The sequence below is a fragment of the Granulosicoccus antarcticus IMCC3135 genome (assembly GCF_002215215.1).
Taxonomy (GTDB): domain Bacteria; phylum Pseudomonadota; class Gammaproteobacteria; order Granulosicoccales; family Granulosicoccaceae; genus Granulosicoccus; species Granulosicoccus antarcticus.
On record NZ_CP018632.1, the window covers coordinates 563,015 to 620,685 of the forward strand.

The 57,671-nt window shown below is 53.7% G+C and carries 43 protein-coding genes (1 of these 43 cut by a window edge); 20 read left to right on the forward strand and 23 right to left on the reverse strand.

All coding sequences use genetic code 11. The features are described from left to right. The 5 genes in view from IMCC3135_RS02505 to IMCC3135_RS02525 are tightly spaced (at most 40 nt apart) and all read right to left on the reverse strand, a layout consistent with a single transcriptional unit that may run on beyond the window. A protein-coding gene (locus tag IMCC3135_RS02505; RefSeq protein WP_088916150.1) for a DUF4347 domain-containing protein crosses the window boundary here: on the reverse strand, positions 1–6,556 show its 5' portion. 926 nt of this gene lie to the left of the window's left edge; only the first 6,556 of its 7,482 coding nucleotides appear in the window; its start codon is at positions 6,554–6,556; its stop codon lies off the left edge, out of view. Continuing rightward, the gene (locus IMCC3135_RS02510) at positions 6,553–7,395 is read right to left on the reverse strand and encodes an efflux RND transporter periplasmic adaptor subunit (RefSeq protein WP_088916151.1); all 843 of its coding nucleotides are present in this window, start codon (positions 7,393–7,395) and stop codon (positions 6,553–6,555) included. The genes IMCC3135_RS02505 and IMCC3135_RS02510 overlap by 4 nt, the downstream gene beginning before the upstream one ends. A gap of 40 nt (positions 7,396–7,435) precedes the next feature. Beyond that, positions 7,436–9,430, reverse strand: coding sequence for a preprotein translocase subunit SecA (locus IMCC3135_RS02515; RefSeq protein ID WP_088916152.1), 1,995 nt, complete (start codon positions 9,428–9,430; stop codon positions 7,436–7,438). Further along, positions 9,430–11,577 carry a M50 family metallopeptidase gene (locus tag IMCC3135_RS02520; RefSeq protein ID WP_088916153.1) on the reverse strand — a complete coding sequence of 716 codons (2,148 nt, stop codon included), beginning with the start codon at positions 11,575–11,577 and terminating at the stop codon, positions 9,430–9,432. The genes IMCC3135_RS02515 and IMCC3135_RS02520 overlap by 1 nt, the downstream gene beginning before the upstream one ends. Continuing rightward, positions 11,574–13,121: an efflux RND transporter periplasmic adaptor subunit gene (locus tag IMCC3135_RS02525; RefSeq protein ID WP_088916154.1), complete on the reverse strand. Its 1,548-nt coding sequence runs from the start codon at positions 13,119–13,121 to the stop codon at positions 11,574–11,576. The genes IMCC3135_RS02520 and IMCC3135_RS02525 overlap by 4 nt, the downstream gene beginning before the upstream one ends. Positions 13,122–13,452: 331 nt before the next feature. Between IMCC3135_RS02525 and IMCC3135_RS02530 the strand changes: the two genes are divergently transcribed. After that, positions 13,453–14,487 (forward strand): serine hydrolase domain-containing protein, encoded by a 1,035-nt coding sequence (locus tag IMCC3135_RS02530; protein ID WP_088916155.1) that lies wholly within the window; start codon positions 13,453–13,455, stop codon positions 14,485–14,487. Between the two features lie 178 nt (positions 14,488–14,665). Here IMCC3135_RS02530 and ggt read toward each other — a convergent pair whose 3' ends face one another. Together ggt and IMCC3135_RS02540 are read right to left on the reverse strand one after the other, a co-directional pair. Then, positions 14,666–16,546 (reverse strand): gamma-glutamyltransferase, encoded by a 1,881-nt coding sequence (ggt, locus tag IMCC3135_RS02535; RefSeq protein WP_088916156.1) that lies wholly within the window; start codon positions 16,544–16,546, stop codon positions 14,666–14,668. 322 nt (positions 16,547–16,868) lie between these two features. Next, positions 16,869–18,059 (reverse strand): PQQ-dependent sugar dehydrogenase, encoded by a 1,191-nt coding sequence (locus tag IMCC3135_RS02540; protein ID WP_088921642.1) that lies wholly within the window; start codon positions 18,057–18,059, stop codon positions 16,869–16,871. Between the two features lie 167 nt (positions 18,060–18,226). Between IMCC3135_RS02540 and IMCC3135_RS02545 the strand changes: the two genes are divergently transcribed. Then, a complete protein-coding gene (locus tag IMCC3135_RS02545) occupies positions 18,227–19,285 on the forward strand; it encodes an extracellular catalytic domain type 1 short-chain-length polyhydroxyalkanoate depolymerase (protein ID WP_169727397.1) in 1,059 nt (352 codons plus the stop codon). Between the two features lie 35 nt (positions 19,286–19,320). Here IMCC3135_RS02545 and argS read toward each other — a convergent pair whose 3' ends face one another. Both argS and IMCC3135_RS02555 read right to left on the reverse strand, forming a co-directional pair. After that, positions 19,321–21,051: an arginine--tRNA ligase gene (argS, locus tag IMCC3135_RS02550; protein ID WP_088921644.1), complete on the reverse strand. Its 1,731-nt coding sequence runs from the start codon at positions 21,049–21,051 to the stop codon at positions 19,321–19,323. Between the two features lie 151 nt (positions 21,052–21,202). Then, entirely contained in the window at positions 21,203–22,075 is an 873-nt protein-coding gene (locus tag IMCC3135_RS02555; RefSeq protein ID WP_088916157.1) for a LysR family transcriptional regulator, read from the reverse strand. Between the two features lie 118 nt (positions 22,076–22,193). Between IMCC3135_RS02555 and IMCC3135_RS02560 the strand changes: the two genes are divergently transcribed. From IMCC3135_RS02560 to IMCC3135_RS02570, 3 genes are all read left to right on the forward strand, one after another. Next, entirely contained in the window at positions 22,194–23,291 is a 1,098-nt protein-coding gene (locus IMCC3135_RS02560; RefSeq protein WP_088916158.1) for an alkene reductase, read from the forward strand. 176 nt (positions 23,292–23,467) lie between these two features. After that, on the forward strand, positions 23,468–23,902 hold the full coding sequence (locus tag IMCC3135_RS02565) for a GFA family protein (protein ID WP_088916159.1): 435 nt from the start codon (positions 23,468–23,470) through the stop codon (positions 23,900–23,902). 343 nt (positions 23,903–24,245) lie between these two features. Then, positions 24,246–24,512: a GyrI-like domain-containing protein gene (locus IMCC3135_RS02570; RefSeq protein ID WP_088916160.1), complete on the forward strand. Its 267-nt coding sequence runs from the start codon at positions 24,246–24,248 to the stop codon at positions 24,510–24,512. A gap of 90 nt (positions 24,513–24,602) precedes the next feature. Here IMCC3135_RS02570 and IMCC3135_RS02575 read toward each other — a convergent pair whose 3' ends face one another. Then, positions 24,603–26,525 (reverse strand): endo-1,4-beta-xylanase, encoded by a 1,923-nt coding sequence (locus tag IMCC3135_RS02575; RefSeq protein WP_088916161.1) that lies wholly within the window; start codon positions 26,523–26,525, stop codon positions 24,603–24,605. A gap of 407 nt (positions 26,526–26,932) precedes the next feature. Between IMCC3135_RS02575 and IMCC3135_RS02580 the strand changes: the two genes are divergently transcribed. Next, positions 26,933–27,373 carry a CBS domain-containing protein gene (locus IMCC3135_RS02580; protein ID WP_157735723.1) on the forward strand — a complete coding sequence of 147 codons (441 nt, stop codon included), beginning with the start codon at positions 26,933–26,935 and terminating at the stop codon, positions 27,371–27,373. Positions 27,374–27,479: 106 nt separating this feature from the next. Here the strand turns inward: IMCC3135_RS02580 and IMCC3135_RS02585 are convergent, their stop codons facing one another. The 3 genes from IMCC3135_RS02585 to IMCC3135_RS02595 all read right to left on the reverse strand — a co-directional run bounded on the left by IMCC3135_RS02585 (position 27,480) and on the right by IMCC3135_RS02595 (position 29,999). Further along, on the reverse strand, positions 27,480–28,277 hold the full coding sequence (locus IMCC3135_RS02585; protein WP_157735724.1) for a hypothetical protein: 798 nt from the start codon (positions 28,275–28,277) through the stop codon (positions 27,480–27,482). 115 nt (positions 28,278–28,392) lie between these two features. Then, positions 28,393–28,794, reverse strand: coding sequence for a hypothetical protein (locus IMCC3135_RS02590; protein ID WP_088916164.1), 402 nt, complete (start codon positions 28,792–28,794; stop codon positions 28,393–28,395). A gap of 200 nt (positions 28,795–28,994) precedes the next feature. Then, positions 28,995–29,999, reverse strand: a complete 1,005-nt coding sequence (locus IMCC3135_RS02595; protein ID WP_088916165.1) for an AraC family transcriptional regulator — start codon at positions 29,997–29,999, stop codon at positions 28,995–28,997. A gap of 139 nt (positions 30,000–30,138) precedes the next feature. On the opposite strand from IMCC3135_RS02595, the gene IMCC3135_RS02600 reads away from it, so the two are divergent. Beyond that, positions 30,139–30,954: an isocitrate lyase/PEP mutase family protein gene (locus IMCC3135_RS02600; protein ID WP_088916166.1), complete on the forward strand. Its 816-nt coding sequence runs from the start codon at positions 30,139–30,141 to the stop codon at positions 30,952–30,954. A gap of 99 nt (positions 30,955–31,053) precedes the next feature. Continuing rightward, entirely contained in the window at positions 31,054–31,362 is a 309-nt protein-coding gene (locus IMCC3135_RS02605) for a hypothetical protein (RefSeq protein ID WP_088916167.1), read from the forward strand. An 81-nt stretch (positions 31,363–31,443) separates the two neighbouring features. Here IMCC3135_RS02605 and coaA read toward each other — a convergent pair whose 3' ends face one another. Continuing rightward, a complete protein-coding gene (gene coaA / locus IMCC3135_RS02610; protein WP_088916168.1) occupies positions 31,444–32,400 on the reverse strand; it encodes a type I pantothenate kinase in 957 nt (318 codons plus the stop codon). Between the two features lie 326 nt (positions 32,401–32,726). Here coaA and IMCC3135_RS02615 point away from each other — a divergent pair, with 326 nt between their 5' ends. From IMCC3135_RS02615 to IMCC3135_RS02640, 6 genes are all read left to right on the forward strand, one after another. After that, on the forward strand, positions 32,727–33,005 hold the full coding sequence (locus tag IMCC3135_RS02615; RefSeq protein ID WP_088921645.1) for a type II toxin-antitoxin system RelE/ParE family toxin: 279 nt from the start codon (positions 32,727–32,729) through the stop codon (positions 33,003–33,005). After that, positions 33,005–33,298 carry a HigA family addiction module antitoxin gene (locus IMCC3135_RS02620; protein WP_088916169.1) on the forward strand — a complete coding sequence of 98 codons (294 nt, stop codon included), beginning with the start codon at positions 33,005–33,007 and terminating at the stop codon, positions 33,296–33,298. The genes IMCC3135_RS02615 and IMCC3135_RS02620 overlap by 1 nt, the downstream gene beginning before the upstream one ends. 146 nt (positions 33,299–33,444) lie before the next feature. Continuing rightward, positions 33,445–33,783: a cupin domain-containing protein gene (locus IMCC3135_RS02625; RefSeq protein WP_088916170.1), complete on the forward strand. Its 339-nt coding sequence runs from the start codon at positions 33,445–33,447 to the stop codon at positions 33,781–33,783. A 219-nt stretch (positions 33,784–34,002) separates the two neighbouring features. Then, positions 34,003–34,191 carry a hypothetical protein gene (locus IMCC3135_RS02630; protein ID WP_088916171.1) on the forward strand — a complete coding sequence of 63 codons (189 nt, stop codon included), beginning with the start codon at positions 34,003–34,005 and terminating at the stop codon, positions 34,189–34,191. Positions 34,192–34,258: 67 nt separating this feature from the next. Then, a complete protein-coding gene (locus IMCC3135_RS34640; RefSeq protein WP_088916172.1) occupies positions 34,259–34,474 on the forward strand; it encodes a hypothetical protein in 216 nt (71 codons plus the stop codon). Between the two features lie 169 nt (positions 34,475–34,643). After that, on the forward strand, positions 34,644–35,855 hold the full coding sequence (locus IMCC3135_RS02640; protein WP_088921646.1) for an MFS transporter: 1,212 nt from the start codon (positions 34,644–34,646) through the stop codon (positions 35,853–35,855). A 393-nt stretch (positions 35,856–36,248) separates the two neighbouring features. On the opposite strand, the gene IMCC3135_RS02645 is transcribed toward IMCC3135_RS02640, so the two are convergent. The 5 genes from IMCC3135_RS02645 to IMCC3135_RS02665 form a co-directional block, all read right to left on the reverse strand. Continuing rightward, on the reverse strand, positions 36,249–37,610 hold the full coding sequence (locus IMCC3135_RS02645) for a transposase (protein ID WP_088916173.1): 1,362 nt from the start codon (positions 37,608–37,610) through the stop codon (positions 36,249–36,251). A 171-nt stretch (positions 37,611–37,781) separates the two neighbouring features. Next, positions 37,782–38,099, reverse strand: a complete 318-nt coding sequence (locus IMCC3135_RS02650; protein WP_157735725.1) for a hypothetical protein — start codon at positions 38,097–38,099, stop codon at positions 37,782–37,784. Positions 38,100–38,229: 130 nt separating this feature from the next. After that, positions 38,230–39,687, reverse strand: a complete 1,458-nt coding sequence (locus tag IMCC3135_RS02655) for a DUF2786 domain-containing protein (RefSeq protein WP_088916175.1) — start codon at positions 39,685–39,687, stop codon at positions 38,230–38,232. A 132-nt stretch (positions 39,688–39,819) separates the two neighbouring features. After that, the gene (locus IMCC3135_RS02660; RefSeq protein ID WP_088916176.1) at positions 39,820–41,781 is read right to left on the reverse strand and encodes a 3'-5' exonuclease; all 1,962 of its coding nucleotides are present in this window, start codon (positions 41,779–41,781) and stop codon (positions 39,820–39,822) included. Between the two features lie 127 nt (positions 41,782–41,908). Next, positions 41,909–42,865, reverse strand: a complete 957-nt coding sequence (locus IMCC3135_RS02665; protein ID WP_157735726.1) for a hypothetical protein — start codon at positions 42,863–42,865, stop codon at positions 41,909–41,911. A 97-nt stretch (positions 42,866–42,962) separates the two neighbouring features. On the opposite strand from IMCC3135_RS02665, the gene IMCC3135_RS02670 reads away from it, so the two are divergent. Then, complete coding sequence (locus tag IMCC3135_RS02670) at positions 42,963–43,862, forward strand: LysR family transcriptional regulator (protein ID WP_088916178.1); 900 nt, start codon at positions 42,963–42,965, stop codon at positions 43,860–43,862. 104 nt (positions 43,863–43,966) lie between these two features. Here IMCC3135_RS02670 and IMCC3135_RS02675 read toward each other — a convergent pair whose 3' ends face one another. Continuing rightward, entirely contained in the window at positions 43,967–44,401 is a 435-nt protein-coding gene (locus IMCC3135_RS02675) for a GNAT family N-acetyltransferase (RefSeq protein ID WP_157735727.1), read from the reverse strand. Positions 44,402–44,767: 366 nt separating this feature from the next. On the opposite strand from IMCC3135_RS02675, the gene IMCC3135_RS02680 reads away from it, so the two are divergent. After that, positions 44,768–46,120: a hypothetical protein gene (locus IMCC3135_RS02680; RefSeq protein ID WP_088916180.1), complete on the forward strand. Its 1,353-nt coding sequence runs from the start codon at positions 44,768–44,770 to the stop codon at positions 46,118–46,120. A 72-nt stretch (positions 46,121–46,192) separates the two neighbouring features. Here the strand turns inward: IMCC3135_RS02680 and IMCC3135_RS02685 are convergent, their stop codons facing one another. Next, positions 46,193–46,990 carry an endonuclease I family protein gene (locus tag IMCC3135_RS02685; RefSeq protein ID WP_088916181.1) on the reverse strand — a complete coding sequence of 266 codons (798 nt, stop codon included), beginning with the start codon at positions 46,988–46,990 and terminating at the stop codon, positions 46,193–46,195. A 222-nt stretch (positions 46,991–47,212) separates the two neighbouring features. Then, entirely contained in the window at positions 47,213–50,332 is a 3,120-nt protein-coding gene (locus tag IMCC3135_RS02690; protein ID WP_088916182.1) for a DUF3427 domain-containing protein, read from the reverse strand. Between the two features lie 525 nt (positions 50,333–50,857). Between IMCC3135_RS02690 and IMCC3135_RS02700 the strand changes: the two genes are divergently transcribed. From IMCC3135_RS02700 to IMCC3135_RS02715, 4 genes are all read left to right on the forward strand, one after another. After that, positions 50,858–51,787, forward strand: a complete 930-nt coding sequence (locus IMCC3135_RS02700) for a LysR substrate-binding domain-containing protein (RefSeq protein ID WP_088916184.1) — start codon at positions 50,858–50,860, stop codon at positions 51,785–51,787. Between the two features lie 133 nt (positions 51,788–51,920). Then, positions 51,921–52,913 carry an NAD(P)-dependent oxidoreductase gene (locus tag IMCC3135_RS02705; RefSeq protein ID WP_335589289.1) on the forward strand — a complete coding sequence of 331 codons (993 nt, stop codon included), beginning with the start codon at positions 51,921–51,923 and terminating at the stop codon, positions 52,911–52,913. Positions 52,914–53,176: 263 nt separating this feature from the next. Continuing rightward, positions 53,177–53,937, forward strand: a protein-coding gene (locus tag IMCC3135_RS02710) for an IS5 family transposase (protein ID WP_418251415.1) whose coding sequence is annotated in 2 segments (ribosomal slippage) — positions 53,177–53,504 and positions 53,504–53,937 — 762 coding nt in all. Because the reading frame shifts where the segments join, the coding sequence is not laid out codon by codon here. A gap of 66 nt (positions 53,938–54,003) precedes the next feature. Next, positions 54,004–55,323 carry an IS1182 family transposase gene (locus IMCC3135_RS02715; RefSeq protein ID WP_088916186.1) on the forward strand — a complete coding sequence of 440 codons (1,320 nt, stop codon included), beginning with the start codon at positions 54,004–54,006 and terminating at the stop codon, positions 55,321–55,323. 262 nt (positions 55,324–55,585) lie between these two features. Here IMCC3135_RS02715 and IMCC3135_RS02720 read toward each other — a convergent pair whose 3' ends face one another. Then, entirely contained in the window at positions 55,586–57,484 is a 1,899-nt protein-coding gene (locus tag IMCC3135_RS02720) for a methyl-accepting chemotaxis protein (RefSeq protein WP_205737877.1), read from the reverse strand. Between the last annotated feature and the right edge of the window lie 187 nt (positions 57,485–57,671).

A 57,671-nucleotide genomic window follows, 5' to 3' on the forward strand; every position in this document is an offset into this window, starting at 1 on the left:
CGAGGGCATCGGTATCGGCATCCGTGATCGGGTCTCCAGCACTGGCAAGAATCGAGGCGATGTCCGTGCCGCCATTGTTGGTCTGAAATTTCGTGATTGTCGGCAGTGTCGTGGCGCCGCTATTGTCCAGTACCGGTGCGTCATTCTCCGAGCCAACGTCAATCGTCACGCTCTGCTGCGTACGACCGCCATTACCATCGTCAGCTTCGTAGACAAAGCTATCGGTTCCATTCCAATCCGTATCGGGCGTATAGGTGAATGATCCATCAGCGTTCAGAGTAAATCCCGAAGCATGGCTGGGACCAGATACGAGAGTTGCGGTAATGACTTCGCCACTAGCTTCAGTCGCTGCAAATATCTGTATACGGCTATTATTCGTATCGGCGACCCAGACTTGTCCGGTTGAATCCACTGCAATTCCAGCTGGATGCGCAAACTCACCTGCCGCAGTGCCATAAGTGCCCCAATCCAGGCGATAGTTTCCAGCAGAATCGAAGACTTGAATTCGTTGGTTGAAGTTATCGGCAATATAGGCATAACCGTCTGCGTCAAAGGCGATTGCGCTAGGGCCAGAAAGCTCGCCAATATCGTTGCCCGAGCTACCGAATGTCAGCAGGTGATTGCCAGAAGTGTCAAATTGTTGAATCCGATTGCCGGACTCCCCCACCCAGATAACCCCATTGGCATCGATGGCAATTGTTAGTGGTGCATCAAACTGACCATCTGCCGTGCCATAGTTGCCCCAGCTAAGCAGGTGGTTGCCCAGATTATCGAATTTCTGCACACGATCATTACTCGTATCCGTCACATAAATGTTGTCGCTGGCATCCACTGCAATTGCAGAAGGGTTCTCGAATTGGCTGTCACCTGCGCCAGTGACACCCCAAGTCAAAAGATGATTTCCAGCACTATCAAACTTCTGGATACGGTCATTGTTATTTTCGACAACAAAAATGTTTCCTGACGAGTCGATGGCAACATCAGCGGGTGAATTGAACTGGCCATCCGCTGTGCCAGATGAACCGAACGTCAGAAGATGATTACCGCCACTGTCAAATATCTGAATCCTGTGGTTGTTTCTGTCTGCGACATAAAGATTCCCTGAGGCGTCAAATTCAATCCCTCTGGGGTTGGTAAATTCACCATCAAGGGTCCCAGCAATGCCGAATTGGCTCACTAAAGCCGGATCAGTTGAATCCGGATCGCTGTCGTTTGATAACACGCCAGAGGCTGCAACCGTTAATGTTTCATCCTCGATGACGCTGTAGGACTCTGCCACTGTAACCGGTACATCATTGACCGGCGTGATGGCAACGGCGATGGTGTGCTCGTCTTCGAGGATCCCGAAATCCGAAGGAGGGTTGAAGTAGAGCTCTGAGACGAAAATACGGATCCGGGTGGCTTCGTCATAATCGGTTGGGCCAACGTAGGTCAATCCTTCCAGAGCGTTGTTGACTGAGGCAAGTGTGCCATATATGTCGATGTAGTCGCTGCCATCACCGCTGACCGAATCTAAACCGGCCAGGGAGGCAAGGGTCGCGGTTCCATGGTCCATGACGACCTGAACACTGTACTTTTCTCCACCACTATCGCCATCTACATCAGTGATAATAATCTGATTGCCGTTAGCTGCTGAAAAAACCAATGGTGCTTCTTCTGCAACAGTTACCGCCACTGGAGCCGAAATCAAGGGGCTATCGTTGATGGGTTCCACCGTGATACCCACGGTGGCAGTATCGTGGCCCTGATGCCCCATCATCAGCACGATTTCATTCTCGCTGAGGGCGGCATTGTATATCCGCACATCATCCAGGCTGCCAGCCATCGGAACACTACCGGCTTGCGAACCGACCAGGCTGCCGATGGCAATATCCTGAGTGGAATAAGTGCTCCAGTCCGGCACGGCTGCGGATGAGGCGGTGTTCACCAGTACGCCGTCAACGAAGAAATTCACCTCGTCACTGGTATCACTGAAGGTAACCGCAAGGTGATGCCAGCCGTCACCAGCGACATCATAGGTAGATGCCGTACTGTGGCTTGTGCCAAAGGCCGTATAGCTGACACCAAAGCCTGCCGTCGGATTGTGGTTGTCCAGTTCTATATAAAACTGGTCAGCCAGCGACAGCACGACATTGTCCTCCTCAATCGCATCAAGGTTCACCCAGGAGGCAAGGGTCAATTCACCACCAAGACCCTGAGTACCATTGCTGACGGTGAGCTTGTCGTCGCCATCGAAGTCAAGCACGTCGCCACGTTCTGAGTCTGTCCCAGGGCTTGGCTTGCTGGGATCACTAGACGTACTGGCATGGTTGCCATTACCACTCTGATCGGTGAAAACACCGTTCTCGAAATCGAACCGCGCATGCAGGCCAGCTTCGGTGGCAGCGCTTGATCCTGTGGTAACGATCAGCGAATCACTGCCATGATAATTCTCGCCGGGGCTATAGCTCAGACCATCCAGTGCAGAGTTGATGGCCGCCTCTGTGCCGAAAACAACCAGCGCTGCTTCACCATCGCCGGTTCCATCGAGAAAAGTGATACCTGCCGTGCTACCCAGTGTCAGTGTTCCACTGCTGACACTCAGGCTGGCACTGGCCGGTTGGTTGGCAGGCTTGCCACTGCTGAATTCGATAGCGTTGCCATCCACTGTCGAAAATGTGAAGCTGGTATCTTCGTTGGTGGTTTGCCCGATCGGTACTGTCCAGGAGGCATCGTCAGGCAGGTCATTCAGCAGAACGTTAACGTTTTTTTCGAAGATATTGCTATCGCCATCGGTCACCCGAATAGTCAGGATATGCGGCGAGTTGGTTTCATAGTCCAGCTTCGAACCATCGGCCACGCTGATGACACCCGTGTCGGCATCGATAGCGAAAGCACTGGTTTCAGTCTGCGATTGAATGGTGTAGGTCAGTGCATCCGTTGCGTCGAGCACCTCGTCCGCATTCCATTCGACGATGTAGGTGAAATTGCTTCCGTTGTTGTCATACCAGGCACCCGTGGCAGTTATCCGCAAGAAATCTTCCCCGGCGGCATCTGAGAGACCCATGTGTGAGGCGTATTCTCCATCCACCCGTGCACCCGTTGCCCCACCACTCCAGAATTTCTCGCTGGACTCGCTTGCGCCGTCCAGCCAGTGCCACTCTCCTTCGGTGCCTGCATCCGAAGCACCCAACCAGATCTCATTGCCTGAATCAAGCACGTACTGTAGAACCAGCTCATTCTCATTGGCAGAATCAACGGTAACCAGTTGTCCGGCGATACCGTTCAGATTGGATCCCGTTGCCGCATCACGTGCCGTGATGAAATTGACTGCTGAATTGACATGCCGATAAAATTTTCCTGTCTCGGCGTTGTAGGCCAGACTGGAGTCGGCGGCGAGCAGGGCGGCAATGCGGGTATCACGTTGTGTGTCCGTTCCAGACACAGCCCCTACCACTGTTCCATCGGCACTATTCTCTTCAACGGCCAGCAACAACTCGGGCGTACTGGTGACGTAGCCCCCGACAGCACCCACATTCATCGCCGTCAGGTTGTTGCCACTGACCGAGTCGGTCACGATTCGATTGCCCGTTGTTGAATCCAGCGAGAACGTATTGAAGGTCCAGTTGGCGATCATGCCTGGTTCGTCGTAGACCAGGGTATCCAGATAATTGTCCAGAATTTCAGCGTTGGATCGCACATCATTGAAAATGCGGAAGTCATGCAGTTTTCCCTGAAAAACCTCTTCCAGATCGAAATCTCCGCCTGGCGAATCCTGGTCCCGTATCATTGTCAGTTGACCGCCTGCAAGCAAGGTATGACCTGTGCTCAAGCCTGTACCTGACAAGATCGAAATGCCATCGACAAGGACCTCGTAGGCGCCGGTTAAACTTGACCAGGTGGCGCTAAGGGTGTGCTCCTTGCCGTCAAAAAGCACGTTTGCGTTGTAAGCGGTGGACTCGACGATGACACCATTGATGGTCAGTTCGATATGAGAGGCACTGGCACTGGTATGTTCAAAGGCTAATCGCACTTCATCGCTTTCTGATGGAATCGCATAGCTGATGAAGTCGGAATAATTCGATAAGGGCGGGGTGTCAGCCGAGAAACGTGCTTCGAGCGTAAAGTCGGTCAAACCGCCAAAGATAGCTGACCCTGCATCTGCGATCAGGTAGGCATCGTTGCCACCATCCTCGTTAACGCTCAAGCTACCGTCGGTTGCCGACACGACTTGTAGATCAACGGGGGCTGCTTGCTGGGTAAACTCGAACGCACCGATATCAACGGAGCCATCATTGCGAGCGGTGCCGTTCTGATCGGTTGCTGGCGCGCCGGTAGCGGTGCCGCCATCAATCGCCGAACTGCCTGCCAGCAAGGCATGCGTCAGTGTCGGGCCGCCGTTGTCCGCAAGGGGGCCAAGTCGTGCATCAACGGGGCTGAGCGTACTACCGACCTGATCGCTGTTGACGCCATCGGTGAGACCGGTCGCGGTTCCCACATCGCCGATCAGATTGCCACCACTGGAGGAAAAGGTGTCGTGGACATCCGAATCGCTGACTGCCGAGTTTCCTGCCACGATTACGTTGTGCAGCGTAGTCGATGAACCGGCCTCAGCGATTCCGCCACCCTCTGCATCTGAGACGTTTTCCGTGATCGTTACGTTCTGTAGTGAAATTGCCCCTTGAGTATAGATACCGCCACCTGGGTCCTTGGCATAGTTTCCGCTGATCGTCACATTGGTGAACGATGAGGGTGCTCCATTGTCAAAAACCCCTCCGCCGGACCTGGACAAGGCGGAGTTGTTGGAAAGGGTTGTGTCGGTCAGAGTCAGGCTGCCATCGCTATGAATGCCGCCGCCCTTGTTCGTCGACGTATTGCCATCAATAGTGGACGACTGAATGATGAGTGCGCCGGCGTTGTTGATCGCGCCGCCGTCTTTTCCCGTATTGCTAATCAGATTGACAGTGTCTAATGTGACATTCGCGGTGCCATTGATGTTTATTCCGCCTCCCGCACTGACAGCTGCATCTCCGTCCTGGATAGTCAGCCCACTAAGGGTAACGGTGCCGGAGGCAATGTTGATGACGCGGCTGAGTTCGTCGCCGCTAATAAAGGTCTGATCGGTTCCTGCACCCGTCAGGGTAATGTCGCTGTCGATTTCAAGTTCGCCCAGGCTCAAGGTATAGGTACCAGCGCCCAGACTGATCGTATGAGCACCACCCAGTGCATTGGCTTCTTCCATGGCTGCACGAAGAGAAGTATTGCCAGCAGCATCCTCGGCGATACCGTCGCCGGGGGTGGCATCGGCGGTGTCGAGTAGTGTATCTACGGTGAAGCTTGCCAGAATACCCTGCCATTTCTGCCGAGCCTCAGTGCTGAATGCAACTGTCGTCTCGATGTCGCCCGTTCTGGATTCCAGGTTCCAGTTACCACCAAGGTTTGCTGAACCGGTACGGTCACTGCTAGCGTTGACATCTGCATCGGTCAGCCTGGCCAGCGAGGCGATTAGCGCTTTACCGCTGTCACTGCCGGCCAGATCACAACCATAAAAGAGCAGGTCAGCATCCTGGGAGAGGGCATCGCTCCAGCTGGCAAGCTGGTGCGTGTAGGAGGAGAGTGTCTTGTTGGATAGCCAGGTATCACCCAGTTGCACAGTGCCCTCGTCACCATGGGAGACAATGTGGATGGCATCCAGACTTTCGTAACGTGTAAGTATCTCGGCGATCTGTTCAACCCCATCGCGAGTCGGGTCCAGAATCATGACATCGATAGTACGGCTGGAGTCAGTAGAGGTCCGAATATCCTGGATCAAGGTTTCGTAGTCTTCTACGCGAGAATCAACGAATACGAGTTCGCGTCGTGGTTCCTGAGCAGGCAAGGCATTGGCTGCTGCCACACTGCTTGATTGTCTGGTGGTAGGTTCGAGCTGATTGACACGATCTTGCTCGATGATATTCCCGGCGTGCTCATCAGATACCGAGACATCCGTGCTGGTCAGGTTTGACAGTGTGGATAAAAGCGAATGCCCCACATCGCCAGAAACCTGATCGAAGCCATGGATCAGCATATCGGCACCCACGGTAAAGCTGTCCTGCCAGTCTGCCAGCTCATCGGCCCGCACCAGCAGCTCTGTCAGATCAACTGTTGAATCTCCCATGTTAAAATGGGACTCTGAGCCAGCGACAACAAGGTGCAGGGTGCCGATGCTTTCGTACTGGGCCACTATTGCCGATATTTGCGTAATGCCATCACGATCAGCGTCAAGCACATGAACCTGCAACGAGTCCCCGGCTTGATTCTCCAGCTCGGCCACGATCGATTCGTAGTCCGGCGTCGCCGGATCGATGATCACAACGTGCAGTTTGTCTTGTCTGTGCTGCTCGCTGTTGGCGGCTGAGGTGGACGACTGCAAGGACGAATCTATTGAAGAGATCAGCCCGATATGCGCGCCGGAGTCGGACGAACTGAGTTCGAGGACAGGCAAAGGCAGGTCAGCGGAGAACAGTATCCGTTTTTCGAGTGTCTCCAGCTGAAAGGCGGTCTTGCCTCGGCTGTCTGGCTTGCCTGCCTGGTTCATTGCTCACTGGTCACCAGCACAACATCAGACTGGAATTCCAATTGGCACTTCTGTCCGCCAGGGATACTCAGTTGAGGATTAGGCAGGGTGAGTCTTACCCCAAAAGTGCCACTGCGGGTATCAAGCAACCGATCAACCACCTGGATGGTGGCTTGCAGCGGTTCTGCGTGATCTATCTCTGGGCGGATCAAGGCGGTGTCACCCGGCTTGAACGAGCCGAACAAGCGAGCAGGCAAGACCACCTCGATGCGCAGTGGATCAAGCTGTGCAAGGGTCATCAGCGGATTGTCGTAAACGAATTCCCCAGCAAAGGCTTGTTGTGCGACTACAACGCCGTCGATCGGACTGCGGATGGTTTTCTGTGCCAGTGAGTGCAAGGCCCGTTGAGCGTCTATTTGCGCAATCTTCAGATTCTCCAGCGCCTGAACCAGGGCGGCCGCGGCCACCTGCTGCTGCGCGCGAGCCTCATCCCATTTTTGAGTCGGTACCAGGTTCTGTTCTTGCAGTTTCTGCATGCGTGCCAGGTTGAGTTTTGCGAGTACGAGATCTGCCTCACGTGCGCTGACCTCGCTTTGCATACTGGCACGGGCGTTGGCCGCAGCAAGATTGATGTTCTCGGCCTCGGCTTCCAGTTCGATGATGGCTTGCCCACGGGTGACAAAATCGCTGCGATCTACCAGCAATTGCTTGATGACGCCTTGGACCGGACTGCCTACTTCGATGATGCGCATCGGCTCCATCAGACATTCAAACGGTTTTTGCTCGGCCGCTACGGAGCTAGAGGCAAACAGGCACCCCAGCAGCCAGCATGTGCAATTGATCCAGTTGTTCCACTTCATATTGCGATGCTCATTGCTATTCCTTACTCCGCCAGCCTGTTTACGTTCCCTTGCCGCTGATTGCCAGTTGGCGATTGAGCTGATCCTGCTCCTGGAAAACGGTTATTCGTTGTTGACGGTGTATACGTTCACAGCGACGCTGCGCATATTCCACCAGTTGAAGTGCCAACCACTGCCCAAGCCTTGGGTGGCGGTTCAAACAGTTATCGGCCAGATTTGCAATTTTCCTTAACTGGGTCTTGGTTACAAGTTCATCGCTCAGTGACAGAATGCTCTGGCAGGAGCCAGGATCCCCTTGGCGTGCCGCTCGGCCATACAATTGACGATCAACCCGGGAGGATTCGTTGATCTCCAGGTTGATGACATGCAATCCACCGAGCTCAGAGGCGTTAGCCTGTAGTGGGATGTCTGTGCCTCGGCCTGCCATGTTTGTCGCCACCGTAATCGCACCCGGCCTGCCTGCATTGGCGACGACCCTGGCCTCGTCCGCATCTTGTCGTGCATTGAGAAGCTCATGAGGTATGCCTTCCACATGCAGCAAGTCGCTGACCTGCTCTGAGAGTTCAACACTGCGGGTACCAATCAGCAAAGGTTGCCCCAGAGAGGTGCGCGTGAGGACCTCTTGCAATGCTCGCTCCAACTGTTCGGTTCGATTATTCAAGACAATGGTTGGCAGGTAACGCCGATGATTCTTCTTGTGGGGTGGGATCTTTACGACACCTCTGCCGTAAACCTGCCTCAATTCGGAGCGTACGTCGTAAATGGTCCCGCTCATGCCAGTCAGGTGGCGATAGCGACGAAAGAAGCTCTGGAAGCTGATGGCCGCTTTCACGCCCGTCTCGTCGCTGGGTGAACAACTCTCCTTGAGCTCAAGCATACGATGCAAACCGTGCTGCAGTTTTCGATCCGGCATGAGGCGACCGGTCGCCTCGTCAATCAGCTCGACACAACCGTTGCGTACTAAATAATGGCGATCACGCCTGTACAGATGCAATGCGCACAGAGCTTGCCGCACCAACTCGTTGCGGTATCGCTCGAATCGCCACACGCCATTGAGACGTTCCGCCAGGTTACGCACGGCGTCCAGACCCGTCTCAGTGAGCCAGACAGAATGAGTGTCATGCTGGATGCGAAAATCAGCACCTTCGTGCAGAGTCCGTGCGACACCAAGTGCAATGGCCGACTCGGTGACCGCAGAACGCTCGGCTTGTAACGGCTCTGCCAGTATCAAGGGTGTGCGGGCATCGTCAATCATCACGCTATCGGCTTCGTCTATGATAGCGAAGCACAGCCCACGCAAGACAGGTTTCGTCGGTGCTGTAGACAGCAGCGAGCGCAGCCGGCTCTTGAGTCCCAGATGGTAGCCATCAAGTTGCTGCAGATCACGCAGGTAGTCAAATACAATCTGCTTATTGGTGCAGTAGACAATATCGGCCCCATAGGCTTTGTGGCGCTCGTCATCACTCATGCTATCGTTGACGACGCTGACGCGAAGACCGAACCGTGTATACAAGGGGGTCAGAGCGGTAGCGTCGCGTTGCATGAGATATTCATTGACGGTGATCACATGAACTGGTGTGCCAGTCAAAGCGACAACAATCGCCGGTAATGCAGCCGTCAGGGTTTTACCTTCCCCGGTATTCATCTCGACAATATTGCCGTGCAACATGGCCCAACCTGCGAACAGTTGCTCTGTGTGCAGGGTAACGTTGTGTGTGCTACGCGCCGCTAGTCGAATGGCTGCAAAGAGTTGCTCAGCGACCGTTATGTCAAGCGATCCACCTTGCAGTTTTTGTCGACAATAGTTGATCTGCTGGGCTAGTGCCGATGCGTTCAGCGCAGCAAGACGTTGCTCCTCTGCCAGTACGCGTTTGAGTACCGGTTTGAACTCAGACAACGTTCTGATGGGGTTTTTCCATTCCTGCCAGGCGTTGCTCAGCCATTGGTCTGCCGTATTGAGAGGCTTTGCTGGAGCTCTTTCGGGCCTGTCACCCAACAGTAGTCCGGGGCGTGAAGCTTGAATCAAATGGTTCATCAAACATCCTGCCTGCCGAGAAAGGCTCGTTGCATGATGACTACCAGGCGACTGAGAATGGGTCTTGATGCGTGTCGAAAAACCACGCTGACATGGCTGCCCACGTTGAGGTGCGGTGCGTTCTCGGGCCAGGCAAGTTCAATATCGAAAACCGATTCGAGCACCGTGCGTCCGTCGCCGGCCGAGTCTGCGACAAGCTCGCCGCCACCGGCCGTGGTGAGTCCGGCACTGGGTACCACTGATGTTGACTGCGGTGTCTGGCGATGTATTCGAGTCTGGTAAACCTGGCGTTTGCCAGCTTGCTCATCAAACCGGAGCTCCGCTTCGGTCTCGCCCTGTTGGAACCAGGACGCATCTGCTTGCTCAATGGCGATGCGAACGGTTCGCGCGTGACTCGGTACAACGTAGGCCGCTAAGGCTGCGGGCGTAAGAAACTGACCTTCCAGTGTTGTGTTATCAGTGAAAAAGAATCTCCCGGCCGACTGAGCCGTAACAAGCTGTCGGGCGATGTTGTCATCAATATGCTTAAGCTTTACTTGCAGTGTTTCGATCTCGTGCCCGTACTTTTCGTGATCTACTCTGTCGCTCAGGTCGAGCCCTGTGCGCACCGCTTCAAGCTGATCCAGCTGCGCCTGTAAAATGTCCTGTTCAGTCTCAAGCTGAGGATCCTCGCAATAAAACAAGGGTTCGCCCAGTGTGACCGTTGCTCCGGAGAGAACCCTCACCTGAGTGACCTCACAGAGGCTTTGCACACGCACGATAGCGTTTTCTGGTAGCCAGACGACACCCCTGGATACCGTATTCAACGGCAGAGGCAGGTAGGTTACTGTCATTGCGGATAGTACAAAAAAACTTGCGGTCACAACGATGGCACGCGGTCTCGAGGATTGTGGTGTAACGGCGACGAACTTCAGCAGTTTCCACAAGGGCAGCCCTACCAGGCTCACCACTACCCAGATGGCCATTGCCGTACCGAAAAAGAAGAATTTTTCGCTGAGCATCAAGGCGATTGCAAACATGATGGCAAGCTTGTACGTACTTGAGAGCAGTCCGTACAGAATCAGCCAGACACCCTCGGCACGATCCGCCAGAGGCGTCTGCTGCGAAGGCATGCCAAAGAGTTTGTGACGGGCCAGGCCCAGCAGGTATTGTCGTGAACGATCCGCCAGATTCGGAATCTCCACAGCGTCTGACAAAATGTAGTAACCGTCGAATTTTAGTAGCGGGTTGCCATTGAATAATAACGTTGATCCACCACCGATGAGCATCAACATCAGGGCCAGATCGTGCAGCAGACCGTCGCTGAAACACCATACAAGGGTGGCGATTGCCGCCACCGCCAGCTCAACCAGAATCCCCGCAGCACTGATCAGCATCCGATGCCATTTGTCAGGCAGAACTGATGCGGCACTGGCATCTACGTAGGGCAATGGTAGAAAAACCATCAGCGCTATACCCAGCTCATGTACCTCGCCGCCAAAGCGTTTGATAGCGAGACCATGGGCCAATTCATGTACCAGTTTAAGGGCCGGGTAGAGCGACAGGAAAAGCACTAGATTGCCGGCAGAAAACATATCAAAGCTGGCAACCTCGTAACGTAGACTGGCCCAGCGTGGTAGCAGTAGAAAAAGGCTAAGTACCAGTAGCCCCACCCATATGACCAGTGCTGTTCGCGAGAAAAGGCAACGCGCGAGGGGCTGCAACAGGTTGAGCAGTCGGTCAGGATCGAACAGTGTGAATTTCAAAAACAGAGGGTTGAGATAGCGTTGCCTGGCATCCTTTCGTGCATTGTCTTTGCTGCGAGAAAACAGTTGCTCGGCATCCAGTTTGCGGTTGACCGAAAGCAGTTCAGCTTCATGCATGCGTGCCAGGAGGCCGATCAGTTGGGGTTGTGTCGGCGCCTGGTTGCCCTGTATTTCAAGGGCGCGTTGCCAGACCGAATCGAGTGTTACCGACCCATCCAGCTCAGCAATCATCTTGAAGACGGCGGTATCGACCCGGTGATAGGCGCTGGTCGATTTGCGATGCAGTACGAAACAGGGCACCTTGCGGTAACGGTGACGATAAACAACGACGTCACTGGCTAGCCTGAGCTTCAAGTCTTTGACACGATACCAGTGTTCGCTGAACAGCGGGTCCTGCTTCACCCTAACCACTCCCACAATCTTTGACGGCCCCACTCGACAAAACGATGGGTCCAGAGCCACAACAGGCTGGCCTCTCCCACAGCAAGTTTGACCATGCCGGTTTGACCGGGGCGCAGACCCGCAGCCCCTTGTTGGAGCGTTGCCTCAACCAGGAAACGATTGACGCCGCCATTGGCCTGTGCAATCGGATGAATGGCACTGACGTCAAGCAGCAGCTCGGTGCCCGGATCGGCTGCCAGGGAGAGTCGTCCCGTCTGTCCTGGCTGCACATACGACACGTCGGTTTCGTGGACCAGTAGATGCACGTCGTAGCCATCAGCGGGAGCCATTTCCAGTAGTACCTTGCCGCGCTCTACCGACATGCCCAGTGACTGGCTTAGATCACCGCTGACAATCACGCCATCGATAGGAGCCGTCATGGTGGTCCGTGATAGTTGCTGTTTGCTCAGTGCCAGCTCAGCCTCAATCTGGTCAAGTTCAGCCTGCGCAATAGCCAGCTCGTTGCGATCGTAGCCGGCCATGACGGCACGCAAATGTGCGCGGGCGCTTAGGATCTGGTTTTCCTGGCCAGCTAGCGTCAATTCAAGCTCCCGGGTGTCCAGGCGAATCAGGCTATCTCCAGTGCGCACAAGATCCCCCGCGTTGACAAAAACACGATTGATAAAGCCGCTAATCGGAGCCGCGATGACGCGTCGTTCGGTCGGTACTATTTCGGCAGATGCCTTGACATGATGTGTGACTGGAAAGACATAGGCTAAAACCAGCAATAGAACCAGAATGACTGCAGTCGCCTTTGCAATCAGCTCTTTCGGCGCTATCAAGCTTGCCAGGTTGCTGCGTATTTGCATGCGTATCATCTGCACGGCGCTACGTTCAGCGTCACGACGCAGGGCAATGAGAGGCGCGGCAAGAGCGGCAATCTGGGTGAGCAACTCGAGTGTCATACGTGACCACGACTGCTCAGCCCGGCGCTGCAATAACAAGGCGCCTATGACAGTTTCCTTGTCACACAGCGGGATCGTGCAGATATGCAAGCTTGCCTGTCCCTCTGCCAATGCGTGATGGCATTCAACCGTGTGCGAGGTTGTGCTAGCTCCAGAGTAATCAATGGTGATTCCCTGATCGCAGGCCTCCTGCATGGCCTCACGCAGTAACCGGATCTCGTCAGTCCGAGCTTCGATCACGGCCTGCTGCGATATGGCCGCAATCTGGATCTTGCTATCGATCACCAAGCCAATGGCGATACGATCGCACTGGAAACGGTGCTTCAGATCGTTGGCAATGGCCAACAAAGCGGCTGGCAGCGTAAGTTGATCAGTAAAATCTGCCAGAACTTCAAGTAGGGTTGCTTGCCTTTTTATATGAAATTCGGCAAGACCAGGCCGTGCTGCTGAACGTTGCGATGGTTTCTGCCGAATAGTTGGACTGTTGGCAGCAGGCCTTAATCTGTTAATAGCCTGATTCGTTGACACAGCCTGGCCTTGCCCACCCTTATCGGACGTGGACCAGTTCTCGTCGTGATCTGCATCGCTTGCTAGCGGCATGTGAATCCGGTCAAGTTCCAGGAGTATTTCTTTTCGTAGTCAAAGGAAGCCTTTTAAAGCCTCTTCTGGTTGGGCTAACGGCAGATTTGAGTAATACTTTGATCGGGGCTTGAGGAGAGGGTATGCATATCCCCGTCTACTCGGCTTCAATGAGCCACTTGGCAACTTGCGCGCTGGCCGAACTGCACTTTAACTGTGCTTGAGAACAAAGGTTTCTTTCCAGAAACGTGGTGTCGGTAATGCGCGGGCCTCCAATCGTTCTCAATGTTACGTAGTAGAATGACAACCGTCTGCAGTCTCACGGCGCTCTTAAACTCTAAATGATGCAAGCATGAAAAGACGAACTCTACTCAAGAGCGCTGCCTATTGTCTGGCTGCAACCAGTCTGCCAGCCTTTGCTGCGACCGGCAGTGAGACCGCCAACACGCCTGTTACGGCTGCTGACGCCATCAATGCATTCGCAGATGCAGCACGACAGCTTGATCGCCTGCACGGGCTCGTGGTGATGAAGCAGGGCGAGATTGTCCTGGCAGAAAATTTCCGTGGGCCACCGGTGGATAAGGCCGTCAATGTCAAATCGATATCCAAATCAGTTGTGGCGGGACTGGTTGGTTGCGCTATCGAGCGGGGCAGTCTGGTTGGCGTCGACGCAACGTTAGGTGAGCTGGCTCCTGATCTGGTGCCGGTCGATGCCGATGTTCGTATCGCCAAACTGAGCGTGCAGGATTTTCTGACGATGCGTCTGGGTCTTGAGAGTCAGTCAGGGGGCAATTATGGTCGTTGGGCAGCTAGTGACGACTGGGTCCGCTATGCACTGACACGGCCCTTCACCTCGGCTCCGGGTGGCAAAATGCAGTACTCGACGGCAGGCTGGCATGTGTTAGGAGCCATTCTTTCTGAAGTGACGGGCAAGAGCCTGTTGACCCTGTCTCGTGAATGGCTCGGAGAGCCCCTGGACATAGAGTTTGCAACCTGGACGCGGGATCCTCAGGGGCGTTACCTGGGCGGCAACGAGATGTCAATGTCACCGCTCGAGATGGCTCGCTTTGGTGAATTGTATCGCCTGGATGGTCGCTGGAATGATGAATTGGTGATGGTGGAGGATTGGGTCCGGCAAAGTTTTGAACCTAAAACCGTATCGCCGTGGTCCGACCATGCTTACGGCTATGGCTGGTACCTGTTGCCGCTGGCTGGCCAGAAAGCGGCCTATGCACGCGGATACGGCGGGCAGCTTATCCATGTGGTGCCGCAGGCGGGTCTGGTTGTGGCCATGACGTCGGATTCATCGCGCGCCGCACGAAGTGATGGTTATATTGCTACGCTGCATTCACTGGTAGAGGACTACCTGATAGCAACGCAGGGATGATGCGTAGAGCGGTGTTGATGGTGGCTGTGAGTGGTTGCACGTATCACTAACCAAACGCACATTGCCTGAGGCTGGGAATCGGACGGATTCGTTGCTGATCTTTCGGGGTCGCTCAAACTGAAAACGGGGCCTATTGGCCCCGTCGACTTACCTTTCTGGCACTGACAACTATTGCCAGTCAGGGCGTACCCATCGCAATTCCTTCACGACGCGGATCTGCACCACCAGCCCAAGTGCCTGAGCCAGGGTGGCTGCTCAGCAAGCCTTCGCTGCCATCTTCGCGCAGACCGTTGAAGACAAATCCTTGCAGGCCACTGGTCGCAGCTCGTGTATCGTCGACTGTGTGGCCAAGACCTTCAAGGCCGGCTTTGATCAGCTCGACATCGACGCTGCCTTCCTCGACTCGTACATTAGTCGAGTTGCTGGCACCGAAGTTGGGCAGGTTGATCGCCTGCTGGATATCCAGATCCCAGTCAATGACACCGATCAGGGTTTTAGTTACGTACTGGATGATCTGACTGCCACCCGGAGAACCAATCACCATTTCAATTTCATCGCTGCTGTCATTGAGGACAATGGTGGGTGCCATAGAGCTACGCGGCCGCTTGCCAGGCTCTACCCGGTTAGCGATAGGATTGCCGTTCTCGTCGGTCGGACTGAATGAGAAGTCGGTCAGCTCATTGTTCAACAGATAGCCATTAACAAACTGCAGGCTGCCAAAACCGCTTTCGATAGTCGTGGTCATTGATACCGAGTTGCCTTCTGAGTCAACAATCGAGATGTGGCTGGTTGAAGGCAGTTGCAGTGAGTTGTCTTGGCCCATTGCTACTGTGACGCCCGGTGGAAAGCCTGCATCCGGACTATCCATTGCCATGCTGGCTTCGATCAGTGCCGAACGTGTATCCAGGTAGGCGCTATCGATAAGACCATCAACCGGGACATCGACAAAGTCGCTGTCAGCCATATAGGCACCGCGATCGGCATAGGCCAGTTTGTAGGCTTCAAGTATCAGGTGGTTGCTCTCGGCCGTATTCGGGCCTGTTGCTGCCAGGTCAAAGCGTTCGAGCATTTTCAGAGTCATGCCAACGGTCAGCGCGCCTGAGCTTGGAGGTCCCATGCCGCATACGCGATAATCAGTTCGGTAAACTACGCAGACAGGTTCACGCTCGATTGCCGTGTAGCCCGCCAGATCTTCGAGTGACAAGTCGCCCGGATTGGTCGGGTGGTTGTTGACTATGTCGACCATCGCCTGGGCCAGTGGACCGGTGTAAAACGCATCCGCACCCTGTTCTGCAACCGTGCGCAGAGTGGCAGCGAATTCCGGATTGGTCTGAACGGTTCCGGTGGGTTTGGCTGTGCCATCTTCTTGCAGAAAGTACGCAGCTGCAGCTGGCTGTGCTGCCAGACGTTCTGCGCTACCTGCGACACTGGTGCTCATACGATTAGATATTTCAAAACCGTCTTCACTCAGCTGGATGGCTCTGTCAAACAGGCCAGCCCATGGCAGTGCACCATGTGCAGTGTGGGCCATTTCCAGGCCACGTAGCACGCCGGGAGTGCCGACTGACAGCCCGCCGCCCACGGCATCGGAAAAGCCCAGTGTGTTGCCTTCTTCGTCAAGGAAGCGTTCCGGGGTGGTGGCTGCTGGAGCAGTTTCGCGCGCGTCATAGGTGGTCAGAGACTTGGTCGCAGCATCGTAGTACACGATGAATGCGCCGCCACCGATACCGGATGACTGAGGTTCGACCAGATTCAGGACCGCCTGTACAGCAATGGCAGCATCGATTGCCTTGCCGCCATTAGCCAGTACATCGACACCGGCCTGGACGGCGACTGGGTTGGCGGCTGCCACCATGTTGTTGTCTGCAAAGCTGATTTCCTTGACTGTATAGCCGGACGGAATTTCGGGGGGAAGGAAGTCATTATCACTGCCACCACCGACGTCGGTGATTGGGTCAGTTATAGGGTCGACGTCATCATCGTTATCATCACTGCAAGCCACCAACGCAAGGGAAAGTCCCAGAGCGAGGGCCAGCTTGCTGAGCCGATGTGATCGCATGAGTTTATGGTGGGTGCTGATGTACGGTTGGGTATCTGGGTTTAGTTTGGAATCTGGCAACACTATCGGAGTCTCCCGTCTTGTTTTATTTTATTGAAAACTATCAGACTGCGAAATCAGTATGCCTGACGGGGCCTGCCCGGGGAATCACTTTTTGTCTGAAATCGCCTATTTGCGGGTGTTTGACTTTTTCCTTAGCCTGCAATGTTTTTAAAGTGCTTGTTTTAATCAATAGAAACAGGGCTGTGCCAGTCTTGGCTTATTGTGAGATGTGTGCCGATATTTTATTGGGATTGTCAAGTTGTTTTGATAATGGTGTATTTCATCTCCCGGGCTTGAGCCTAAGCATCACTCCATCGCCTGAATCAGTCAGAATGATCACCGACCCATCCTGCGCCACATCCACATCACGAACCCGGCCCTGGCCTTGTAAGTAGCGCGCCTCTCCGGTGACGCGAGTGCCGTCCAGCTCCAGCCTCACCAGCGCCTGTCCTGCCAAACCACCGATCAGAACGCTACCTTGCCAATCAGAAAATAGCTCGCCTTCATAGAAGGCCATGCCGCTGGGAGCGATGACGGGATCCCAGTAATACAGTGGTTGTTCGAATTCACTCTCGGCGGTAATGCCTTGTCCTATCGGACTGCCTGAGTACTCCTCGCCATAGGTGACGACAGGCCAGCCGTAGTTGAGTCCGGCTTCTGGTCGGTTCAGCTCATCGCCGCCGCGAGGTCCATGTTCAACCGTCCAGAGTGCGCCATCGGGTCCCAGGGCTGCTGACTGGGGATTGCGATGACCATAGGACCAGATCTCAGGCAGTGCTCCTTCAATCGTTGGATTGCCGGATGCGGGGCCTCCCATCGGATCAATGCGTACGACTTTGCCCAGAGTGGTTGAAACATCCTGGGCCAACTGCCGTGGCTCACGCTGCGAACGTTCGCCGGTTGTTATGAAAAGTGCGCCCTCCCGGTCGAAGGCCAATCGTGAACCAAAATGGGCAGTGGAGCTCCAGGCTGGCTGTTGCTGAAAGATCAGCTGGACATCCTCAAGCTCAGTTCTGTCAGGCGACAACACACCGGTGGCCACGGCGGTGGCATTCTTGCCATTGCCACGAGGCTCGGCATAGCTCCACCAGACACGTCGGGTTTTCGCAAAATCCTCTGCGATCAAGACATCCAGCAAGCCACCCTGACCACGCGCATCCACTTCGGGAAGACCTTTTATCGGGTCCGATAGCACACCCTCTGTTGACACTGAGCGCAGGGTTCCTGCTCGTTCTGTGACTAACCAGCTGCCATCCGGTAGCTGGTCCATTCCCCAGGGATTGCTCAGGCCTTCAGCGATGATTTCCTGTTGTAGTTCGACGCCCTGATCAATGACCGGTGCTCGGGTCTGGCCTTCAAAGGCGGGTCGTTGCTCGGGTGAGTTGGGCGGCGTTACATTGAAATCCTGCGCGCTCAAAAGGGCTGGGGCTGCGGCAAGGGCTACGGCCAGCATCAGGCGAGTTCGGGTCATGTCAAAGTTCCTGTCGAGTGACTTTTTGACACTATAAGGGAACTGGGGGCTGCCACCAAGCCGTTGCATCATGTACGACCTGCCGGGCTCGATTCCTGAGATGATGCAGTGAGGAAGGCGGATCTGTTGTTCGTCTCATGAATTCAATGACAAGGAAGTGAGCCTCTATGCCTCTGTACGAACTCGCAAAGTCTTCGATTGGCCGATGTTTTGCGGCTGTGTATGTGTTGATTGCAGGCCTCGTATTATCTGTGGCTCTGCCCTCGATGGCATTGGCACTTGAGCAGGTGGGTGACTTTGGAGAGAATCCGGGTGAGTTGCTGATGTATCTGCATCGACCTGCTGAGGAGCGCGACAATATGCCTCTGGTAGTCGCCCTGCACGGCTGCCAGCAAACGGCTGAAGGCTTTGATGAGGCCACTGGATTAAGGGCGCTTGCCGAGCAAATACCGTTCCTGCTGTTGCTGCCAGAGCAAAGTGAGAAGAATATGTCCAGGCGCTGTTTTCGTTGGTACGACACGGACGATAATCGGCCGCGGCAAGGCGAAAGTGCATCAATCCTGGCAATGATCGATAACCTCATCGAAAAGGAAGGCGTAGATCCGTCGCGTGTCTATGTTCTTGGACTCTCTGCTGGTGGCGCCATGAGCGCGGTGCTTTTATCTAATTACCCCAGTCGATTTGCAGGCGGCGCCATCTTTGCCGGCTTGCCGTTTGACTGCAACCAGAGCGCCGGTGCGTTTGATTTCAGCTGGTACTGGCTGCACTACATCCCCTATGCACTGGATGGTGCGGATGCCAGCTATGCTTGTGGGGTTGCAGGTTTTGGGTATACGAACCGCGAAGCTGAGCAGTGGGCAGAATTCATCACGCAGAACGCAGAATCGATGCCCGAACAATGGCCGTTGATATCACTGTGGCAGGGCACGGCTGATGAGACGGTCGATCCGGACAATCTCATGGAATTGACTGAACAATGGACGGCTGTTCAGAATATCGACACGGTGGTGGATGTTCAGCAGGTGTTTGGCAATGCGACCCGAGAGGTTTATCACGATGAGACGGGGAATCCGCGAGTGGAGGCCTGGTCACTTCAGGACTTTGGCCATGCTGTGCCAATTGATACCGATGGCGACCCCGAGGATTGTGGTGCGGCGGCGGATTATATTGTTAATGCAGATCTGTGTGCGGTGAGGCGAGTGGCCGAGTTTTGGGGGCTGCTGTGACACTGAATGAGTCTGCAGCCCCTTCTCAGCTCTCGCTACATTTTTTCTGGCGCCCGTATCCCCAACAATGACAAGCCAGTAGCCAGCGTTCGTGCCGTCAAACGACACAGCGCCAAACGGCTCAACCGTGTCTCTGCGTCCGGGGCATCCACCACTGGGCAGGAGTTGTAGAAGCCGGAGTAGGCTGTGGCCAGATCGAACAGATAGGTAGCCAGTCGATGGAACAGCAGTGAGTCGGATACGTCTTCGACGACATCGGCAAAACGCAGCAGTTGCATGGCCAGCAGCTTTTCAGCCTCGTCAACGATAATCATGGGGGCCTGGTCGATCTGAGGGGCGTCGATGCCATGACTTGCCATGGCGCGGCGTACGATGGACTGAACCCGGGCGTAGGCGTATTGCATATAGGGGGCGGTATTGCCTTCCAGCGCCAGCATGCGATCGAAATCGAAGACGTAATCGCGGGTGCGTTCGCTGGACAGATCGGCGTACTTGACCGCACCAATGCCGACCATCTGCGCCACTTCCACGCGCTCTTCAGCCGAGAGTTCCGGGTTCTTGGCTTCAATGGTGGCCGCAGCTCGATCAATGGCCTCGTTCACCAGGTCCGACAGGCGAACCGTGTCGCCTGTGCGGCTTTTGAACATCTTGCCATCCGAACCCAGTACGGAGCCGAAGGCGATGTGTTCGGCAGTCGCCGGTGCTTGTAACCAGCCAGCCATGCGTCCGGCCTCATAGACCATCTCCAAGTGCTGTGATTGGGGCGAACCCACCACATACAGCAGGCGATCGGCGTTTAGTGTCTGCGTGCGTTGACGCAGTGCTGCCAGATCCGTTGCAGCATACCCGTAGCCACCATCGCGCTTGCGCACGATCAGGGGCAGAGGTTCGTTATCACGATTGGTAAAGCCGGGAGGAAACAGGCACTCGGCACCATCGCTGGTCTGAATCAGGCCCAGCGAGCGCAGCGCTTCCAGGGTGGGGGCGAGTTCATCATTGTAGGCACTTTCGCCGACGAATTCAGAACCATCGAGGCGTACTTCCAGTTGCGCGTATACCTGCATGAAATACTTCTGCGACTGTTCGATCAGCAGCTTCCAAAGGCGCAGGGTCTCGACATCGCCCGATTGCAGTGACACGACACGATTGCGCGCTCGTGTCTGGAATTCTTCGGAGTCTGCGAATTTCTGGCGGGCCGCGCGGTAGAAACCGTTCAGATCTCCCTGTGAGAGCTCCTGGGTGGCTTCAGTTTCGCCCATATCCAGCAGATGCTCGATAAGCATGCCGAACGGGGTGCCCCAGTCGCCTAAGTGGTTGCGCCGTATCACATTATGTCCCTGCCACTCCAGCAGGCGCACGCAGGCGTCCCCAATGATGGTGGAGCGCAAATGGCCGACGTGCATCTCCTTAGCCACATTCGGAGCAGAATAGTCGATGACAATGGTTTGCTGGCTCGGCGGCACGAATCCCAGCAGCGCATCAGCGCGCTGTTCGGCCAGAAGTCCACCCAAGGCGCCGGGGGCCAGCGTGATGTTGATGAAACCGGGGCCGGCAATCTCGAGCTGGTCGATCAGCTCGTTGGCAGCTACCGCCTCGATCACGGCTGTTGCTATCTCGCGTGGGTTCTTTTTGAGTGCCTTGGCCATGGCCATGGCCGCATTAGCCTGAAAATCGGCATGGCGGCTGGCCTGCAGCAGCGGGTCAACGGGCTGGGTAGCCGAATCGGTGCCAATACTGTCGGCCACCTGGGTGAAAGCTGCGCTCATGATGGCGCGTACACGTTGTTCCGGGCTGATCACTGGATGAGAATATAGCGTGTTGGTAGGTCGTGCAGCTTACCGCATAAGGCCAAAAAGAGCGCGCTTGGCAAAGAATGCGGACCCGGTGGAAAAAGTACCGTCTCATGATCCTTCAATACTAACTGACAGATTGCTCGCCTTCGAAAAGCCCGCGTTTCTCTTTGAGCCTGTCTAGCAGAAACTTACGACAAAGTTGCACGCGTCGGGTCTTTCTCAGATCGGTATGGCTCAGGACCCATACCGACCAGTCTGAAGGGGGCAACGAGATGGGTAGCTTGATCACGTCATCATGGTCGAGGCTGTCTGGCATATAACAATGCATGCGGGCTACACCGAAGCCTGCGCGCACAGCCGCGTACATACTCGACAGGTTATCCACACGCAGTGCAATACTGGCTTTGGGAAAATGCTCTGCGACCCAGTCAGGTCGTGCTTCCTGATCACGCCACAATACAATACCAAGAGGTTCATCGGGGGGCCGTTGCCTGCTTGAGTAGATGCCGTGCTGCAACCCGGCAACCTCATGTCCTACCAGATAGTCAGGGGGCGCCTGTGTCAGCCGAATCGCCAGATCAGCCTCACGGCTATTCAGATTTCGCAGTCCCGGGCTGACAATCAGATTCAATTCTATCCCCGGATGTTTTCGCTGAAACTGCGCCAGATCCTCTGCTAGGCAGTACTCGAACATGTCGTGTGTCATGGTCAGACTGATAGGCCCTTCCAGTCGGCTATCCCGACCATACAAGGTGCGTGAAAGCTGCTGTGACTGCTCCTCCATCTGCTGCGCCTGTTCGAGGATTGTATCGGCAGCCTCCGTCATTTCATAGCCGTCGCGTTGCCGGATGAACAGCTCAACGCCGTGTTTCGCTTCGAAACTCTGGATACGACGGGTAACGGTGGAGTGATTGACTCCCAGGACTTTGGCCGCCCCCGACACGCTGCCAGAGCGGGTCACGGCCAGAAAATAGCGAATGTCGTCCCAATTATTCATCCCGCATTTTTGCACAGTTGCAATGCGTTTATTGCGAATTTTCCATCACTCCGGGAATCTATACAATCCTTGTCGAGCAGGGCAATACCCGCCTACTCTATAAAACAGGAGTCTTCTCATGACAACGATTTACGATCCCATGAATCTGGGGGCTGTGACGTTGAAGAACCGAATCATCATGGCGCCGATGACCCGAGGACGTGCCGGCAGCTCAGGTGTACCCGGAGAGTTAATGGCGACGTACTACGCTCAAAGGGCTAGCGCAGGGTTGCTCATTGCCGAGGCTACCGCAGTCAGCGCAGACGGTCGTGGATGGTTGAACTCACCCGGTCTGTTCAACGATGAGCAACAGGCAGGGTGGTCGAGCGTAGCAGAGTCGGTTCATCAAGCCGGTGGCAAGTTGTTTGTACAACTCTGGCACATGGGTGCAACCGTGCATCCGGATTTTCTCGACGGCGATAAGGCCGTTTCCTCTTCGGCTATACGTCCAAAGGGAAAACACGCGACACCTTTGGGAGAAGGGCGGGAGCTGGGTACTGCCAGACCCTTGTCAATCGAAGGCATCAGCATACAGGTACAGAATTTTGCCAGGGCGGCTCGTCGTGCCATCGATGCCGGCCTGGATGGCGTCGAGATTCACGCTGCCAACGGTTACCTGATCGATCAATTCACACGCGATAGCTGTAATTTGCGAACCGATGACTACGGCGGAAACATTGACAACCGTTTGAGGTTCATGCGAGAGGTGGTGGCGGCCGTGTGCAAAGCGATTGGTGCTGACAAAGTAGGTATTCGGCTTTCGCCCACCAATGTGTCATGGGGCGTCAGCGACAGTCAGTATCAGGAGACATTCACTCAGGCAGTCAAGCAGCTCAATGAGTTTGGTCTGGCCTACCTGCACTTGCTGGAACACCTTCCAGGCACTGAGAAAGCCGTAGCAAAGCTGGATTATCTGACTCCGCAGCTGCGCAAGTATTTCGATGGACCGGTGTTGGTCAATGGAGGGTATTCCCCAGAATCAGCACAAAAAGCACTGGATAGTGATCTGGCTGATGGCGTGGCTTTTGGAGTGCCGTTCATTGCCAATCCGGATCTGGTGGCGCGATTTGAAACCGGCAGTGAACTGGCTGTACCCGAGTCACAGTACTTCTATACTCCTGACTCTGCAGGGTATACAGATTACGAATCACAGTCACCATGTCGTATTTGCATCTGACTGAGTGCCATGGCTAGGGTCGCATTCGCTTGAAAGACAGTGGACTGCCGTGCAGAATATCGGCAGGGTGGTGGGTGATCAGCCGGTGACTGGCTGGATCTGCGAAAGCTGCGCAGGATTTGTCAAACGTGGCTGTGTTCAGATAAGAACTCCCATAAATTGATGAGGATGACGAGATGAACGAATATCACGGAAAATGTGTGTGTGGCGCTGTTGGGATCCATGCGAAGGCCGCGGCCAGTGTTGGCAGCTGTCACTGTGAGACGTGCCGACGTTGGTGCGGAGGACCGATGTTTGCGGTGCATGCTGAAGGACAACCGACAATCACTGGCGAAGAGTCCATTACCCGCTTTCGTTCATCGGATTTTGCTGAACGCGGCTTTTGCAGTCAATGTGGCAGTAATCTCTTCTATCACCTGTTGCCAGGGGAATTCAGTGCGGAAGGCGCTTATATGCTGGCCGCGGGTATGCTGGAACTTCCTGATGATATGTCTTTCGACAGTGAAATCTATGTCGACTCCCAACCAGACTGGTACCGTTTCGATAAGGCTGAATCACGAACGCGAATGACTGAGAAGGAATTTCTGCAAAGCCTGGGTATCCCCATTTGAAGACAACGCAGCAGCGACATGCACAGCGTATCCAGCGCGTCATCGATCATATTCACGGCCATAGTGCAGAGGGCCTCGGAGTCCGGGTTCGAGAACCTGCAGGCGTTCACACGACTGTTTTCTCGCACCTACGGCTTGTCACCGGGGAAGTTTCGGGCTGATGCTGGGAACAAAGGGGCGGAGCTGCATTTTTCTGCAGGGGACGAGCCGACAAGTGCGAATGTCAACTTGTCACTATCGAGGTGGGGGGGAGTCGGATTCAGCCTCGGCAATGCCTGCCACCGACAGACAGGCGTTCGCCAGGCGTCTATTTCGATGATCCGGATATCGTACCCATGGAGCGTTGCCGATCCTTCGCTGGTATTCCCGTGGCGCTGGACTTTCAGGTACCCGAAGGGTACGAGGTGCAAGAGGTCTGCATGCCACCTGTCTGCATACCGGGCCCTATGCTCTGTTATCGGACAGCTATCGCTGGCTGTATCGACACTGGTTGCGAAGCTCGGCGCACGATGCACGTGATAACCCTTGTCATGAGGTTTATCTGAATGCGCCTTACAATACGTTGCCTGCGAAGCTTGAGACGTTGATTTGTTTGCCGTTGGAAGCGTGAGTAAGCATCGCCTCTGAGGCGCTGCAGGATAAAGCCCTCAGCGCCGAAGAAGCGGTAGTCAACTTCATGGCATTTCATGAAGTTGGTCTCTTAGTTTCCGCCTAAAGCTTCCTGCAATGCCTGATAAGCAGGCTTGGTCACATAGTCAGTATTCAGATAAAGCGGTGACTGGGTGGTTCGAAACGAATAACGATCCGTAAAGCCCCAGCTCTGAATCACGGTGCAGCGCACCTGTGCCAGACAGGTGTCGACGATGCTGCTGTATACATCAGCCTGAGTTTGCTCGCTATCGTCGTTGACAATGGCAACATCCAGCTCGGTGATATGAATATCGAGTCCACGTTCTGCAATTGCTGCCATGTTGGCCGCCAGCTCATCGAACTGGTCGAAGCTTGAGAAGACGTGTAATTGGAATCCGACGGCATCCACGGGTACTTCACGTGCCTCCAGTCTGTCCAGCAGGCTTAACAGGCCGTCAAACTTAGGTCCGGCAAAGCCGATGTCGTATTCGTTGAGTACCAGTACAGCAGTGGGGTCCAGCTCACGAGCCTGGGCGAAAGCGATATCGATGTATTGCTCTCCCATCGCTTCAAACCACAGGGAATCACGCATGCCACCGTCGTCCGCTACCGGCTCGTTGATGACATCCCAGTAGGTGACATCGTCACTGTAGCGATTCATGACGCGGGTGATGAATTCACGCATATGAACTTCGCGATCTTCAACCTCGCTCTGCTCCACCCAATCGGGCAGACTACGATGCCATACCAGTGGATGACCACGTACCTGCATGTCGTTGGCTTTGGCAAAGCTGATCAGGTTGTCCATGTCGGCGAACTCGAATTGCCCTGGCACAGGGTTTATTGCGATCCACTTCATGGAGCTCTCCGGTGACATGACACCAAACTCGCTGGCTGCGATCGACTCGTAGAGCGCACCGTCTGCCTGCATGTAGAACACCGGGGATATGGCGCTGCCGAACTGGACGTTTGAACCTGCTGCAGCTGCTTTCAGGCGTTCGCCGCTGCGCTCAAAGTCTGCAGGTTCAACCACGTTCAGAGTGATCTGGTCGAGTCCGGTCAGTGATGGATCGTCGGCATCACGGGTCAATACATCGATGATGAGGGTGCCTGCGGTCTCTGGCACGGCATGCAGGATTTGCCATTCAGGCGTACGCGCATCGGGCGTCAGGATCGCGTTCGCAGGTGGGTCAACCAGCTCGATGCTAGGGGTCGTGCCATTGCGGTCGGTACCGATGATGAAGATGGATACGGGATCGCCAGCTCTGACGGTGTAGGTGGCTATTGGCACGATAGAGGGTGCAATGTTTGGCACGCTGGCAGGATCAGATGGTGGGTCGATTGCGATCAGCACCGTCTGCGAGCTACGATACTCGCCATTGTCCGGATCGATGGCCACTACGGTGAAGCCGGTGATGCCGATATCGGCCTGGTAGGTCTGCCAGTTCAAGGTTTTAGTGCCGTCGAAGTTGTCATCAAAGGTAGCGCCTTCAGGCAGTGCCAGTGGGAACATCCCCGGCAGTTCCCCTTCCGGGTCACGCGGCACGTAACGAATTTCCAGTCGTTGTCCGGCCTCTACACGTACATTGGACAGCCCCTCGAAAAACGGCGCGCCGTTGCTGGCCGTATCTACCTCGGCAGGCACGGTTATCTCGGCTTCCGGCAAGCCGGCCGAGAAGTCCGCTTCCGTCAGATCTGCGATGATTTCATCATCGATCCGAGGTCCGGTGTCGCGAACCAGGGCGTAGTCGGTGACGGTATGGAATACTGAATCGAACGGCACGGGCTCATCATCGGCAGAAGGGGCTTCCGTCAATGGCGGATTGGGTAGTGGTTCGAGTACCAAAGGGGTAAGCGAGGCATCTGGCACTTGGGTCGTTGGTTCATCACTATCGCTACTGTCACTGCAGCCGGATAGCACGCCAAGGAGAATGCTGATCAATAGTGCAGACAGTCTGAACTGTCGACCTGCAGCAAGGTGATTTGAGGACATAGGGGGTGATATTCGGAATAGTCAGATATTGTAGCGGATGCGACAGGGGCGGAGTCTGACGCTTGGTTCACCTCTGAGATGATAGGACGGTTAAGGTTTGGAAAGAGTGTCCAGAATCAAATAAAAGCAACCTGAAATTTGCTATTTCGAGGTGAAATGAACAAATAGCAGCACAAATGTTGCTAGATGCCGAATCAACGAGCGAGCACCGGGGTAAAAAATTGTTGTCAGATGATCCCTGGCAAGGTTTGCTCGGGGATGAGTCGGAGTCGTGACGCCGAATAACGGTTTTATAGGCTTGAATCTGAGCAGCGTCCGTGCCGAGCCAGCGCGGCGAATTTATTCTGCTAGCATTCTATGAGCTTGTTCAATACGCGCACACTACCGTCAAACCTGGAGTCGCCGTTATGAAAGAACCGTTGCTGAAATCCATCATGACCCCGTTTCCTTATTCGGTGGAATCGACAGCGTCGCTGACTGAAGCCAGGGAAATGATGCAGGAGCATGGTGTCAGACATCTGCCGGTTACATCCTCGCACCAGCTGACGGGCCTATTGGATATTATGGATATCGATAGCGCAACTGAAAAACTGGCCGAAGGAACAGATCCTGATCAAGTCACCGTCAAACAGGTGCTCGCTGATCGTGATTACTACAGCGTCGATCTGGATCAGCCGCTGCATGCGGTGCTGCGTGAGATGGCATATGAGCATCTGAGTGCCGCGGTGGTTACCACCCATGGGCGTCTGGCGGGTATCTTCACCGCAACTGATGCCTGCAGGGCGTTTGCCGATCACCTTGATCGCCAATTCCGGCCCGGTGAAGATGAGCCGCCTGAGGCCGCCTAGGAAATTTCTGAAATCTGTAATTGAAACAATGCAAGTCATGAGACTCGACAGCAAAGAGCTGCTGTCGAGTCTGTCTGGAAAGCTACCTACGAACAGAGCTTTCCTGTTAGACGCAACAAACAGCACCTTCGGTGTGTACTGGCACACCGTCGGGATCCAGAATGTTGGCTATTGGTGATTGCCCGGATTCACACCGATAATCGGCATCATTGATTGAGCCATCTCCAATATCGCCCACGATAGTGCCTCCTTCATATTCGCAATCCAGTGTTGACATGGTTGGTCTATCTGCGCCAAAAGAGGGCAGTCCCGATCCAGCCTGATCGTCCAGGTTAGGTGAATCGTTCCCTGTTTCTTCATCTGTCTCGGGGGCTGCCTCTTCACTGGAGCAACTGTTCAAATCTGCCAGTGTCGGTGTGGTCAGCAGAGTCAGATCCAACGTTAGATTTTCTGTTACATCACCGTCCTCGTCGAGGTCGTTCTTGTCTTCTTCGGCAAGTGTCACGGTCAAATTATCATCACTACGTACGATTGTTGACGCCACATCGGCAATGGAGTATGAATCACCACCTTCTGGTGTGAGGGTAATCGGATCTCCAATGACGTAGCAGTTTTCCCCTGAAGAATCGGCTGTGCCGTCTTGTTGATAGTCGTACCGGGTCAACACGCCATTTGACGCAATATTCCAGTAGACGGTGTTTTCAACTTCATCAACGGTTGTAGAGCCATCCCAAAGACCGGCGATTGAGGTGGTATCGCCACCGGGTATTCCGGGGGTGATGTTGCTGTCAAGATCCGGATTGAAATCGCTCGAGCCGTTATCGGAGTCATCGTTGTCACTGCAAGCAACCAGTGTCAGCATGAGTGATACCGCTACAGCTTTAGTGAGGAGTTTCGTAGACATCGTGATTTTTCCATTTGGGACAATAAGCCCAAACAATACTACACTTTTCATGCCTATGCAGGCCAGTAAGGTAATAGGCCTCTCTTGTGGTTCATGCATGGCAAAGGTTGACAGCCTAGGCATCAGTGGTCGCTGGTGCTATCTGTTGACCTTCGACCATCTTGCGCAACTCCATTCGATTCTGTTGTGTGGTCTTGAAGCGGCTGATGACGAACAGGTTGAAGAAGTGAGCAAGGCCGAGAATCAACAGGACAAAGCCCAGTTTGGAGCTCAGGAAGACCAGTGCCTGATCCAGATCTTCAATGGAGCGTCGAGTTTCTAGCTGCAACAGCGCAAAGCCCAGATTGATCAGATAGAAGCCGACAACCAGTAGGTGGTTGATCGAATTGGCCAGCGCCTCATTGCCGCCGAAGCCGTCGACCAGAAAGATGCTGCCATTCTTGCTCAATGTTCTGGCGACCAGAACGGTAATTAGAATTACAAGCAGAATGTAGGTTGCGTAAGTCAGTGTAAGCATGGAAATATTTCTCGGTAATTGATGGGATTTGTTTAAACCGAGGCCATTATTGCCATGGGAATTGCACAAGGCGTCCGAGCCGATAAGTGCAGAGCAGATATATATTATTTCCTATATTATCAGTTGGTTATGTGGTTCCAGAATGATCAGATTGGAAGTTGGAGATTGCTCCAGAGGTCGAACGGGTTGCCGAATTCGGGCTACGCCTGATGCCGTTTACGGTACTTGCCAGGTGACTCGCCGACAATCTGGCTGAAGGCGGTATAGAAGCTGGACTGTGATGTGAATCCTGCGGCCAGACTGATGGCCAGCACTGACGCTGTGGGCTCGGTCAGCAGTTGCTGCTTGGCATCGTTGATACGATGCTCGCGTATGAATTGCGAGAAACCGTAACCATGTTCGGCATTGATCAGCTCGGACAGCTGGTGCTGCGACAGTCCCAGGTGTTCCGCCACCATTGATAGTGACAGGTTCTCATTACGGTAGAGTTTGTCCTCCACCATCAGTGCGCTCAGCCTGACCAGTTCCACAGGGCGATTGACTTGCGTGAGTGTCGTTTTGGCGTATCGAACCTCGGCGGCTTCACCCAGATTGGTGGCCACATCCGGAAAGACCAGCAGGGTTACCAGCACCACCAGAAACGACAGACCGATCAGCAGGCCATAGCCGGTGACGAACAGGCTGGCATCGATCGTTGCAACCGCAGCTAATACGCTGATGACAACCGCCGTTAGTAAAAAGAAGGCAACAGCAAACAACTCGATCCTGAAGCGCTGGCGTTTATCGCGCAGTTGGTAGAGCTGAAACAGCGAGATGGCCATATAGGTCGCGCCCAGGACGAAGGCGGCTGGAATGGTGAATCGATTATCGATAAACAGGTTTAACAAGAGGGGGATCGCATGCAGGCAAGATCGCAGCGTCAGCCTGGCATCGACCAGCAGGTACTCGCGCAGGAACAGATAGAACGCCGGTGACGACAGCAGGATCAGCGTGGAGTACCACTTGGATGCGAACAAGTCTTCCGGGTTGTCGATGTGTTGCAGATGCAGCAACTGGGTGACGCAAAAGGTCAGCAGCAGAATTGCAGCGGTCGCTATCGATGTCCAGGATTTGTTCCAGCGATGATAGAGCAGCGAGTATGTGCCCAGTAGCATCAGGGCGCTGACCACTGAAAACCCGATTGAAATGGTTAACAGTGTTGTCATAGGTAAGTGCCTGGTTTGATGCGGTGGGAGTATAGCGGTTGGCGTGCGAATGGGTTTTATCGGCAGGTTTGAGCAGATCTGGGATGCACGGTAAGCTCTAACTGAAGACCGTATGCCGCATCACTGGAGAGACACGCCCATGAACAACGACGCAGGTTCACGTTTCCGCCAATTGCATCGCCCCGGAAATCCCTTCATCCTTGCCAATGCCTGGGATGCCGGGTCGGCAAGAATGCTTGAATCACTCGGTGCCGAAGCCATCGGCACCTCCTCGGCTGCACATGCGTTCACGCTGGGTCGGCCGGATATGGGGCATGTGACACGGGACGAGGCGCTGGCTCATGCCAGCAGCCTGATAGCCGCCGTCAAGGTGCCGGTCTCCGGCGACTTCGAGAACGGTTTTGGCGACGATCCTGATAGTTGCGCCACGACGGTGAAACTCGCCTATGAAGTTGGCCTTGCCGGTATTTCCATTGAAGACACGGCACTGCCTTTAGCGAGCGTATACGAGCGTACGCTCGCTATAGAACGTATACGAGCGGCCAGTGCGGCAGCACGTGCACTGCCGGGAGACTTCATGTTGGTGGCACGGGCCGATGGAGTGATGAATGGGCAATACGATCTCGACGAAGCACTGGCAAGGCTTGCAGGATACGAAGCTGCGGGTGCTGATTGTGTGTATGTGCCGTTGCCCGGGACGCTGGAGGATCAGGCTCGCGTCTGCGCTGCCACGAAGCTGCCGGTGAACGCTCTGGCAGCAGGGTCTTTTACGCAACACACACGAGCACAGTTCGCCGCTGCAGGGGTTGCGCGTATCTCCCTGGGGTCGGCACTGGCGCGCGCCACTCATCGTGTCATTAACGACGCTGCCAGCGCCATGTTTCAGGAGGGGGATTTTTCGAGCTTGTCGCAGTCGATATCCGGTGATGTCGTTGATGCTTTGCTGAGTCGATAGGTCGACTTTGCTGGTTTGCAGAATAGGGAACAGTTTGATGGTCAGGTGCCATGGAGAGTAGGATAACGACAGCCATGAACGTAACTGGAGGTACCGTCAATGACTCAGAACGACAACGCAGATAACAGGCCGAGGCAGGTTACGCAGATGAACGAAGAGGAAGTGGAAGGGCGCTTGAGTGCGCATCGCTATATCCTGTCGCATCTGCTGGCCAGACTTTCCACCGATCCCGGCGAACAGAAAGCCTTGCTTGGCTGGCTGAATGAACGGGCCAGCGTCAACGACGGCGAGGAGGATCCTGGCGCTGTCATTGTGCAGGGTTATGCCGAACAGCAGGCCAGGGCGGATGAGTTCAATATCATCTCGGAAGAGTTACGCAAGCTGGTTGAACTGGATAGCGGGCGATAAGTTTCGGAAATGACGTGAGGCACGTTTGAGCCTTCACTTAAGAGTCATTCATGACAGATCGCTTGCTCGAGCAGGCCGGAATTACAGCTTTCGCAAGTGAACGGCGTCGATGGCGTGCGTCGGTCCCTTATGCAGTATCAGTTTTGCACGATACTTGGTGGGTTCAATGTTCTCGTGCAGGTTCACCTGGTTGATCGTGCGCCAGATTCGGTTGGCGGTCTCGATGGCTTCGCTTTCGCCGAGTTTTGCGTAGTCCTTGAAATACGCATCGGGCTGGCTGAAAACGGTTGATCGCAGGTTTAAAAAACGCTTCACATACCATTGTCGCAAGACATCCAGATCGGCATCGATATAGATGGAAAAGTCGAAATAGTCCGAGATGAAAATCTGCGATTCTCCGAGGCGCATCTTGCCACTTTGCAGCACATTGAGGCCTTCGACGATCAATATGTCCGGCTGGTCAACCTCAATGAATTCATTCTCGATCCGATCGTAGAGGCGGTGCGAGTAGATGGGAGCCTGAAGTGCGCCGCGGCCACTTTTGACGGCGGTCAGGAAGTCGATCAGAGCAGCGCGATCGAAGCTTTCCGGGAAGCCCTTACGATGCATCAGTTTGCGTTTTTCGAGCTCGGCGGTTGGGTACAAAAAACCATCGGTAGAGATCAGATCGACCTTGGGGTGCTCTGGCCATCGTGCCAGCAGCGTCTGCAGGACTCGAGCGACCGTGCTTTTACCCACGGCGACAGATCCTGCGATGCCGATGATAAAGGGGACCTGCTTGGTGTTGGTTCCCATGAACTGCTGGGTGCCTTCATTGAGTTGCTGAATGGAGGCAACATAAAAGCTCAGCAGGCGTGACAGTGGCAGATAAACCTGGGCGACTTCGTCCAGAGATACCCGCTCGTTCATGCCGCGCAGTTCTGTCAGCTCCTCCTCGCTCAAAGGCAGCGGCGTATTTTTACGCAGCCGAGCCCACTCGGTAACTGAGAAGCTACGATAAGGGGATAACTGATCCTTATCCGGGTCGATATCGGACATCTGTTCAGTAATATCTGGCGACTGATCGGTGGGTATTGTTACTGGTATTGGTTAGGCGAGTCAAACCGCTGGCAGATGGGCAAGGCTAGATTCAACTCAGTCAGCAACATTGGGAGGCAGGCTAACACCGGGGTCTTAAGTCCAGTGGTATGAAAACGTACGTTGTCCATGTTTGTCGCCGAATGTCTCTGGAGTGCCCTAACCGGTCGTTGGAAAGGTTAGTGGATACAGAGCACGGAGCCCTTTTTATCAAAGTCAATCACAGATCCAGTTAACAGGATCTGCGGCTATTGTTGCGTGGTGCGCAACATGCTATGGTGCGAAGCATGATCACTTCGATTCGGCACAGAGGACTAAAACAGTTTTTCGAATCTGGTAGCAAAAAAGGTATTCAGGCGGGACATGAGAACAGACTGCGGTTGATGCTGGCTGCGCTGGATACATCAACTAATATCGACGACATGGACGTGCCTGGATATCGATTGCATCCGCTGAAGGGAAAGTTGAATGGACGATGGTCTATATCGGTGAGTGGGAATTGGCGGCTCACATTTAAATTCACAGATGGCAATGTGCAGTTGCTTGATTATGAGGATTATCACTGATGAGAATGCACAACCCTCCGCATCCTGGTGACTTTATTCGCGAAACGTATATCGAACCGTTCGATATTAGCGTGCGCATGCTTGCAGACAACCTGGGAGTATCCGCTTCAACGCTGAGTCGGATTATCAACCATCATAGTGGTATCAGTCCATCCATGGCTTTGCGACTGTCGAAAGCACTTGGTAGATCACCCGAAAGCTGGATAGCGATGCAGTACAACTTTGATCTGTGGAAAGCCAGGGAATCAACAGATCTTACAGCGGTACAGAAAATAGATTTTAAAGCTGCTTGACTGTTAATCGCGCGCTGGATTCAAAATTCACTGTGAGCGCATGTCTTTAGCCTCTTTTTGGTGATGAAGGTAGTCTCTGATCGGCCCGAAGCTGCCATAGTCCCTCTTTGTATAATGGGTGAAATAGCGGAGATTGCGTGTAGCTAATGATCGTCTCTAAGAGTAATTCAGAGCACTATAAATGGGGCGACGGCTGTGACGGCTGGCATCTGGTCAAGACACATGCTCTCAGTGTCATACAAGAAAGAGTGCCAAGTGGTTGTGAGGAAATTCGCCACTACCATCAAAAGTCAGAGCAGTTTTTCTTTGTCCTTGCGGGAATCGCATCACTAGAAGTGAATGGCCAGGAGAACGAACTCCAAGCGGAGCAAGGTATTCATATTGAAGCAGGTGTCCCTCACCAGCTTCGAAACGACCAGAAATTTGATTTGATATTCCTCGTAACATCAGTGCCGCCAAGCCATGGGGATCGCGTGGATGCCTAGTGGGTAGTGACCGATGGCGATTGGTCTCTCATATTGCAAGGTGAACCCCATGATAATAAGGGACGATAACAGACCGCAATATTTATCGGAAAAAGCGTCATAAGTATGACAATTACAGGGTCTTAGTGGTTGTTGTTATATTTCTATTGCAAATGGAAATAAATCAAATATCTAGCGATACATGAATAACAAGATTATTTTAAAAGGAGAGGAAGCCCGATGAATAAAGGAAAATATATTCCAGCACTATCGATCATCGTTTTTACGATGACCTCATGTGCAACAGCACCCACTGTTGACGAGATAGTGGCTGATGGCGGAATAATCGTGGAGTTTGAGGAGCTTATCGGAGATTCAGGCGTGACATTCGTTGGTGAAGGTGATGCCTGGTATAACTATCTAGTGTAGTGAAACGTGCTAATCATTCGAATGATTAGCACGTTTCACTACACTAGGACCTGAAGGCAGGAAGGTTGTGAAAATAACAGAAGGTGACGCCATAAATGAACTGACGTGGAGAGTGAACGAGGATGGTCAGTTCTGCCAACAGATGTTTTCCAATGAAGAGGAACTATGCGACAGTCACGTCGTGATTAAGGATAGTGACGGAAACTACAATACCTACAATAAAACTGATGGCGAACCTGGATATCCGTTCACGCTGGTATCTGGAAATCCAGAGGGGTTTTAGATTTCAGATCCGCATACTGCCTCTCCGAGGCAGTTGTTCGGGAATTCCGAACAACTCGAGAATTAGCGCGTGATTCTCTCAACAAGCATCAAGATGCAGAATGATGCCTGGGTGGGGTAGACTGTTTAGCGTACGGATTGGTACGAATAGAGATGCGGGTTCCGAATCAATGAGTGTGATAGATACACAGCCAGCCTATCGATGGATTGTTGTTTGCGCATCTGCGCTGATCCTCGCAATCGCCATGGGCGCTATCGTTAACGGCATGTCGGCATTCGTTGTTCCGATGCAAGAAGAGTTTGGCTGGCAGCGCGGGGATATCACGCTGGTCAATTTTGCCGGCATCATGGGGTTGGCTTTTGGCGGCCTGGTATGGGGACGTCAAGCAGATCGCAGGGGCACCAGACCGGTAGTCCTGTTTGGTGCCATTGTCATAGCACTGTGCTATCTGCTCGCATCTTATGCAACAACGCTCTGGCAATATTATCTGGTGTTTTTCGTGGCAGGCTTTTTTGGTGCTGGCGCTATATTCCCACCCATCATGGCGGCGGTAGGCAACTGGTTTGCAGTGGGTGCCGGAATGGCGATTGGCATCGCCTCAGCAGGTCAGGCTCTGGGGCAGGGGGCAGTCCCGTTCATATCGTCTGTATTGATAGCCAGGCTTGGAATAAGTGGCGCGTTTTCCGCCATCGGATTTTTCATGTTGCTGACACTGGTTCCATTGGCGCTACTGCTTCGTCAGCCCCCACCTTTGAACAATACGTCGAGCAGCACCATCGCCGATGACGAGAATATGCCGGTCCCTCCCAATGTGGTCATTACGACGATGTGTGTCGCAATCATCTTGTGTTGCACCTGCATGGCGGTACCACTCATGCATCTTGTGCCACTCATACAGGACAGTGGCATAAGCGCTATAGATGCTGGAAGCGTGATATTCACCATGTTGGTAGTTGCCATTATGGGGCGTTTAGCCTTTGGCATATTAGCCGACAAGATTGGTGCTTTACAGGCCTATATGACGGCTACCTTATGGATGACTGTCATGGTATTCGGCTTCACCTATATAGAGAATCTAAAGTGGTTCTACATCTATGCGGTTATTTACGGATTTGGATACGCGGGTGTCATGACCGGGGTGCTGATTAGTATTCGGGTATTGATTCCACCATCAAGGCGTGCAGCTGCTTTTGGCATCATCACGATGTTTGGCTGGTTTGGTCATGCAATCGGAGGATATATGGGCGGTGCGCTCTATGATTTCTCGGGCAACTACACGATGGCCTTCGCAGTGGCTGCAATTACAGGTGTTCTAAATTTGGTTGTTGTCAGCACTTTGTTCAGGAAAACAAGGGTCAGGGCATCGCTAGCAGCCGCATAATAGTTGTCGAGTTGATCAACTGATTTGACGAGTTCCATTTGTTGAAGGGTGTCTGGTTGGGTAGGCATGCCGCCATTCAAATCATCACATAGTCATTTTATCCTTTCCACATGATGCGAAGCAGGAAGACGACGACGATAGGCACGCCAATTGCCGTGTGATAGGAAATTGGCTGCAATGCGGCGTCACTTCGGGGGAGGGAGGTGCACTAGACAATAAGCCAGCAATTCCCAGCGAACAAGTACCGTAGTTGTATTGTAATGTAAAACTGGTTACCAATTTATTGCAGGCACCGATGGGCCTACCGCGAATTGGCATGAGTGATCAGATGTGGAGGAACGTGCGGTAGGCCTAAAGTTGGTGTGTGGAGTGTGGGCAGTAAGATGAGCCGACCTATGTTGGCCGATCAGAAGGTATCTCGAAGGCAAAGTCGCCTGGCTTATGCCAAAAACGCATGAACCCCTCCCATTCGGAGGCTTTGACGGTGGTAAAGGCGGCGCGCAGGCGTTCCCACAGGTTCCGGCGTGATTTGTGATGTATGCGGATTTCGCCGAAAACCCGGCAGAAGCTCTCCTGGACCTGATCGATCAGAAAAGCCAGGAACATCAATCCACCGAGCACACTGGAGAGGTACTGCTTTCCGTGGCCGTAGGAATGCCCCATGTGATAGCCCTGGTTCTTGGCTGCGTTGAATGTCTCATTCTCGATCTTCCATCGCGCGCGTCCGGCGCGCATGATCTGCTCGGCGTTCTCAGGGGTGATCTGCAGGCTGCTGATCCACTGCCAGTTATGCTCCTTGCCCTGTCGATCAATCTCGTAGTACTCCAGACAATTGACCAGCAGCTCAGCGTGAGTGTTGTTCAAGGGAACTTGCTCGCAGATGCGATAACCACGAAGTAGGCCCGTCTTCTCATCCACTGTTTCCCACGCCTGCAACTCCCCTTGCTTCATGCGCTGATCCAGCGTCTCGAAAAGTGCGGCGTTAGAGCCGGGTTTGGCAACGATGATAAAGTCCATCCGGTGTTCGATCAATGTCTTTAAGTGCGGCCCGTTAGCAGCCAGTGCGTCTTCGATCACAATGAAACCACGCTTGGGGTACTGAGCGGCAAGACTGGCAATCAGGCGCTTACCCGCATTGCGTTCGCAGTCATTCTTGTTCGAGCCATCGGCATGAGTGATAGGCTCGAAATCCAGTGGCAGCACCGTGCTGCGTTCGGGATGAACGATCACGGCACCGAGCATCTGATGGTAGAACTCTGATCCTTCATCAGACTTCTGGTTGCGTTTGGGCTTTTTCACGCAACAGTGCTTGCAGCTGATGCGAGTGGATGAGAAAGTGCCTGTGCCGTCTATCGAGAGCAACAGTTTGCCGTTGAACAACTGGAAGTCCTTGAGCGAGTTGCTGCGCTGCAGGCCACTGTGAATGGCACGAAAGGCGCCTCGCAACTCGCTCGGATTGACCGGATCGAGAATCGCGCGCATCTGAGAATCACAAGGGACTTGGCTCAACCCGAACAAGGTGCGCAGATTGTGGTTCGAGACAGGCTCGCTGGAACGGGCATGCTGATCGAACATCAATAAGGAGGGGTACTTGAGTGAAAAGATCGCCAGTCCAGCCATCAGCGAATCGGACATCGAATACTGGACACTGGCCTGCCTGCGCTTATCATTGACTTTGTCAAAGGCGGTGCGAACAGTGGTCAACAAACCGGGCATTGAAACGTCCGGGCGGAAACGAGCAAACGGGGCTGCCATGGGCTACAACTCAACATCATCAACAAACAGATGTGAAAAGCGTAGTCGGCAGATTACGAAAAGCTAGTAGTCAAGGTCCGCTACAACGTTGATCTGGCGAGGTTTGTCAACTCGCCGGGAACTGCTGACAATAAGCTAACTTTCTATGAAAGTCGGCATGGTAGGCCTATGCTAAGAAAGCAATAAGTAGTGGGGCTGGCAGAATGAATCGTATCTCCAAAGGATGAAGGGCGTCATCCCGTCACGCGGTGACAGTTCGGAGATATGGCGTGGGAGTTCTTCGATGGGCACGATTTGAGCGAGCATGGCGAGTAGCCGTCCATTCTTGTCCTTGGTAGGAAGCTCGTGCAGGAGAATTGTCTTGTCAACCGTGTCGGTAAAGAATGGCTCATCCCAAGAGGGCTCAGTGCTATCCATGCCTCTTTCTATACAGCTATGTATGCCCGGGCGAGTGTTCTGTGTGGCACTGGCCAGGCCGAGGAAGAACACGATGCCCACAGCCAGCGCCAGCCTTTGTGCCTTCAGTCAGTTCATCTAATTGCTCGCTCATAGTCGAGCCAATGCTTTCAACAACATAAAGGTTTATCGTTCACGAGCCCTTGAGTTATATGGCAGGACATCAATCACTGCCAAGCAGTGGCTTTGTACCACCACGCCCGACCTGCGGGTCGAGCGATACGCGTGAGCCGTCTTCGCGTCCGGCACCTGCGGCCGCATGGTCGATCGCGCCGCGAGCGCGTACGGTATTGGTATACAGATCCTGACCGCACTCGCGCTCAACGATTTCCAGTTTCCGGATGGTGAGCGCAGTGCCGGTGGGCGAGTTCGCGCGTTCCTGTGCTTCGCGCTCTCTGACGATTAGGTCGACACGATCGCTGACCTCGTCGGCAAACGCGAGCCGGTAGTCGTAGGAGGCCACGCGTCCGGGCGGAAAGTCGCCGCTACGCCGACGAGCAGTGAGTGCGCGTTCGACGGCATCGCTCAGGTAATCCAGCGTCAGACGGGCAACTCGGACGTCGATATCGTAACCGCGGAAGTGAGCTGGAGCGCCGCCTCCGGTGACGAAGATCACACCATGAAGATTCGCCACCGCCATCGACAGGAACTGAATGTGCATCGGTACGCGCTTGCCTGTGTACGCAGTCTGGCGGCCGAACTCGCTCGTTTCCAGATCCTTCTCGGTAATGCCAAATTTTGTCATCAGGGACTGGCAGCGTCGCAAGGCGATTTCTGCCTCGTGCGGCGAGGCTTCGGTTGCCTGCGCCATGGCGAAGAGTTTGCGCACGCGTGCGAGTAACTTCTCACGGGCCTCGGCATCCTGCGGTTCTTGATGAGAGGGCGCCTGCGAGGGGCCGGCAGATCGATTTGATGGGGTGTCGTCCGTATTGCCGAACGATGGTCGGGCGCCGGGTGATTGAGCAGGCGGATGCTGCGGTTTGACCGAGAGGTAGCCTTCGGCAACAAGTGCTTCGGTGGCCCAGACGCTGAACACGTCGCTGATCCGGGGGCTTGGGGGTAACCTGGCAACGATATGAGGCTCGAGCATCAGCATGCCGTCGGCCAGCACTGAGCCGGCCGGCATCGGTAATACACGGCCGAACAGGACGAGCCCAAGCAATCTGGGGTTGGCAAGGCGTGGTTCATGAACAGTGACTGGCGCACCTGCCCCCGGTGGTGCTCCCAGCCGCAGTGAGGTATCGGGTGTCACGTCAATAACCTTGCGCAGTTCAAAGCGCGACTCGGACAATTGCTGCAGCCAGCGTCTGCCAGTAGACGACTCACGTCTGGCACGTTCCCTGGAATATCGTGCAAGCGGAGTCTCGGAGCGCTTCGCGCTGTCATCTCCAGTCAGCCAGATCAATAATGCCAGGATACGTGTGAGCTCTACGAAGGGTTCACGGGCGAGTGCCGCTGTCACATCAGGGCTTGAATGCCCGGAGCACCTCGCCACTTCGGCTGCCAGCGCAGCAATTGTGCGCTCAATGCCGTAGGCGCCCACGTTTGAGCGCGTGGCCCAGTCAAATAGTCGACCGCGGGTCTTGTCGATGTCTTTTTGTTGACGACGTAATTGTTTCATGATTTAAACGCCCCAATGGCTGAATACACGGGTGCTGAAGATGAAGATGCGACTCGACATGGCGGAATGCTTTCCTGCTAGGCCATGGTTCTGTCTTTAAGCCTTCGGTGTGCATGCGCAAATGAACGACTCTCAAGCCGCCAACTTGTCTGCAAACTCGGAAGCTTGATGGGCTGTCAGTAACAGCTTTTCAGTGGCACGGGTCATGGCGACGTACAGTAGTTTAGCTTCCGTTGCGGCATCTGTGCGCTTGTCTGGCATGGAGCCGATACCCGAGACGATGACCAGCGGATATTCAAGGCCTTTGCTGCTGTGCATGGTCATCAGTTTGATGGATGGCTCTGAGGAGGACAGTTTGGTTTTCTCGGCTGTTGAGCGTAGCCAATGCACAGGCAAGCCTGCAGCCATCATGGCTTCATTCAGTTGCTTGCCCATCCAAGTGGCTCGGTAGGCGACACAGATGTCTGACCATAGCATGCCTTTACTATGCTGTTCCGTGATGCACTTGATGATTAGCCGGACCTCCGCATCAAAGCCCGGGCATAATTTGAACACCGGATTGGGTCCATGACGACCTGCGCTCTCAGGAGTGACCGTGGTGATCTGATCATCATTGAGCTCTTCCCCGGATAGCCATTGTTTGGCAAACTGATAGGCGTAGTTCAGTATTTCGTCAGTATTGCGGTAGTTGATGCGCAGTATTTTCGTTCGTCCAACAGCCTGCACGCCCACGCTGGATAAGCTAAATCCCAGTGAGCGCTTGGTGTAGATGGACTGCGCATCATCGTAGAGAAGTAATAGAGAATTGGTGTCCGGGTCTATCATGCTGACGACGAGTTGCAGCCAGTCAGGTTCAAAGTCATGACCTTCATCAATCATGACGGCTCCATATTGGGCTCTGGGGATTCTGCCCGATTCAGTTGCGTCGATAACCGTTTGTACCAGCTCCTTGACGTAATTGTTGCCAGCCACGGGTTTGTCTATATGGTATGTGCGCAGTTGCTCTCCACACCAATCATGAAAATGTCGGACCTGCACACGATCGCTCAGATCGTTGATCTGGATGATTTCGCGAAGCTTTGCCGCCAGTGTCACGTTGAAGCACAGGACCAAAACGGGTTTGACATAGGTGTTGGCCAAATGCACGCAGCGGTAACCCAGTATGAGCGTCTTGCCAGAGCCTGCGACACCGTGAATAACACGGTGGCCATCACCAAGGCTTCGGGCTAGAGTCTCCTGTTCCAAGTCCATGACCTTAATGATGTCAGGGAATAATTCGTTGGGTTCTATTGCTCTGGTCTTAAAATGCGAGGAAGTCTCCTCGACGACATTCGAAGCACTATTCGAAGCACTATTCGAAGCACTATTCGAAGCACTATTCGAAGCACTATTCGAAGCACTATTGCCATGTGGGTCTTGAGTCAGACCTTTACTGCTATCTATGATCAGCTGTTCCGGAGGATTGATGCGAATCTCGGGGAACAGATGCCATCGTACCCGGTCAATCTGAGGCAAGCTCAAGGGTTTGGGAAACTGTCTCGGGAACATGTCCCACAAACACTTTTGAAACGCTTCAGGATCAGTTTTTTCTGTCATTTCGTCACGGCAGATAACAAGATGTTCTGGCAATACCCTGCCAAGATCGGAGCTGTCGAATTCCTTGCGCGTGATGCCTGTCAATACCACCCCGAAAGCATAGGGGCAAACCAGTTTTCCTTTGTAGTCTCCTTCTTGTTCTGTCAGTGCCGGATCACGAACCAGATTATTAATCAGGCTGTAGGTGCATTGTCGGGCCTGGTCCAATGGGTGCTGCACGCTTTTCAAACCGTTGTCTGTCAGGAGCTTGAAAAATTGTGGATCCACACTGTGGAGACTGGATAATTTCCAGTCCTTGACCTCTAGCAGGAGAAGCCCGCGAGATGGGTGTAGGACAATGAAGTCGGTGTATCGCGAGCGCTGACCTGTGCCGACTCTTGGCTCGTACCAACAAAGGTAATCGTCTTCCAGGTGGGATTCCAAAATGCGAGCCACGCGTTTTTCACCCGCTGTCATACGTCGCAGGCAAGAGCTTAACGACGGTATTAGTTTGGCCATCCGTATGCCTCTATGGGGGCGGTGTTTGGATTGTCTGGTTAGAAACGTATTCCTGTCAATGGGCTATCGGTTTGTGAAGAGGAAGACTTAATGTCGGAAGAGTTGTTCCATGAGAATCAGATCGTCGTTATGCGACTTGTGCATCCGGGACGACACTGCCTACATCCGAATCGATACCACTAACAGCAAGCAGAGCGCCCACGATGTAGATCGCCAATCCTGCCAGTGTGGCAGGAGCATAGGCGATACGCCCATCGAGTAACTGCAGTACAAATACCATGGCCGGGCCCAGTGCTGTTAGTGCAGCAATGAAGCTGGCGCTGACCAGAGAGATTGCCTTCTGCATCAGAAAAAGCGGTAGTGCGATGACTACCATGCCAATCAGGACCAGGGCCGGAAATGCCATCGGGATGGACGCTTCAGGTTTGGCATCGATGCCCAGTTGAACAGCCATGAGGGCGATGGGCACGTAGAGCATGAATCGCATGCCGAACTGTATGACAGGACTGGCGCCTTGCTCGTGCCATTTGACCGAGAGCAAAATGACATAGGCTGTCGCTGTACCCGATATGACAGCGAGCACCACGCCTGCCAGCGCAGTTGCCCATCCACCGCGTACGAATCCGGAGTGACCACTCAGTGTGATGAGAGCCAGAAACAGGATTGCAAGGAGTATCAATGCCAGGCCGATGACTTCGCCTCGTTGGTTTTTCATCGGTGATGTCGCGATAGCTTTGCGTTGTGCGAAGGCTGTGCCAAGCGGCACCATGCCCGAGAATATCGTGAATACAATGGCAGGCTCGATAAGTTGTACTGCCAGGAAATAGCAGCACCAGGTGAGCGCTACCATTATATTCAGTGACACAACAATCGAACGCGAACGCAGGGCCGTCTTGAGTTCGTTCGGGTACAGCACGCCTGCCAGCAACGCACAGCCTAGAAATGACAGGCCGAACACCCAGGCACCGAGACGAAAGGAATCCACCTGCTGGAACAGCGAGCCAAGATAGACGGCTTGAAACGCTTCCAGAAAGACATAGCCCAGGCAGTAGGTCAGACCAAGACGGCGAGGTGTGATTTGCATGGCAGTGTGTGTCAGGAATTCATTCTGGAAAGGCATGGAAACAGAATTTTCACACTGCGTATAATGAATTAATTTCTACAATGCATGAGTCACAGGCATGGATAAGCTCAGTGCACTACCGCCATTGGGACGACTGCGCGCGTTTGAGGCAGCGGCTCGTCTGGAGAGCTTCACAGGCGCCGCCGATGAGCTGTATCTGACGCAAACGGCGGTGAGTAAGCAGATAGCGGCTCTGGAGGACTATCTGGGCGTACCGTTATTCGAACGGCGTAACCGTGGCGTCTTTCTGACTGAGCAGGGACGCCGCTTCGGACGAGTGGTCAGCGCCGCACTGGGTGACATCGCGTTTGAGGCCGCTCGGTTGCGTGGGGCGACACAGTCAAACGAGCTGGTACTGCACTGTCAGCTGTGCGAAGCCTTCTATTGGCTGATGCCAAGACTGTCGCGTTTTCATGAGCGTCACCCCTCGCTGGAACTACGGGTGATCAGTGCCAGTGCGACACTGACCGAGGCTACGGAGCCATTTGATATCGCGTTGCAGACAACAGGTCGTGCTGCCGGGGCCGCTCAACTGGCTTTCACGGCGGCCGACGAGATCTTTCCGGTGGCATCCCCCGGTATCGTTGATGGACGCACGCTGCCATTGTCGATTAGCGATTTGAATGAATTCACATTACTTGCCCATCGGGTCATCCCGCAAGTCTGGATGGATTGGGAAGCCTGGTTCGACGCCTTGGGAGCGGGACCGCACAAGGCGACCAGAACACTAGTCTTCGACAACTTTCCGGTGGTATTGCAGGCCGCCGTTGCCGGGCAAGGTGTGGCACTGGGTTGGGGACGCAGTGTCGAAGGACTGATAGCCGAAGGCAAGCTGGTTCGTCTGTGTAATGAGAGCGTCCATCGTGCCGACGAGTTATCGGTGTACCGGGGCAATCGTTCTGACAAGGAAGAGGCGATTGAGGCTCTGTTGTCGTGGTTGCGTGATGAGCTTGGTTGATTGAAGGCTTATCGAGTAGCGGTTCGCCCCCATGCACGTCTGACGACTATTTCCGTCGCAACCGATGCCAGCGAGGCGTTTACCGATCATCTCGATCGACATCTTCAATGACTGAATGTAAGTGTCAGCCTGTTGTCGATGGGAATTGCATCTGGCGATCCTTTCAAATAGTGGCTAAGCGTTTTCATCCAGAACGCCTGTCCAGTTAGGTTATTGGAATCAATTGAAACAAGCCAGTTGCCAGGATGCCGTTTGAGCGCTTGCGCAACGGCTTCTCGGCCGATTGCTTTTCTGCGTTGCTCTGGGATGATGTAAAACTCGGCTATCTCGAAACACTGAGTTTTTCGTACCAACACGAATCCGGCTACCGAACCACTGGTCTTGATCAGGTAAGGAAAGCGATGCTCAGTTTCCTGCCAGTAGTGCGCAAGGTAGGGGTACTCAGCCGGCTGCTCCAGTTCAAGCAGATAGGGTGTCATAAGCGTAGCGATAGTGTCCTTGTCGCTCGCAGATGCGGAAAGTACCTGGGTGGTTGTCATTTTAATTATTCCGTTGGTATTCGATCTGGTTTTGCCAGTATCAGATTTTCGACGAAGTGGCAGGCAATCATTCGTAGAAGGTATCTCAGTCGGCATTCACGCCTGGCAAGTTCTCAGGTTTCATTCTTATCATATGGGTGATATTACCGACTCGTATTGAATGTCAGAGCCAATGCTTCTGTTAAGTTACTCCCTGATTTATATGACTCATACAGGAGTGTGATTCCAATGTGGCCTGATAACCATGTAGACCGCAATTCTCGATCTACCTTCGAATTCATGACGAGCGAGAAAGGTGTGAAATCAAATAGACAGAAAAGGACTGGATGCAAGCAACTGTCGGCCCTTGCGTTGACAACCTTCGCAATGGCAAGCTCGATGGCTCAGGCAGAGCCGACGGTCAATGGTAATGAGATCAGCTGGCCGGATGATGGCTGGTATCAGGTGCAAAGTTCGGATGGGGCAACGACACTGTGTGGCGGTGGAAGCTCCTGCACGGTACCTGCGGGCAGTTATCTGGTTATCAATCATACGACAGGTGTTCGCTATACCGATGTGCAAGTGTCAGGCACCGCAAGTAATGACGGTATTGTTGTTTCGCAAAACACCATCAGTTGGCCGGATGATGGTTGGTATCAGGTGCAAACTGCCAATGGAAGCAAATCATTATGCAATGGTGGCACCTATTGTGATGTAGATCCAGGAAACTATCTTGTCATCAATCACACCACGGGTGCCCGGTTCACCAATATTGTGGTATCAGGCGATTCACCGGTTGTTGATACTCCCGTATCGGCTACGATCAATCGAGACAATCATATCGAAATTCTCAGTGAGGTATTTTCGGTCTATACCGGCAATGTTTATGGCGATACATTGCCGAGAAAACCTGAAGACTTCATGCTTGAGCGCTCACCAGTACATCTAGAAGTGACAGAAGAGATGCAGAATGGACACGAAGATGCGTTTCTTCTTCAGTTTACCTGCAATAACGGTGGAACTATGGAGCTCTTTAGCACCTCGGGAGAGTTTGAAAGTTCGGCCGCAACATATACCTGGCACGATTGCCTCGAAGGTTCACTTGTGCATGACGGCACTCTGTATGCCAACTACGGTAATTCGAATACCGGTGAAAATCGAGATTTGGTCAGCGCCGACTATAATTCACTGTATTCCACTGGAGAGACTGTAGAGATATCGGGTGAGTTCGGTGGGCTCGTAGACTGGGATGATGGTTCCGATATTATTCGCATAGAACATTGGGCAAATAGCGAGGTTGATTATTCGTTTCAGGACGCAACGCTTGTTGTAGAAGTCAGTGGTGCTAATACCGATACGCAATACACGTGGTTGGAGCAAGATGACAATGTTTTCACCGCCGAGCTCAGTGGCAGTTTCCAATTGAATTCGCCTTTGACAGAAGGTCAGGCTGTTGATGTGGCGACAACTGAGCCACTCTCAACAACATACACGCTGGATGGCCCATTCGAGTACTACACGGGTTTCGCTCAACATCCCGCCTGGACTTTCACGGATGGTGCTCTGGAAATGACGGCTGAAGACGGCAGCGCTTTGAGATTGCGTGCTGACAGTGGTGATGAGCAAACGGCAGAGATAAGCCTGTTGCAAGATGGCGTTGTCATTGAAACGTTTCAGCAGCCCTGGTCGTTGTGGCAGGGTGTTCTGACAGAGGTACAAGATGATGTGCGCAATTTCTAAATAACAGTTGCTTGTTCAACGAGCTGCCGCCTTCTAACTGAGGCGGCAGTTTATGTGCTTTAAGGCTTCTATCTATTTGGATGCATACCTGCCTTGTGAGCAATCGAATGCGTAAAGCAGTTCTGCTAGTTGAGGCTTGTCTACGAAGAGATTGCGGTTGCCCTGGGCCTGGGCCACTACATCGTTATGCTGCCGCTCCTCGTCAGATACCGGATCAATGCAGTGCCACTGGAGCAGAGTGTTCAAATGTCCGAAGATAGCCTGATCCTTGTGCGGGGCGTCGGAGAGGCTAAGATCCGGTGTGCCGTCTCCACCGTCGTAGCGCACGTCCATATAGAACGCGGTGCGGGCAATATCACCTTTTACGGCATCAGGTGGCTCCCACGAGGTTCTGGATACCTTGCATTGCAGGCATTCCTTGTGTGGCTCAACAGCCCAATCGAAAACCTTGTTGCCGCGGGATGTGTTGACGGTTCTGTCGGCAGGCACCAGGTTGTGCAGATCTCGGGCCGCAGGTGTTCCACGCAGCCCATAGGACTGCGGCCAGATGTGTTCTCGATTCCAGTAATCAGATTTGTTCTGATCACTCCCGGATGCGCGGTGATTCTTGTCAATGGCTATCTGACGATAGAACAGTTGTATCGTGTTGTTCGATGTTTGAGCAGCGCTGGAGATGATGTCCCAGGATTGGCGGTTACTGATGGTTTTCTGGTTGGACATTTGATCGTGCAGTCTGTCGCGTAATTCTGCGCGTGCTGCTGCCTGCTCATGGGGGGAGGAGTGCCAGACGCAACTGTGTAGCAGGCTCACAGTGGCAATGGCGGCGGCGATTGCCGGGAATGCATATGTTTTTTTGACTAGATTGGACACTGGGAATTTGTTATTCGATGGATAGCTTCAGCTATGAATGTATCGGCCATGATGGCCTGACTCTGTTAGGCGCGCCTCTGGGCGAGAAAGCCTGACAAGAATAACTGGAATTAAGTTGCATGTACTGAGAGTGTCAGTAGTTGCCATCAATCTGCGGGCTCAGTGGGGTGCATTCACTTGCCGACAGCTTTACCGGTGAGCGTGAGCCTGCTGTAAATACCCTTATGCCACCGCCGCCCGATAATCAGAAAACACATCCCCCGGTAACGGGTATTGAAGCTTCCAGGTGATCTGGATAGGCCGCTCAGATTGGTGCTCTACATAGCTGGCGGTGCCTGCGCAAAAATACGGCATGGTTCGACCGTTGGGCTGCTTTTTGGCTGATCGGATAAACAGGGCGATTGAGCGGTTGCGCTTTTCATGATGCAAGTAGTTCTGGCCTCGTGCGCTGTCAGTTGCATCCTTGGCCTGAGACTCCCAGTGGAACAGATGCTCACTGATGGCATAGTCCAGATAGCGGGTGGTTGGGGAATAGTCCTTCTCGGTTTTTTGCAGGGTGATGAAGAGTAGATCAGTCTGGGTGGGGGCGTGCCAATAGACTCCACTTTGCAGGGGCATGGGTTTGGCGACTGTGGATGCCCCGAAGGCTGCCAGGATCTCTTCACGGGTGTAACTTGCGTGTACTTGCAGAGGGACCGGGTGCAGTAGTCCGAGTGGGTGATGCATGTGGGTGATCTGGGATTGGAGCAAATCGAGTACGGCTATCAGCTCATTTCGTAAACCCCCATGACGCCAGAATTCAGTAGATGCGTGGTCGAGGTCGCGATATTGATTTTTCTTGGGGCTGAGCACGGTCAGTAACAGGCCTTCGAGTTGACGGCGGGTTCGTTCATTCAGCTTGGAAGTCTGGGGTGCTTGGGAAGAGTTGAGCAAGTTCTGATAGGCACTGATGCGCTTCTGATCATCCAGATGCAGCAAGCGGGCGATACCGCGACCTATCAGAGCTTCACCGTCCAGAGGGACTGTCTGGTCTATATCCGCCTCACGGCGTAGCTCTGTCCAGGTGTGATTGCCTCGGTAGATATCATCCAGCTCCAGACCTGTCTCGTGCAGATAGTTGGCAAGGGTGGTGTCGCCGATGCTGCGAAGTTCCTGGATGCGTTGACGCCAGTCTGTGGGCAGGGATTCCTTGATGTTTTTCAGTACCACCCCTTTGGATACCTGGTCGAGCTCAAGCAGGCAACCAGCGGGTAGATACGGGAAGCCTTGTTTGATGTCTGTTTCAAGTTGGCGGCGGCTTATGCCCAGCATGGCGCGATAGCGCAGATCGAACCGAAACTCTTTGCGGTGGTGGCCCACGAAATCCAGCACCGTCAGTACATCCTTGCCTTCAGCTCGGCGAAGGCCTCGTCCTAGTTGCTGCAGGAATATGGTTGCGCTCTCTGTGGGGCGTAGCATCAAGACGACATCCACGGTAGGAATATCCACGCCTTCGTTGAATAGATCTACGGTGAATAAAATATTCAGTTTGCCTTCACGAAGCTCATCGAGCGCGTTGCCTCGCTCGATCGAACTATTATGGGAAGTGATGGCCAAGGCTGCGATACCGGCACGTTCAAATCGACTGGCCATGAACTTTGCGTGCTCGATGCTGACGCAAAACCCCAGTGCTCGCATACGCTTGGGTTCACCGATTTTTTCGATGACGGCTTGTATCACCTTGGAGGCGCGAAGGTCATCACCGGTGTACAGATTTGTCAGTTCCTTGATGTCGTAACCACCACCCCGGCGCCAGGTGATCTTTGACAGGTCGGTGGCATCATGAATACCGAAGTAGTGGAAGGGTGAGAGTAGGCCTTGCTCTAGCGCATCCCACAAGCGCAGCTCGATGCTGAGCTTACCGCCAAACCACTTTAGGATATCGAGTCCGTCTGTGCGCTCTGGCGTGGCTGTCAGGCCCAGCAGGTGCTTGGGACGCAGGTGATTGAGCAGGGTCTCGTAACTACTTGCCGCTGCATGATGAAATTCATCGATGATGACAACATCAAATTGTGTGGGATCAAGCGCGGTGGCATCGTTGGCGGTAATGGATTGAATGGAGGCGAATACGTGTTCCCATTGGTTGGGCTGTTGTCCGTCAACCCAGAGTTCGCCGAAGGAGCCGTTGCGAAGTACGTGTCGGAAAGTGGTTCGGCTTTGCTCGAGAATCTGACTTCGATGCGCAATGAATAATAATCGCGCTCTGGGGAGTTCTGATTTCAGTTGGCGGTAGTCGAACGCTGCCATGATCGTCTTGCCTGTGCCGGTAGCCGCGGCAATCAGGTTGTTTGGGAAGCCCTTGGCGCGTTCTACTTGCAAGCGCTCCAGAATCTGGCGTTGGAAGGGGTAGGGCTGGATTTCAAAGGGCGTGATGATTGAATCGTCTGATTCGTGGGTGGTGGCTTGTATGAATTGTTCGCGATCAAATTTTTCGAAATGTGCGTCTGCCCAGTAGGTTGCAAAGGTACGCTCGAAGGCGGTGATCAGCTCTGGGTTGAGTCGTTGCGAGGCGCGCACATTCCATTCAAGGCCCGGGGTCATGGCGGAGAAGGTGAGATTGGATGAGCCTATGTAGACGGTGGAGAAACCGGTTTTACGTTGGAATAGCCAGGCCTTGGCGTGCAGGCGAGTGGTGGAGGTGTCGTAGCTGACCTTGATCTGGGCACCTAGCTCGGCCAGGACTTCCAGAGCTTTGAGTTCGGTGCTGCCGGTGTAGGTGGTGGTGATGATGCGTATCTTTCTACCGGCTTCTGCGTGGCGTTTCAGGCTAGGTAGCAGTTGACGAATGCCGGTCCAACGAATAAAGGCCAGGACCAGATCTATTCTGTCAGCTGATTCTATCTCGGCTTCTATCTCTCTACCGACGGCGGGTTGATCACGCGCATTGGTCATCAGTACGGTATCCCTCAATGGGGTTAGCGGCTGACGAATAGGGATGGGCGTGTTGGTTGGGGATAGGTGGTTGACAGCGAGAAGTCGACTCACAGGGTCTGTCAAAGAACTGATTGAAGAATCTGAGTCTGGTTCGGCATGAGTGAGAGCATTGATAACGGCTTGCGAGAGGGTGATGGCCGCTGCGGTTCTATCATCGGGTGTGACTGAGGCCAAGGCGCGTGAGATCCATTTTCCGACCAGTTCACCGACTCGATCGGGTAGTTCAGCGGGGTCAACCTGTTTGATATCCGGTGCTAGGCGTGACTGGGCAAGTTCAGCTAGTTGGTCATGCAGTTGCTGATCGATCAGCTGATCGTAGAGGCCGGGTTCAGCTGGGAGTGGGGTGAATCCATCCACTTTTTTGGGCATTGTGGGAGGACGTCCTTGGGATTCTGGTGTGAAAGATTATAGGTCAGTTCTAATGAACAACCCGTTTTTCCAAGGATTGGTTATTGCTAAGCTGCTGTTACTTTCAGGTTGAACCTGTAAGGAGTTCTTACAAGTTGCCTCTGTCGGCTTTTTGAAATAGCTAATGGGTCGATCGGAAATTGAAGTATGCCCGTGATCAACAGCCAGCACTCTTGACCCACCCTTATCCACAATACCTGTGGATAACCATGTGGATGAACCGCGTATAGATTGTCAGAGCGAGGGTCAGGTAGTGCTATTGAGAATTTGTTCAAAAAATGAACAATCTGTCAGAGCGCTCAATGATGCACATGGAAGTCCTTGCGAATTCGCTCACCAGATGCGAAAGCAGGCAGCAATCGGTATTGATATCATCGGGCCTACTTGTTCGAGGGTCTGCCACTGGCAGGCCTTCGTGTCTATCAGTCTTGATCCGATTGCTGCTCAAGTTCCCCGTGATGTAGCAGCCTCTCATGAGCATTGCCCATGCCGACTCCTTTGCCGCTACAAGAACTTCCGCCTTTGAGTTCTCTGAAAGGATTTGAGGCCGCAGCGCGATTGCTCAGTCTGCGTGCTGCAGCCACCGAGCTTCACCTGACGCATCCTGCCATCGTCAATCAGATCCAGCGCCTCGAACAGAATCTGGGTGTCAAGCTGTTCGCCCGCGAGGGTCGCCATATCATATTGACCGACGCTGGCCAGCGTTTCTATCCGGTTGTCCGTGAGGCGCTGACGGGTCTGGCACAAGGTGCAAAAGCACTGCGGCAGATGCAGCAGTCCCAGCCACTGACTGTGCAGGTCTACGTGACCACCTCGATTCGTTGGTTGGCGCCCAGGCTAGCGGATTTTCAGAGTGCGCATCCGGATGTGAAGCTCAAGTTGATGACCTGTAGCATCGGTTGGGAATTCGATGAAGCCAATGCCGATGTCGGTATTGTGTTCCGCGATGGCCCTCTGGCTGAGCACTTGCACTGGCAGCCGTTATTCGAATCACGTCTGTTCCCGGTGTGCAGTCCACAGATGCTTGAGGGGTGCACACTGCCGCTGCCGGATGAGACCTTGAAAACGCTGCCATTGATCGGGGTCTATACCGAAGGTTGGAACTGGGACAGCTATTTCCAGGCTTTGGGGCTTGGCCCTTGTCCGAGCCGCAACTGCATCGTGGTCGATACGCTGATCGTTGCGCTGGAGATGGCAGCGCGCGCAGAAGGGGTGGCGTTGGTTAATGGCCCCTTTGCCGATGAGGATTTGTTATCCGGCCGTCTGGTCAACCCGACAGGGCAAGTGATTGCCGGGGGCGGGGCGTGGGGAGCGGTCTGTCATCGCAAGCTGGCACAGGATGCGAGAGTGGCGACTTTTCTCAATTGGCTGCATATCCAGAGCGAGGCTAGTCCTTCGCAGGTGTGTACAAAATAATAGTTACCAATGACAAAATTCTTGTGAGTTGTTGTCCATGCCCTCGGCCAGTAAGGTGAGAGTCGATATAGCCTGTGCAAGGGCGAGTGGTTCTCTAATGTTCACCACGTAAGGCTATGCGCAGCAAGTCAAATTGTCTGCAAACTGCAAAGAGAGAGCACAACACATGAAAGTCGGATTCATTGGTCTGGGAAACGTCGGTGGCAAGCTGGCGGGTAGCCTGTTGCGTAATGGGCACGATGTCACTGTCCGTGACCTTGATCCGAAGACGGCGCAGGCCTTTCTCGATCAGGGGGCTCATTGGGCTGACTCTCCCAGGGAACTGGCTGAAGCTGCCGATATGATCATTACCTGTCTGCCATCACCTGCAGCCTGCAGCGTCGTGATGGAAAGCGATGATGGCGTGATCGCAGGTCTGTCTGAAGGCAAGATCTGGCTGGAAATGAGCACCACTGATGATGGTGAACTGCGACGTATCGCTGATCGGGTGCTTGCCACGGGTGCCAGGGCGCTGGAGGCGCCGGTATCAGGGGGTTGCCACCGCGCTGCGACGGGGAATATATCCATTTTCGTTGGTGGGGATCGAGAGTCGTTCGAACAGGTACTACCGATACTGACGACACTGGGTCGCCGTGTACTGCATACCGGTGCGCTGGGTACGGCCTCTGTGCTCAAGGTGATGACCAATTATCTGGCGACAGCCAATTTGTGTGCTGTGGCTGAGGCACTGACCGTGTGCAAGAAGGCCGGTTTGGATATGAATACGACCTATGAGGCGATCAAGATCTCCTCCGGTAATTCCTTTGTGCACGAGACTGAGTCTCAGGTGATTCTCAATGGAAGCCGTAACATCAGCTTCACCATGGATCTGGTGCTCAAGGATGTTGGCTTGTTCGATACCTTGGCCAAAAACCTGGAAGTTCCGTTGGAAATATCTCCCTTGCTGATGGATATATTCCGCGATGGTCAGGAACGTTTTGGTCCGCGTGAGTGGTCTTCCAACATTATCCGTCGTCTTGAAGAATCTGCTGGTGTGCAGGTACTCGGCCATGGCTTCCCTGCGGAGCTGACCGATGACGAGCCAGAAGAGGAGGGCTATGAGGTTGTGGTGACTGGACGTGGTTAAACCATGAAAGATGATTTCTTTAAGCAGACATCATCTCAAATCCCACTTCGTCTTCTTTGCGGGCATGCCGCCCTGAATTAGCCGAAGCTTTGGCCGATCAGACTTTCTTTCGGCCCGGTCTGGGCGACGAGTATCAAGTCCATGCATCTGCTTGGACATATGATCTTCTAGGGCCTGTCATCAATTAAAAGATAGATATTTTGACTTGTCGACCCGTTATAGTTGACGCCTACAGAGAACAGGCGTCGATGGGGCTCCAAACCATGGTTGGACGATACGGGCTTTCCGACAGACAATGGCAGCAACTTGGCCCGTTGTTACCTGGTCGTGCTGACACGGTCGGTGTCACTGCCAAGGACAACCGACTATTTGTCGATGCCGTACTTTATCGCTACCGTGCCGGTATTCCCTGGCGGGATCTGCCAGCTCGTTTTGGTGACTTTCGTGTCATCCATACTCGCCATTGTCGGTGGTCGAAAAAAGGGATATGGGAGCTTGTTTTCAAGGTATTAAGCGAAGACGTAGACAATGAATACGTGATGCTTGACAGTACGATTGTAAGAGCACATCAGCACAGCGCTGGGGCGGCTGGGAGCGAAAAAAAATAGAGTGCCTCGGGTTGTCGCGAAGGGGAATAAGTACCAAAATTCATGCACTGTGCGATGCATTGGCAAATCCGATCAGCTTCAAGCTCACACCCGGACAAGCATCGGATCTAGAGGGCGCTGACGCACTGCTACCAGGACTCACGGCCGGTGCGCTGCTGGCCGATCGAGCTTATGATGTCGAGGAACGCGTGCGTAAGCGATTGCGAGAGGCGAACACTGAGGCCGTTATTCCCAGTAAGAAGTCTCGCCTTGTAAAGATCGAACATGACCGTGATTTGTACAAAGCTCGACATCTGATCGAAAATTTCTTCGCTAAAATCAAGCAGTACCGTGCGATTGCGACGCGCTACGACAAGCGAGCATGCAATTTTCTGGGAGCGATTCACTTGGTTGCCGCCATTGAATGGCTTAATTGATGACAGGCCCTAGGAGTCTGCGCGGCAGAAGCCACTTGCAGAACATTTTGAACGATAATGTCATGTATGACTATCAGTTACCGAACATACGTCGCTGAGCAGGACTTACTTCTGCCACCGTCCCTGCAAGAATGGCTGCCGGAAGGACATCTTGCCTACTTTATTAGCGATACGGTGGATGTGCTGGATCTGTCAGCCTTTCACGCTCGTTACGAGAAAGGCGGTCCGCGTAACCAGCCGTTTCATCCGGCCATGATGGTCAAGGTACTGCTGTATGGCTATTCCACTGGCGTATTCTCATCGCGCAAGCTGGCGCGTAAGCTACATGAGGATGTTGCGTTCAGAGTTCTGGCGGCGAACAATTTTCCAGCTCACCGTACGCTCTGTGATTTCAGGGCCCTTCATTTGGAAGAGCTCGCCGAATTGTTTGTGCAGGTGGTTAGGCTGGCTAATGAGTGCGGTCTGATCAAGCTGGGCACGGTGGCGGTGGACGGCACCAAACCTAAAGCGAATGCTAGTCGTCATAAGGCGATGAGCTATGGGCATATGCTCAAGGCTGAGTCAGACCTGAAAGAACAAATCAAATCATTGCTGGAGAAAGCTAAAGCCACTGATGCTGCCGAGAAGCATGAACCGGATCTGAATATTCCTGACGAGATAAAACGGCGTGAGAAGCGTCTTGCCACGATTACTGCTGCCAAAGAGCGACTGGAAGCTCGCCAACGAGAAGCGGATCGAGAGAAAGGGCGAAGTGAGGATGACGATCAACAACCGCGCAATCCGGATGGTTCGGCCAAACGTGGGCCAAAATACAAGCGAAAATTTGGCACCCCCGAAGACAAGGCTCAGGAAAACTTCACCGATCCTGATAGTCGCATCATGAAACACAGCAATGGTGGATTCGATCAAAGCTACAATGGCCAGACAGCTGTGGATGCTGAAAACCAGATTATTGTCGCTGCCGAGCTGACACAGAATGCAGCGGACAGTGCAGAACTGCCCATAATGCTTGATGCTGTGAAAGGCAATCTGCAAGACTTGCCAGAGCAGACGCTGGCTGATGCAGGTTATCGAAGTGAAGCGGTGTTGGAACAGCTATCAGAGCTGGCAACGAATGTGACCATGGCACTGGGGCGTGAAGGTCGCGGCAACCTCAGTGTTAACACCGTGAAGTATCCTCACACTGCACAAATGGCTGAGAAGCTGCAAACCCCAGTGGCTCAACAATTGTATCGACAACGCAAACATATCGTTGAACCGCCCTATGGCTGGATCAAGTCAGTGCTCGGCTTCCGTCAGTTCAGTCTGCGTGGGCTAGACAAGGTGAGTTGTGAGTGGAAGCTGGTGTGCGCAGCATTGAATTTGAGGCGAATGGCGTATCTGTGAGCCCTAATTCAACGAAATAATCAGCGCCTGCGAGCCGCTCAAGTAGCGTTATACCCGACATTTACAGCCTTTTTTCGATTCGAGTTGCATTCTAACCGGGGCAGATGAGCGCGGGTGTCTCCGCTCGCCCAAGCGCTCACTCAAAACGCTCCACCGCGCAGACTCCTAGGTTAAATGTGTGATACGTACATTGTCAGGCTAGTTTTTGAGAGGGAGGCTGGCAGCAATATGTCTGTGGCAGATATACCGCGACGGGAGTCATTCAAGCCTCGAGCTTGTAACGTTCGATGCGGCATCGCAGTTGATCAGCCATTTGCGATATCTCGTCAGAAACGGCTGTCAGTCTGTCAGTACCCAGCTTGACCATGGCGATGTCACTCAAGGTATTTTGTGAATAGCGGCTGATATTGTCGCTGTTCACAACGGCATTCTGCACGTTACGGGACATGTCCAAGGTGTTTGCGGTCTGCTCATCGACGGCTTGGGCGATATCGTTCTGAATATCGTTAATCTTGTTGATCGTATTGCCAATGGATGTGATGGCCACCACGGCATTGCCACTGTTCGTCTGGATAGTGTCGATGATGCCGGCAATCTGTTCGGTTGCCCTGGCGGTCTCCTTGGCCAGTTCCTTCACTTCGTTCGCAACCACCGCGAATCCCTTGCCCGCATCTCCCGCTCTGGCCGCCTCTATCGTGGCATTCAATGCCAGCAGATTGGTTTGCTCGGCGATGGAGGTGATGACTTTGAGTACGCTACCAATACTGGTAGAGGATTCGGATAGCTCACGTACGGTGGTATCCGTACTCTGCGCCAACTCCACCGCCTGATTGGCAACCAAGGCGGCCTCACCCGCATTCTGGGCGATATGACGAATGGCTGCCGACATTGCCTCCATCGCCGTCGCGACCGATGACACGTCGCCCTTCATGGCGTTGGACGATTCGTGCATGGACACGATGTCAGTGGAGCCTTCGAGCGTCATCTTGCTGATTTCGACACTGGCCTCACTCAGCGTAGTCGACGATGTCGATAGCGCGAAACTGCTGCTGCGAATATGCGTCAGATTGCCCCTGAACTCCTGCAGCAGTGCCTCAATTCCTTCACCGACACGGCCAACAGCATCCTCACCTTTGACGGTAACCTGACAGGTCAAGTCGCCCTTGACGGCAGAGTTCACGATTTCCAGCAGCTGATTGACCTGTGTGTTGACGTGCTGAGCAAGCTGTCGTTCAGTCTGCATCTCGCGTTCGCGCTCAGCCTCGATTTTTTGTGTGACATTTTGACATTCGGCAATGACACCAAGGTACTGGCCTCTGGCATTCAGTACGGGGTTGACGTGCAGTCGAAAAGAATGCCCTTCAAATTCTATGATTTCCTCATGGCGCGAGCTCAGATCTTTCAATGCCGCTCGGCGTTCGGGCATCGGGTGCAGATCGTACCAGCACCACCGATGCATTTCATCTTTTGAGAAGTCCGGATAGCTTTTTCGGATATACGGCTCGATGACGTCCATGGTCTTCCGACCAAAAGCATTCATGTAGACGACGTGGTCGTTCTCGTCTGCAACCAGAATGCTTGAGGCGCTGCTATCCAGTGCCTTTTGCACACGCAGAGCAGTCTCTGTCTCGCGATGTGTTTCATCCAGCACGTTATTGAATCTCTGTAGCATGCCGTCGTAGTGTCTTGCCACTTCACCTATCTCGTCAGAGCGATCCATCGAAAGTGGTTGGGGATCTGCATCCACGGTCGCAGCCACGCTTTGCAAGGCGTGGCTGATCTGAGCAAGGGGCTGGAGAAGGCGGGAGCGGAATCCGAGAAAACAGACTATCGCCATGGCAAAGCCGATGCCAGTCAGTGCCATCAGAGAGGCAAGCAGGCGATTGATCCACGTCTGCCGTCGCTGCACTGTCTCATCGATACGTTGCTCCGGCAGACTGTGGGGACCATCAATCGGCCGCACGATCAACGCCTCCTGAGCGTGTGAATCGTCGGCGCTCTGATGCCTTTCGTCCGCTGCCAGGTAGGACTGGTAGCGCAGTTCCTGACTGTTAGTCAGTGCGCGCTGGTTGTACCCAATCGCGATGACTGTAAGGAGTATCGTCAGCAGCAACAGGCTGGCGGTAGCCAGGCAATACTTGGATAGTGAGAGCAGTTTCATGCGTGCGGCTACTGTCTTGAGTGTGGTGGGTCGTCCTCTGGGAGGCGATTGCCACGCCATGTAACAGTATTTGTAGCGGCCATGATGCGGCAGGCTATTCTGCTATGGGTTACTTTGCCAGTATAGTGTTGGTGTTTTGGAGCTACGGGTCAATGGGGCTCGGTGAAGTTCGCGATACTTTGTTGCG

What these genes read in the sequence shown, in the direction of transcription:
- IMCC3135_RS02630 (WP_088916171.1), top strand. Translation starts at nt 34,003, where the DNA reads ATGAATAAAGGAAAATATATTCCAGCACTATCGATCATCGTTTTTACG.
- IMCC3135_RS02515 (WP_088916152.1), bottom strand. Translation starts at nt 9,430, where the DNA reads ATGAACCATTTGATTCAAGCTTCACGCCCCGGACTACTGTTGGGTGAC.
- IMCC3135_RS02670 (WP_088916178.1), top strand. Translation starts at nt 42,963, where the DNA reads ATGGATAAGCTCAGTGCACTACCGCCATTGGGACGACTGCGCGCGTTT.
- IMCC3135_RS02675 (WP_157735727.1), bottom strand. Translation starts at nt 44,401, where the DNA reads ATGACAACCACCCAGGTACTTTCCGCATCTGCGAGCGACAAGGACACT.
- IMCC3135_RS02555 (WP_088916157.1), bottom strand. Translation starts at nt 22,075, where the DNA reads ATGAATAATTGGGACGACATTCGCTATTTTCTGGCCGTGACCCGCTCT.
- IMCC3135_RS02625 (WP_088916170.1), top strand. Translation starts at nt 33,445, where the DNA reads ATGATCGTCTCTAAGAGTAATTCAGAGCACTATAAATGGGGCGACGGC.
- IMCC3135_RS02715 (WP_088916186.1), top strand. Translation starts at nt 54,004, where the DNA reads ATGACTATCAGTTACCGAACATACGTCGCTGAGCAGGACTTACTTCTG.
- IMCC3135_RS02590 (WP_088916164.1), bottom strand. Translation starts at nt 28,794, where the DNA reads ATGCTTACACTGACTTACGCAACCTACATTCTGCTTGTAATTCTAATT.
- IMCC3135_RS02645 (WP_088916173.1), bottom strand. Translation starts at nt 37,610, where the DNA reads ATGGCAGCCCCGTTTGCTCGTTTCCGCCCGGACGTTTCAATGCCCGGT.
- IMCC3135_RS02560 (WP_088916158.1), top strand. Translation starts at nt 22,194, where the DNA reads ATGACAACGATTTACGATCCCATGAATCTGGGGGCTGTGACGTTGAAG.
- IMCC3135_RS02580 (WP_157735723.1), top strand. Translation starts at nt 26,933, where the DNA reads ATGAAAGAACCGTTGCTGAAATCCATCATGACCCCGTTTCCTTATTCG.
- IMCC3135_RS02655 (WP_088916175.1), bottom strand. Translation starts at nt 39,687, where the DNA reads ATGAAACAATTACGTCGTCAACAAAAAGACATCGACAAGACCCGCGGT.
- IMCC3135_RS02510 (WP_088916151.1), bottom strand. Translation starts at nt 7,395, where the DNA reads ATGAAGTGGAACAACTGGATCAATTGCACATGCTGGCTGCTGGGGTGC.
- IMCC3135_RS02720 (WP_205737877.1), bottom strand. Translation starts at nt 57,484, where the DNA reads ATGAAACTGCTCTCACTATCCAAGTATTGCCTGGCTACCGCCAGCCTG.
- IMCC3135_RS02680 (WP_088916180.1), top strand. Translation starts at nt 44,768, where the DNA reads ATGGCAAGCTCGATGGCTCAGGCAGAGCCGACGGTCAATGGTAATGAG.
- IMCC3135_RS02565 (WP_088916159.1), top strand. Translation starts at nt 23,468, where the DNA reads ATGAACGAATATCACGGAAAATGTGTGTGTGGCGCTGTTGGGATCCAT.
- coaA (WP_088916168.1), bottom strand. Translation starts at nt 32,400, where the DNA reads ATGTCCGATATCGACCCGGATAAGGATCAGTTATCCCCTTATCGTAGC.
- ggt (WP_088916156.1), bottom strand. Translation starts at nt 16,546, where the DNA reads ATGCGATCACATCGGCTCAGCAAGCTGGCCCTCGCTCTGGGACTTTCC.
- IMCC3135_RS02665 (WP_157735726.1), bottom strand. Translation starts at nt 42,865, where the DNA reads ATGCAAATCACACCTCGCCGTCTTGGTCTGACCTACTGCCTGGGCTAT.
- IMCC3135_RS02660 (WP_088916176.1), bottom strand. Translation starts at nt 41,781, where the DNA reads ATGGCCAAACTAATACCGTCGTTAAGCTCTTGCCTGCGACGTATGACA.
- IMCC3135_RS02540 (WP_088921642.1), bottom strand. Translation starts at nt 18,059, where the DNA reads ATGACCCGAACTCGCCTGATGCTGGCCGTAGCCCTTGCCGCAGCCCCA.
- IMCC3135_RS02525 (WP_088916154.1), bottom strand. Translation starts at nt 13,121, where the DNA reads ATGCCGCTAGCAAGCGATGCAGATCACGACGAGAACTGGTCCACGTCC.
- IMCC3135_RS02620 (WP_088916169.1), top strand. Translation starts at nt 33,005, where the DNA reads ATGAGAATGCACAACCCTCCGCATCCTGGTGACTTTATTCGCGAAACG.
- IMCC3135_RS02545 (WP_169727397.1), top strand. Translation starts at nt 18,227, where the DNA reads ATGCCTCTGTACGAACTCGCAAAGTCTTCGATTGGCCGATGTTTTGCG.
- IMCC3135_RS02600 (WP_088916166.1), top strand. Translation starts at nt 30,139, where the DNA reads ATGAACAACGACGCAGGTTCACGTTTCCGCCAATTGCATCGCCCCGGA.
- IMCC3135_RS02585 (WP_157735724.1), bottom strand. Translation starts at nt 28,277, where the DNA reads ATGTCTACGAAACTCCTCACTAAAGCTGTAGCGGTATCACTCATGCTG.
- IMCC3135_RS02690 (WP_088916182.1), bottom strand. Translation starts at nt 50,332, where the DNA reads ATGCCCAAAAAAGTGGATGGATTCACCCCACTCCCAGCTGAACCCGGC.
- IMCC3135_RS02615 (WP_088921645.1), top strand. Translation starts at nt 32,727, where the DNA reads ATGATCACTTCGATTCGGCACAGAGGACTAAAACAGTTTTTCGAATCT.
- IMCC3135_RS02640 (WP_088921646.1), top strand. Translation starts at nt 34,644, where the DNA reads ATGAGTGTGATAGATACACAGCCAGCCTATCGATGGATTGTTGTTTGC.
- IMCC3135_RS02575 (WP_088916161.1), bottom strand. Translation starts at nt 26,525, where the DNA reads ATGTCCTCAAATCACCTTGCTGCAGGTCGACAGTTCAGACTGTCTGCA.
- IMCC3135_RS02605 (WP_088916167.1), top strand. Translation starts at nt 31,054, where the DNA reads ATGACTCAGAACGACAACGCAGATAACAGGCCGAGGCAGGTTACGCAG.
- IMCC3135_RS02595 (WP_088916165.1), bottom strand. Translation starts at nt 29,999, where the DNA reads ATGACAACACTGTTAACCATTTCAATCGGGTTTTCAGTGGTCAGCGCC.
- IMCC3135_RS02530 (WP_088916155.1), top strand. Translation starts at nt 13,453, where the DNA reads ATGAAAAGACGAACTCTACTCAAGAGCGCTGCCTATTGTCTGGCTGCA.
- argS (WP_088921644.1), bottom strand. Translation starts at nt 21,051, where the DNA reads ATGAGCGCAGCTTTCACCCAGGTGGCCGACAGTATTGGCACCGATTCG.
- IMCC3135_RS02700 (WP_088916184.1), top strand. Translation starts at nt 50,858, where the DNA reads ATGCCGACTCCTTTGCCGCTACAAGAACTTCCGCCTTTGAGTTCTCTG.